We start from the raw sequence: 49,539 nt of genomic DNA, 5'->3' as shown, positions 1-49,539 counted from the left end.
CCCCGCCCGCCACCGCCCGCCGCCCCGCCGTGCTCGCGATTGCTTTGGTTCCGGCGTTGCTGGGGTGAGCCGTGTGCTTGGCGTTCTTTTGCCGTGGGTGTTCTCGCTGAAGATCTTGCAGGGCCCGCCCAAAGGCGGCCGCGCGGGCGGCCTTTTTGGGCTTACGCGACTTGGTGTGTTGGCGGATGACGCTGCGCGCTGGGAGGAAGCGGCTTGGCGGGTCGCCTGCTCTTGGAGTGGGGCGGATGAAAAAAGGCAGGATTGCGCTTGGTGCAATCCTGCCTTTGCTTTTGGCGCGCGCAACGCGCGCTTTGCTTAGACGTTGATGGTCAGGGTGACGTCGATGTTGCCGCGGGTGGCGTTCGAGTAGGGGCAGACGATGTGGGCGGCGGCGACGAGCTTTTCGGCTTCGGCGCGGTCCATGCCGGGCAGCGAGATCTTCAGCTCGGCTTCGATGCCGAAACCGGTGGGGATGGGGCCGATGCCGACCGAGCCGTCGATGGTGGCGTTGGCGGGCATGGCGATCTTGTCGCGGCCGGCGACGAACTTCATGGCGCCCATGAAGCAGGCCGAATAGCCGACGGCGAACAGTTGCTCGGGATTGGTGCCCGCGGCGCCGGCGCCGCCCAGTTCCTTCGGGGTGGTCAGCTTGACGTTCAGGTTGCCGTCGCTGGAGACGCCGGTGCCTTCACGGCCGCCGGTAACGTGGGCGTGGGCGCGGTAGAGGACTTTTTCGATGGACATGGTGCTTTCCTTTTGGATGAAGGTGAGGGACTGCCGGGCTGGCGGGACCGTTCCCGCTTCGACCCTTACTGATTTGATAGCACACTATTACATCGTGCGCTATTTATACCCGGGAATGACAGCGATTGCCATCATCCTCCGCAAAGACTGCGAATCAAAGACTGCTGACCAACTTTTCCCGCAATTCGTGCAACGACTTCATGGTGCCCTGCGCCTCTTCCAGCGAACACTGGGCCGCTGCGGCGATGGCGTGGGGCACGGCTTCAGCCTGGTTGCGCAGGTCGCGGCCCTGCCGGGTCAGGGTGACGATGACCTGGCGTTCGTCATCCTGCGCGCGGGTCCGGGTAACCAGGCCCGCCGCTTCCAGCCGCTTGAGTAGCGGCGTCAGGGTGGCCGAGTCCAGGAACAGGCGTTCGCCGATGTCGGTGACCGTGATTTCGTCGCGTTCCCACAGCACCAGCATGACCAGGTACTGCGGGTACGTCAGATCCAGGCCGCGCAGCAGCTTGCGGTACACCTTGTTCATCGCCAGCGAGGTCGAGTACAGGGCGAAACACAGCTGGCTGTCTAGCAGCAGCGGGTTGAATGCGCTTTTGGGCTGGGATCTGGATTTCATTGCGCAATATTAAATAGCGCGCTATTTATCGTCAAGCACTTTTTCATCCGACTTTTGTAACCGCAGCGAATCACACGACTCAGGCGGCGTGTTGGCCTTCCAGCGCGCCGCGGTCGGAGCCGTACAGCTTCAGGCCATCCAGGTCCAGCACCCGCACGGCGCCATACTCGACGTTCAGCAGCCCGGCCTCTTCCAGCTTGCGCAGCGCCTGGTTGGCGCGCTGGCGCGAGACCCGCGCCAGGTAGCCGACCTCTTCCTGCGTGATGGTCAGGCGCATGCCCATGCCCGGGTACAGCAGCGGATTGAACAGTTCGGCCAGGCAGCGCGCCACCCGGGCGTCCGGATCGAGCAGGCGGTCGTATTCGGCTTTGCCGATGAACTGGGCGACGCGCTCGTTCAGCTGGTGCAGCAGGTAGCGGTTGAAGGGGATGCTTGTGTCCAGCAGCCAGTCGAAGGTGGCGGCCGGCAGGCGGGCGACGACGGAATCGCGCAGCGCCACGATGTCGTACTTGCGGACTTCACGCTTGAGCAGCGAGCCTTCGCCAATCCAGCCGCCGGCGGGCACGCCGGTCAGCGACGCAACCTTGCCTTCGGCATTTCCCACCGACACCTTCACCAGGCCGGCCAGCACACCGATCCAAGCCTGGGCGAGTTCGCCTTTGCGCTCTATGATCGACCCGGCGGCAACCTGCTGCACGGACAGGTCTCGCTCGACGCGCGCTTGCTGCTCGGCGTCGAGTACGCGAAACCAGGCCGCGGCCAGTTGCAGGGAGTCGGATAGCTGCATCGGGAATACCCTAAAAGTTCCTTGAATGTCGCGATGGTGACAGTTGGTAGCAACCCAACCTTATACCTTAACTCCTGCCGTAAATCTAAAACCAACTGGTCAAGCGCAACCTCCCGCGCGCCGCATCTCGCGGCAGCGGGCGCGATGCGCCCAAACCGGAGGAGACAACGTGGCACATTCATCGCCCGCATCCGCACAGATGCCGGCGGCGCTGGACACCTTTCCAGCGCTGCTGTTCGCGCATGCCGACGTACGCGGGTCGCGGCCCGCCATACGTGAGAAAGACCTGGGTATCTGGCAAACCCTTACCTGGTCGCAAGTGGCGGAGCACGTGCGCCAGGTCGCCCACGGACTCGCGTCGCTGGGCATCCAGCCCGGCATGCACGTGGCCGTGATCGGCGAGAACCGCCCGCGCCTGTACATGGCCATGATGGCCGCGCAATCGCTCGGCGCCATCCCCGTGCCGCTCTACCAGGATGCCGTGGCCCAGGAAATGGTCTACGTGCTGCAGGACGCCGAGATCAGCGTCGCGGTGGTCGAGGACCAGGAACAGGTCGACAAGATGCTGGAAGTGCGCGAGCAATGCCCCGCGCTCAAGCATGTGGTCTATGACGATCCGCGCGGCCTGCGCCACTACTCCGATGCGATGCTGCTGTCCTATGACCGGCTCGAGGAGATCGGCCGCGAGTACGCCGCGCAGCATCCCGACTTCTTCGCCCGCGCGGTGGCCGCGGTGCAGCCGCAAGACGCGGCGGCGATGTTCTATACCTCCGGCACCACCGGCAAGCCCAAGGGGGTGGTGCTGACGCACCATGCGCTGATCGACCGCGCCCGCGCCGTGTCCGAGATGGAGAACCTGACCGACCGAGAGGACGTGCTGGCCTACCTGCCGCCGGCCTGGATCGGGCAGAACATGTTCTCGTACACGCAGCTGCTGGTCACGGGCTTCACCGTGAACCATCCGGAGTCGCCCGATACCGTGTCGATCGACATGCGCGACATCGGCCCCACCTACTACTTCGCGCCGCCGCGCGTGCTGGAAGGCCTGCTGACCCATGTGATGATCCGCATGGAGGACGCCGGCTACCTCAAGCGCAAGCTGTTCCATGCCTGCATGAAGCTGGCGCGCCGCGTCGGCACCCGCATCCTGGACGGCGAATCCGTCAACGCCTGGGACCGCCTGCGCTACGCGCTGGGCAATGTGCTGATCTACGGTCCGCTGCGCAATGCGCTGGGCATGAGCCGCGTGCGAGTGGCCTACACCGCCGGCGAGGCGATTGGCCCCGACCTGTTCGTGTTCTACCGCTCCATCGGCATCAACCTCAAGCAGCTGTACGGTTCCACCGAAACCTCGGTGTTCGTCTGCGTGCAGCCGGACGGCCAGGTGCGCGACGACACCGTCGGCCCGCCGGTGGCCGGCGTGGAGATCCGCGTGGCCGACAACGGCGAGATCCTGGTCAAGAGCCCCGGCCTGTTCAAGGAGTACTACCGCAACCCGGACGCCACGCAGGAAGCGCGCAGCGCCGACGGCTGGTTCCACACGGGCGACGCGGGCTACCTGGACACCGACGGCCAGCTCAAGATCATCGACCGCGCCAAGGACGTCGGCAAGCTGGCCGACGGCAGCCTGTTCGCGCCCAAGTACCTGGAGAACAAGCTCAAGTTCTTCCCGCACATCAAGGAGGCGGTGGCGTTCGGCGCCGGCCGCCAGGACGTGTGCGCCTTCATCAACATCGACCTGGAAGCCGTGGGCAACTGGGCCGAGCGCCGCGGCCTGCCCTACGCCGGCTATACCGACCTGGCGGGCAAGGACGAGGTCTACCAGCTCATCGCCGATTGCGTCGAACAGGTCAATGCCGACCTGGCCACCGATCCGAAGCTGTCGGCCTCGCAGATCAGCCGCTTCCTGATCCTGCACAAGGAACTGGATCCGGATGACGACGAACTGACGCGCACCCGCAAAGTGCGGCGCGCCTTCATCGCGCAGAAGTATGGCGTGCTGATCGACGCCCTGTTCGAAGGCAAGCAGTCCCAGTACATCGAAACCGAAGTGAAGTTCGAGGACGGCCGCAGCGGCAAGATCGCCGCCGACCTGAAGATCCGCCCGGTCAAGACGTTCCCCGCCATCACCGCCCGAGCCGCGTAGAGACCATGAGCAACAACGACCGCGACCAGCGCATCGGCGACGTGATGCTGGACATGCAGAACATCTCGCTGTCCTTCGGCGGCGTCAAGGCGCTGACGGACATTTCCTTCAACGTGCGCGAGCACGAGATCCGCGCCATCATCGGCCCCAACGGCGCGGGCAAGAGTTCGATGCTGAACGTCATCAACGGCGTCTACACGCCGCAGCAGGGCGGCATCGAGTTTCGCGGCGAGCGCTTCTCGCGCATGAATCCGCGCCGCGCCGCCGAAATGGGCATCGCCCGCACTTTCCAGAACCTGGCCCTGTTCAAGGGCATGAGCGTGCTGGACAACATCATGACCGGCCGCAACCTGCGCATGAAATGCGGGCTGCTGGCGCAGGCCTTCCGCCTGGGCGCGGCCGAGCGCGAAGAGATCGAGCACCGCCAGTTCGTCGAGAACATCATCGACTTCCTCGAAATCCAGGCCTACCGCAAGACCCCGGTGGGACGCCTGCCCTACGGCCTGCAAAAGCGCGTCGACCTGGGCCGCGCGCTGGCCATGGAGCCGCGCCTGCTGCTGCTGGACGAGCCGATGGCCGGCATGAACATCGAGGAGAAGCAGGACATGAGCCGCTTCATTCTCGATGTGAACGACGAATTCGGCACCACCATCGTGCTGATCGAGCACGACATGGGCGTGGTCATGGACATCTCCGACCGCGTGGTGGTGCTGGACTACGGCAAGAAGATCGGCGACGGCAAGCCCGATGAGGTGCGCGCCAACGAAGACGTCATCCGAGCGTACCTTGGCGTCGGCGGCGAAGCCGCCGTCACCAAGGACGCCGAAGCGCAGGCAACAGCCCCCGCCCCTAACCCTCCCCCCGAGGGGGAGGGAGAAAACTCACTGGCTGCACGGACTTAAGGGGCGAATGATGGGATTTTTTCTGGAAACCTTGTTCGGCGGCCTGATGAGCGGCATGCTGTACGCCCTGATCGGCCTGGGCTTCGTGCTGATCTTCAAGGCGTCGGGCGTGTTCAACTTCGCCCAGGGCGCCATGGTGCTGGTGGCGGCGTTGTCGATGGCGCGCTTCTCGGAGTGGCTACCGCGCTGGTTCGGCTTCGAAAACATGCTCCTGGCCAACGTGCTGGCGTTCATCGTCAGCGCCATCGTGATGTTCCTGCTGGCGGTGGCGATCGAGCGTTTCGTGCTGCGCCACCTGGTCAACCAGGAAGCCACCACGCTGCTCATGGCCACGCTGGGCATCAGTTATTTCCTTGACGGCCTGGGCCAGATCGCGTTCGGCAGCTCGGTCTATTCCATCAATGTCGGCATGCCGAAAGACCCGTTGATGATCCTGGACTCGGTGTTCGAAGGCGGCCTGCTCATCAACCTCGAAGACCTGACCGCCGCCGTCATCGCCGCACTGCTGGTGGCGGCGCTGGCGCTGTTCTTCCAGTTCACCTCCACCGGCCGCGCCCTGCGCGCGGTGGCGGACGACCACCAGGCGGCGCAGTCCATCGGCATTCCGCTGAACCGCATCTGGGTCATCGTCTGGAGCGTCGCCGGCCTGGTGGCGCTGGTGGCCGGCATCATCTGGGGCTCCAAGTTCGGCGTGCAGTTCACGCTCTCGACCGCGGCGCTGCGGGCGCTGCCGGTGGTGATCCTGGGCGGCCTGACCTCGGTGCCGGGCGCCATTCTCGGCGGCCTGATCATCGGCGTGGGCGAAAAGCTGTCCGAGGTCTACCTGGGGTCGCTGGTGGGCGGCGGCATCGAAATCTGGTTCGCCTATGTGCTGGCGCTGGTGTTCCTGCTGTTCCGTCCGCAAGGGCTGTTCGGCGAGAAGATCATCGACCGCGTCTGACCGCAGGCACTCTGGGATAAAAACATGTTCTATCGCGAAAACGGCCAATTCAAGACCAGCTATCGCGCCGACCAGCAGATCTTCCCGATCCGCCAGGACCGCGTCTTCATCTGGCTGCTGCTGGCGGTGGCGTTCATCGCCATCCCGGCGCTGTCCAGCGACTACCTGCTGCGCGCCATCCTGATTCCGTTCCTGATCCTGTCGCTGGCCGCCGTCGGCCTGAACATCCTGGTGGGCTACTGCGGCCAGATCTCGCTGGGCACGGGCGCCTTCATGGCGGTGGGCGCGTATGCCGCCTGGAACTTCGGCGTGCGCTTCCCGGGCATGCCGCTGATCGTCCAGATCCTGCTGGGCGGGTGCTTTGCCACCATCGTCGGCGTCATCTTCGGCATTCCCAGCCTGCGCATCCGCGGCCTGTACCTGGCCGTGGCCACGCTGGCGGCGCAGTTCTTCGTCGACTGGGCGTTCCTGCGCATTCCGTTCTTCACCAACTACTCTTCGTCGGGCAACGTCTCGGTGCCGCCGCTGACCGCCTTCGGGCTGCCGGTGCAGAGCGCACTGGAAAAGTACCTGTTCGTGCTGATCCTGGTGGTGGTCTTCAGCCTGCTGGCCAAGAACCTGGTGCGCGGCGCCATCGGCCGCCAGTGGATGGCGATCCGCGACATGGACGTGGCCGCCTCGGTCATCGGCATCCGCCCGATGTACGCCAAGCTCACCGCGTTCGCGGTCAGCTCGTTCATCGTCGGCGTGGCCGGCGCGCTGTGGGGCTACATCCACCTGGGTTCGTGGGAGCCGCTGGCCTTCGACCTGACGCGATCGTTCCAGCTGCTGTTCATGGTCATCATCGGCGGCCTGGGCTCCATCATCGGCAGCTTCTTCGGCGCGGCCTTCATCGTGCTGGTGCCGGTGGCGCTGACCAACGTGCCGCACATGCTGGGCCTGTCGCTGTCGGTGGACACCGCCGCGCACGTCGAACACATGGTGTTCGGCGCGCTGATCGTGTTCTTCCTGATCGCCGAGCCGCACGGGCTGGCGCGGTTGTGGAGCATCGGCAAGGAGAAACTTCGCATCTGGCCGTTCCCCCACTAATGATGGGCCCACCCCCGAAGCGCCTGCGGCGCTTCCCCCTCAAGGGGGCGCCGCAGGGGACCGGCAAAGCCGGATCCGCCGCGGCCCGGATGGTGCGGCTCCCGTTGTGATCATCGTCGGTAGTAGCGGTATGCGCGCCACGACCGACGTCCTGAATACCCGGCTCCAGACCGGGCCAACCCCGGTGTCCGAGGGTTTATGACCCAAACACCACGCAGGAGGTAAATGGAGATGAAGCGTCTTAACCTGAAGTTGGCGGCAGCCTTGGTGGCCGCAGCCGGCGCCATCGGCGCCGTGGCCACGCCGGCAATGGCGGCGGAAGAGCAGTTCGTTCCGTTGCTGGTGTACCGGACCGGGTCGTTCGCGCCGCTGGGCATTCCCTGGGCCGACGGCAAGCTGGACTACCTGAAGCTGGTCAATGAGCGCGACGGCGGCGTCAACGGCGTCAAGATCACCTACGAGGAATGCGAAACCGCCTACGCCACCGACCGCGGCGTGGAGTGCTACGAGCGCCTGAAGGGCAAGGGCACCGGCGCATCGGGCTTCGACACGCAATCGACCGGCATCACCTTCGCGGTCAGCGACAAGGCCATGGTCGACAAGGTGCCGGTCGAGACGATGGGCTACGGCCTGTCGCAATCGGTCGACGGCAGCGTGTTCGAGTGGAACTTCCCGCTGCTGGGCACCTACTGGACCGCCGCCGACGTGATGATCCAGGACATTGCCAAGAAAGAAGGCGGCATGGATAAGCTCAAGGGCAAGAAGATCGCCCTGGTCTACCACGACTCGCCCTACGGCAAGGAACCGATCCCGCTGCTGCAGAAGCGCGCCGCCAAGGAAGGCTTCGAACTGCTGCTGTATCCGGTGACCGCCCCCGGCGTGGAACAGAAGTCCACCTGGCTGCAGATCCGCCAGGCGCGTCCGGCCTACGTGCTGCTGTGGAGCGCCGGCATCATGACGCCCACCGCCATCCGCGAAGCCCAGGCCAGCGGCTACCCGCGCGACAAGATGTACGCGATCTGGTGGGCCGGCTCCGAAGGCGACGTCAAGGACCTGGGCGATGTCGCCAAGGGCTACAACGCCATCACCATCCACAACAGCGGCGCCGACCACGACAAGGTCTATGACGATCTGAAGAAGTACGTCTACGACAAGGGCCAGGGTTCGGACAAGACGGGCAAGACCACGCTCGGCACCATCGCCCACACCCGCGGCATGATGATCTCGATGCTGCAGGTCGAGGCGATCCGCACCGCGCAGGAGAAGTTCGGCAAGGGCAAGGCGCTCACGCCCGACCAGGTGCGCTGGGGCTTCGAGAACCTGAACCTGACGCAGGAACGCCTGAACCAGCTCGGCTTCGGCCAGATCATGCGTCCGGTCAAGACCTCTTGCAGCAACCACAAGGGTGACGACTGGGCCCGCATCGTGCAGTGGGACGGCGCCAAGTTCAAGGTCGTCTCGGACTGGTACCAGGCCGACAAGGCCCTGCTGGACCCGATGGTGAAGGAAGCCGCGGCGAAGTACGCCAAGGAAAAGAACATCACGCCCCGCACTTGCGAGAACTGATGTGAACCGGCGGCCGGCGCCCCAGGGCGTCGGCCGCCACCAAGCCGCAGGAACCGCCATGACCGCAGCAACCACTACCGCTACTACCGCCGACACCCCCAAGGTGCTGCTCGATGTGAACGGCATCGAGGTGATCTACAACCACGTCATCCTGGTGCTCAAGGGCGTGTCCCTGCAGGTGCCGGAAGGCAAGATCGTGGCCCTGCTGGGCGCCAACGGCGCCGGCAAGACCACCACGTTGCGCGCCATCTCGAACCTGCTCAAGGGCGAGCGCGGCGACGTCACCAAGGGCCACATCCAGTACCGCGACCAGCGCATCGAAAAGCTGTCGCCGGCCGAACTGGTCAAGCGCGGCGTGGTTCAGGTGATGGAGGGCCGCCATTGCTTCGCCCACCTCACCATCGAAGAGAACCTGCTGACGGGCGCCTACACCCGCGACCTCGGCCGCGGCGACACCAGCGCGGCGCTGGACCGCGTCTACCAGTATTTCCCGCGCCTGAAGCAGCGCCGATCCAGCCAGGCCGGCTACACCTCGGGCGGCGAACAACAGATGACCGCCATCGGCCGCGCGTTGATGGCCAACCCCAACATGATCCTGCTGGACGAGCCGTCCATGGGACTGGCGCCGCAGATCGTCGAGGAGATCTTCGAGATCGTGCGCGACCTGAACCAGCGCGAGCGCGTCAGCTTCCTGCTGGCCGAACAGAACACCAACATCGCGCTGCGCTACGCCGACTACGGCTACATCCTGGAGAACGGCCGCGTGATGATGGACGGCGCGGCGCAGGACCTGGCCCAGAACGAGGACGTGAAAGAGTTCTACCTGGGCATTTCCAGCGGCGAGCGCAAGAGTTTCCGCGACAACAAGTTCTACCGCCGCCGCAAACGCTGGCTGGCCTGATCCCTGGAGCGGCGACGCCGGCGCGGTCCGGCTCGCCGCCGGCAACGACACCGCAGTACGGCACACGAGAGGGTGCTATCCCATGTCCGAGTTTTTCGATGTCCTGGAAACCCGAGCGCCCGAGCAACGCGAGCGCGACCTGATGGCGGCCCTGCCCGGCGCCATCGCCCGCGCCATCGCCCGCGCGCCGGCCATTGCCGAGCAGCTGCGCGGCATCGACCCCGCCACGGTCACCTCGCGCGCCGCGCTGGCGCGCCTGCCGGTGCTGCGCAAGCACGAGCTGCTGGAACGCCAGCAGCACTGCCGCGAACAGGCCGCGCAACCGGCCGGACCGCAAAAGGCCTTCGGCGGCTTCTCGGCCATCGGCTGGGGCGAAGCCATGCGCGTGTTCGCCTCGCCCGGCCCGATCTACGAACCCGAAAGCGCCCGCGCCGACTACTGGCGCTTTGCCCGCGCGCTGTACGCCGCGGGCTTTCGCGCCGGCGAGCTGGCCTACAACTGCTTCTCCTACCACTTCACGCCGGCCGGCTCGATGATGGAAACCGCCGCCCATGCCGTCGGCTGCACCGTGTTTCCTGGCGGCACGGGCCAGACCGAACAGCAGGTGCGCGCCATCCAGGACCTGGCGCCCAGCGGCTACACCGGCACCCCCAGCTTCCTGAAGATCATCCTGGAAAAGGCCGACGAGCTCGGCGTGAAACTGGATTCGCTGCGCCGCGCCCTGGTGTCCGGCGAAGCCTTCCCGCCGTCGCTGCGCGACTGGCTGGCCGCGCGCGGCATCGAGGGCTACCAGGCCTACGGCAGCGCCGACCTGGGCATGATCGCTTTCGAGACGCCGGCGCGCCAGGGCCTGGTGCTGGGCGAGGACATCATCGTCGAGATCGTGCGCCCCGGCACCGGCGAACCGGTGCCCGATGGCGAAGTGGGCGAAGTCGTGGTCACCACGCTGAACCCCGACTACCCGCTGGTGCGCTTCGGCACCGGCGACCTGTCGGCGGTGATGCCGGGCATCTCGCCCTGCGGCCGCACCAACACCCGCATCAAGGGCTGGATGGGACGCGCCGACCAGACGACGAAGGTGCGCGGCATGTTCGTGCATCCCTCGCAGGTGGCCGACGTGGTGCGCCGCCATCCGGAAATCCTGCGGGCACGCCTGGTGATCAGCGGCACCACCGGTTCGGACAAGATGGTGCTGCGCGTGGAATCACGCGTGCGCGGCGAAGACCTGGGCGCCCGCATCGCCGAATCGGTGCGCGACGTGACCAAGCTGCGCAGCGACGTCGAATGGGCCGAGGCCGGCTCCCTGCCAAACGACGGCAAGGTCATCGACGACATCCGCACCTACGAATAACAAGGATAAGAAGAAGAAAGGCGCGCGCCCGGGACCGGCAAAGCCCGGGCGCGGCACCGCCTCTTTCGATGCCGCGGCGGATTCAATTGCCCAGCGGGCGGGCCAGCCACTCGCGGCCCTTGAGCATGCCGTTCCAGTAGATCCACGGCAGCATCGTCGCCTTCAGGAACCAGGCGCTCTTGCGCGGCACGGTCGGGTCCAGCGGGAACGTGGGCAGCAGCTTGCCGCCATAGCCGAACTCGGCCAGCACGATGCGGCCGCGCTCGACCGTCAGCGGGCACGAGCCGTAGCCGTCGTACGTGACCGGCAGCGCATGCCCTTCGCGCACCGCCAGCAGGTTCTCGGCCACCGTGACGATCTGCTTGCGCGCCGCCGCCGCGGTCTTGGCGTTGGTGGTGCTGATGCCATCGCCCAGCCCGAAGATATTGTCGTAGCGCACATGGCGCAGCGTGGCCGGGTCGACCTCGCACCAGCCCGCCGCATCCGCCAGCGCGCTGTGGCGCAGAAATTCGTGCGGCACCTGCGGCGGCACCGCGTGCAGCATGTCGAATGACTTCTCGACACGGGTCACCGCCCCCTCGGCGTCCTTGACGTCGAACCAGGCCTTGCGCGCCGGGCCGTCCACCGCCACCAGCGCCGAATTGAACGCCAGCGAAATGCCGTAGCTTTCCACATAGCGCATCAGCGGCGGCACGAAGGTCGGCACGCCGAACAGCACCGCGCCGGCCAGGTCGAATTCGACATCGATGCGATCCAGCACGCCGCTGCGGCGCCAGTGGTCGCACGCCAGGTACATCGCCTTCTGCGGCGCGCCGGCGCACTTGATCGGCATGGCCGGCTGCGTGAACAGCGCCTTGCCGCCTTTCAGGCCGCGCACCAGTTCCCAGGTGTAGGGCGCCAGGTCGAAGCGGTAGTTGGAACTGACGCCATTGCGGCCCAGCGTTTCCGACAGGCCCTCGACCTTGTCCCAGGCCAGGCGCAGGCCCGGACACACGATCAATTGCTGATAGCTGACGGCGCTTCCATCCGCCAGCCGGACCTGATTGGCCTCGGGTTCGAAACCGGCCGCCGCGGCCTGCAGCCAGGTAGCGCGGCCCGGCATCACCGCCCTTGTCGGCCGCACGGTCTTGGCCACATCGAACGCGCCACCGCCGACCAGCGTCCAGGCCGGCTGATAGTAGTGCTTGTCGCTGGGCTCGATGACCGCGATGCGCAGGTCCGGGCGCCGCCGCAGCAGGCTGGCGGTCACGCCGATGCCCGCTGAACCGCCCCCGACCACCACCACATCGAAATCGCGCTGCGCCTGTGCTGCCGTCTGCATGCTTGTCTCCCTGCTATCGACCGGTCCGGGGTGGCCGGTTCGTCATGTATTGAATTGCCGAGTACAGCGCCATGCCGGCCACCATGGCCGCCACGAAGATCAGGGCCTCCGGCACGCCGGCCGCCGCCGCCACCAGCGCCGGGCCGGGGCAGAAACCCGCCAGCCCCCAGCCCGCGCCGAACGCCAGGCTGCCGAACGCCAGCCGCGGATCGATACGCGTGGCCGTGGGCCAATGCAGCGGCTCGCCGGACAGGCTGGCACGACGACGGCGCAACCAGGCAAAGCCCGCTGCCGTCACGGCCAGCGCACCGCCCATCACCAACGCCAGCGAAGGGTCCCAGCTTCCCGCCAGGTCCAGGAAGCCCAACACCTTGGCGGGATTGGCCATGCCGGAAACGAGCAATCCCAGCCCGAACACCAATCCCGAGAGAAACGCGAACAAGGCCACCATGTCAGCCTCCCATCAGGTGCCGCGCGACATACACGGTGGCAAACCCCGCCGCCATGAAGAGCGCCGTCGCCGCCAGGGAACGGCGCGAGCCGCGCGCCAGCCCGCAGACGCCGTGGCCGCTGGTGCACCCCGACGCGTAACGCGTGCCGATGCCGACCAACAGGCCAGCCGCGATCAGCCGCGCATTGCCCGCCTCCACCACGATCGGCGGCAGCGCGCTGCCCAACCGATACAGCCAGGGCGACAGGCACAGGCCCAGCAGGAACGCCAGGCGCCAGCCGGCATTTCGATCAGGCGGCAACAGCCCGCCGAGGATGCCGCTGATGCCTGCGATGCGGCCCGCGCCCAGCATCATGAGAACGGCGGCCACGCCAATGACCACGCCGCCGGCAAGCGCGCTTGCGGGAGTAAAGGCGGACAGGTCGATCATGACGTGAGCGCCGCCATGGTCCGACCGCAATACAGGCTCGACAGCGTCTTCATGACCTGGTTGACCTCGAAGCTGGCCAGTTGGTAATACACGTACTTGCCCTGGCGCCGCGTGCTCACCAGGCCTTCGTCGCGCAGCACGCCCAACTGCTGCGACAGCGTCGGCTGGCGGATGCCGGTCAGGGATTCCAGTTCACCGACGTTGCGCTCGCCCTGCACCAGTTGGCACAGCAGCAGCAGCCGGTCTTCGTTGGCCAGCGCCTTGAGCAGCGCGCAGGCCTGGGAGGCGGATTCGCGCAGCGCGGCGACTTCGCAATCGTTCAGGGCAGTCAGCATTTGATGGGGATCAATCGGCGGGAAAGAGTTTGATCATTATATTGACGGATAAACTATCCAACAATATTATTGAAAAATATATATTGTTCTGCGCCCCTCCTTTGCTCCCGGCCCCCCTCTCATGAACCCGCATATCCAGGCCTTCTTCGACCCGGTCACCGCCACCGTCACCTACGTGGTCCACGAGCCCGTGGCGGGCGGCGCCTGTGCCATCATCGATTCGGTGCTGGACTACGACCCCAAGTCCGGCCGCACCACCACCGCCAGCGCCGACCGCGTCATCGCCTATGTGCGCGAACACGGACTGCGCACCGAATGGCTGCTGGAAACCCACGCCCATGCCGACCACCTGTCGGCCGCCCCCTATCTGCAGCGCGAGCTGGGCGGCGTCATCGCCATCGGCCAGAGCATCCGCACCGTGCAGGGCGTATTCAAGAAGATCTTCAACCTCGAACCCCAATTCCAACTCGACGGTTCGCAATTCGGCCGCCTGTTCGCCGATGGCGAAACCTTCAGGATCGGCGCCCTCACCGCCAGCGCCATGCACGTACCCGGCCACACGCCGGCCGACATGGCCTACCGCATCGGCGACGCCGTCTTCGTCGGCGACACGCTGTTCATGCCGGACGTCGGCACCGCGCGCTGCGACTTCCCCGGCGGCGATGCCCATCAGTTGTACCGTTCCATCCGGCGCCTGCTGGACCTGCCCGGCGACACCCGCCTATACATGTGCCATGACTATCCGCCCGCCGGGCGCGAGGCCGCCTGGCAGACCACGGTGGCCGAGCAGCGCCGCGCCAACATCCACGTGCGCGACGGCATCGGCGAAGACGACTTCGTCGCCATGCGCACCCGGCGCGACGCCACCCTGTCCATGCCGACCCTGATCCTGCCCGCCATCCAGGTCAATATCCGCGCGGGCCATTTCCCGCCGGCCGAGGACAACGGCGTGCGCTACCTCAAGATCCCCGTCGACGCGCTCTAGCCGACGTCCGCGGCGGCACGGCCGGGCGCGCACTTGCGCGCCGCCGGGATATCCCGCAAGATCGGCCGGTCACAAGATTGCCGATCCGACGGAACCTCCCATGTTCGCCGAAGCCGAAGCCGACCCCGTCCTGTCCAAGGAAGCCTTCAAGCCGCTGGAGGCCAAGCTGCGCGTCGCGCTGCTCAATGCGCAGTACCAGCGCCTGCAGAAGGCCGAGAAATCCCTGCTGGTGGTGGTGGCCGGCATCGATGGCGCCGGCAAGGGCGCCACGGTCAACCTGCTCAACGAGTGGATGGACCCGCGCCACATCAGGACGCTGGCCTATGGTCCGCCGGAAGGCGATGAACTGGAACGCCCGCCGATGTGGCGCTACTGGAAAGACCTGCCGCCCAAGGGCAGCACGGGCATCGTCTTCGGTTCCTGGTACACGCCGCTGATCCGCGAAGCCGCGCGCAAGAAACCCAACCAGGACAACATCGAGGCGCAATCTGTCGCCATCCGGCGCTTCGAGGCCATGCTGGCGGCCGAGGGCGTGCAAATACTCAAGCTCTGGTTCCACCTGTCGTCCGACGCCCAGCGGGCGCGCGCCAGGCGCCTGCTGGCCAGTCCCGAAACCTCGTGGCAGGTCAGCCCGGTCGATCTCAAGGTGTACAAGAAGTACGACCGCATCCGCAACAGCGGCCAGGTCGTCATCAACCACACCGACAGCGGCCATGCGCCGTGGGTGGTGATTCCCAGCGCCGACGAGAACATGCGCGCCGCGCGCACCGCCGAGGCGGTCCTGGCCGCCATGCGCCAGCAGACCGTGCCGCGCATTCCGCCAACGTTCGTGGCCCATACCGGCCCGGCCCGCATTCTCGACCGGCTCAGCCAGCTGGACTATGACGCCAAGCTCGACCGTGAAGACTACGAGTCCGAGCTTGGCCTGCTGCAAGGCCGGCTGGCGCGCGCGGCGCGCTCGAAGAAGTTCCAGGAACGCTCGCTGGTATTGGTGTTCGAGGGCCAGGACGCGGCCGGCAAGGGCGGCGCCATCCGCCGCATCACCCATGCGCTGGACGCGCGCCAGTTCGACATCACGCCGGTGGCCGCGCCCAACAGCTACGAGCTGTCGCGCCCCTACCTGTGGCGCTTCTGGCGCCACGTGCCGCGGCGCGGCCGCATCGCCATCTTCGACCGCTCCTGGTATGGCCGGGTGCTGGTCGAACGGGTCGAGAAGATCACCCCGCCGGCGCACTGGCGCCGCGCCTACGCCGAAATCAACGACTTCGAGGCGCAACTGGCGGGCAGCGGCGCGCTGGTGCTGAAGTTCTGGCTGGCGATCACCGCCGACGTGCAGCTCGAACGCTTCAAGGACCGCGAGAAATCGCCGTTCAAGAACTTCAAGATCACCCCCGACGACTGGCGCAACCGCGACAAGTGGAAGGAATACGCGGCAGCCACCAACGAGATGCTGGCCCGCACCGACGTCAAGCATGCCCCGTGGCATCTGGTGTCGGCCAACGACAAGCGCTACGCTCGCCTGCAGGTGCTGCGGCACATCGTCGAAACCCTGGAAAACCAACTCTGACCCCAAGGAGGCCACGCGCCATGAGCTCCGCCGAAATCCGCCCCGTCGTCGCCGCCGATTTTGACGTCTGGCTGCCCCTGTGGAAGGGTTACCAGGACTTCTACCGCGTCGACATCGCCGACGCCGTCACCCGCAACACCTGGGCCCGCTTCCTCGACCCGGCCGAACCGGTGCACGCCGCCCTGGCCTATGACAGCGGCAAGGCCGTCGGCATGGTGCACTGGATTTTCCACCGCTCCACCTGGACCGCGGGCGACTACTGCTATCTGCAGGACCTGTACGTGGAACCGGACACCCGCGGCACCGGCGCCGGTCGCAAGCTCATCGAACACGTCTATGCGCAGGCCACCGCCGCCAACTGCGCCCGCGTGTACTGGCTGACCCACGAGACCAACGCCACCGCCATGCAGCTGTACGACCGCATTGCCGACCGCTCCGGCTTCGTCCAATACCGCAAGGTGCTGCCGTGAGCGCGCGCGATCCGGACTGTCCGCTGTGCCAGACCGATGGCGGCACACTGCTGTGGCGGGGACCGCACCTGCGCCTGATCGAAGTCGATGATCCCGACTACCCAGGCTTCACCCGCGTGGTCTGGAATGCGCACCTGGCGGAAATGACCAGCCTGTCGACCCATGGCCGCGATCTGCTGATGCGCGCCGTGTACGTGGTGGAGGAAACGCAGCAAGCGATCCTGGCGCCCGACAAAATCAACCTGGCATCGCTCGGCAACATGGTGCCGCACCTGCACTGGCACGTCATTCCGCGCTGGCGTGGCGACCGCCACTTTCCGGATCCGATCTGGGCGGCCCCGCGTATCGCGGCCGGCGCCGAGCCGGCCGGATGGGCCGAACGCCAGGCCCGCGTCCAGGCGCTGCTGCCGCGTTACCGCAATCGGCTGGTCGAAGCCATGAACGCGCTGCTGTGGCATTGAGACGGGCGGCCGCGGTGCAGAACGGTCAGGCCGGCGACGATCGAATCCATCCAAATCCTATGTAAATCAAGGCCTTCTCCGTCAGAGAATAAGCACAATTCAGGTAATATTCAACTTTCCCAGCGTTACGCTGCACCGCAGCAATCAAGGAGCGAATATTGACCCTGCAGGCCCCGCCCCCGTCCCGGCCCGTTTCTTTCCTGCAGGCGTTCCTCCGCTCCGAAGCCCTTGGCGGCTATGTCCTGATGCTGGCCGCCGTGGTCGCCCTGGTCATCGCCAATAGTCCGCTCGCCCCTTACTATTTCGAAGCGCTCGGGGCCAAGCTGGGCTTCCAGGCCGGCCCGGTGATACTCAAGGAATCGGTGCTGCACTGGATCAACGACGGCCTGATGGCGGTGTTCTTCCTGCTGGTCGGGCTGGAGATCAAGCGCGAAGTGCTGGACGGCCAGTTGCGCGGGGCGGCCCGCATCGTGCTGCCGGGCATCGCCGCCCTGGGCGGCATGGCGATGCCCGCCCTCATCTACGTCCTGATCAACCTGGGCAGCCCCGACACGCTGCGCGGCTGGGCCATCCCAGCCGCCACCGACATCGCCTTCGCCCTCGGCATCCTGGCCCTGCTCGGCAGCCGCGTGCCGACCTCCCTGAAGGTGTTCCTCACAGCGCTGGCGATCCTGGACGACCTGGGCGCCATCGTCATCATCGCGCTGTTCTACACGTCCGAGCTGAACCTGTTCGCGCTGGCCATGGCCGGCGCGTTGCTGGCCTGCCTGGTCTGCCTGAACCGGGCGGGCGTGCTGCGCCTGGCGCCCTATCTGCTGATCGGCGTGGTGCTCTGGTATTTCGTGCTGAAGTCCGGCGTGCACGCCACGCTGGCCGGCGTCGCGTTGGCCCTGACCATCCCGCTGCGCCCGCAGAACCAGGGCCACGCGGGCGCGCATTCGCCGCTGCACGCGCTGGAACACGCGCTGCACAAGCCCGTGGCCCTGCTGATCGTGCCGCTGTTCGGCTTCGCCAATGCCGGCGTGTCATTCGCGGGCATGGGGCTGTCCAGCCTGGCGCAACCCGTGCCGCTGGGCGTGGCGCTGGGCCTGTTCCTGGGCAAGCAGCTGGGCGTGTTCGGTTTCGCCTGGCTGGCCATCCGGTCCGGCATCGCCAGCCTGCCGCGCCATGCCAGTTTCACGCAGCTGTATGGCGTGGCCCTGCTGTGCGGCATCGGCTTCACGATGAGCCTGTTCATCGGCGCGCTGGCGTTCACCGATCCGGCCGCGGTCGATGCCACCAAGATCGGCGTGCTGACCGGTTCACTGGCCTCGGCGGTGGTGGGCTTCCTGCTGCTGCGCGCCAGCGGCGCCACGGAAAGCGAGGCCAAGGCCACGGCCTGGCTCGGTACGCCGCGGGAGTAGACTGGTGGCATCCCCGACAGGAGCCGCCATGAAGCCGTCCGCCATCTCCGTGCAGCGCGTCTATGAAGGCATCGGTCCCGACGGGCACTACCGGGCCCTGGTGGACCGCATGTGGCCCCGCGGCCTGCGCCGCGCCGACCTGGCGCTGGACGAATGGGCCAAGGACCTCGCTCCCAGCAGCGAACTGCGCAAGTGGTTTTGCCACGTCGACGAACGCTGGGACAACTTCCGCGAGAAGTACCTGGCCGAACTGGCCGAACCCGAGCAGCAGGCCCGCATGGACGCCCTGCTGCAGGCCGCCGGCGAGCGCCCGGTGACCCTGCTGTATGGCGCCCGCGATACCGAGCACAACCAGGCGGTGGTATTGCGCGACGCGCTGCAAGAATACGCCCGGCATCACCGCAAGCGCCTGGCGCGGGCCCCGGGCTAGGCCCATCGACATGCCAATGCTGCCCGCAAGGGGCGCGTCGACCCGCCGACGCGCTTCGCGTGCAGCCTAGCCGCCCGCCTTCGTCGGGTTGGACAACGGGAAGCCGCTGTCGGTCAGGCAGGCCTTGATCCAGGCATGGTCGTCGCTGTCGTCGACCTCGCCATCGAGTTGGGGCAAGGGCTTGGACGAATACGTCGGCGCCTTCACCTTGGGGCCGGTATTCCAGCGCGCGTCGTCGTCAATGCTGCCCGGGCAACTCGCGTCGTTGCCGTTGTACGAGCAGGACGCGATCGGCATTGGCTTGTTGTCGACCACCTTGGCCACATAGCGCTGTACGTACACCGAGCCGGTAGCCCAATACTCTTCCGTGCTGCAGACGCGATCATTGTTCTGGTAATGCCGGGTCGAAAAGCAGGCGTAGTACTTGTAGTCGGGCGGCAAGACATCGCATGACGTCTCATAGCCCGAGTAAGGGCCGCCCGTGAACTGCTTGCGGAACTCGCGCTGGCTCAACGCCACGCGGATCAACCTGGGAAGACTGTCGCCTTTCCCGCGCTCCTTGAACTCGCTGGCGCGGGAGCGGATCAGGTCGGCCGCGACGGCGCCCGGTGTCTTCTCATCGGGCAGCGACCCGGGGTCGGACACCAACCCCTCCAGGCGCATGTTGCGGGCCTCGATCCAGCGGCGCTGGCTGTCCACCAGCATCGCGCGGATCTGCGCATCCGGCGCCTGCTTGAGCAAGGCGGCGTAGGCCCGGTTCAACTCGGCGTCGGCGGCCACCGCGCCGCGGTCCGAGCAGATCAGCTTCTCGGCGGGCGTGCCGGCCTTGTGGCAATCGATCGCCCACGCCGGCGTCGACAGGGCGCCCAGCCCGGCCAGGCACAGCAGCCGCGCCGCGCGATTCGTGAAACCCATGGTGCTTCTCCCTGGCGCCTGGCCGCTGGTTCAGCGGCTGACGACCTCGCTGTCTTCCATGACGATGCGGTAGCGGTTGCGCAGGTCAAGGACGTAAGTGAAATTGGAGGTGCCGGTCGCGGTCTTGCCGCGCTCCGGACTCGACACCTTGAAATCGTAGAGGCCCTTGACCATGCACATCTGGTCCTGGCACTTGGCTTTCAGCGAATTCTGGTCGACCACGAAGCGCCGCACCGGCCAACGGGCGAAGTAGGCCGTCTTGTCCGCCAGGATCTCCGACTTCGGGCGCGACTTCTTGAAGTAGTCGACCGTATCCGCGTAGAACTCGCGCGTGAAATTCATCGCCTCTTCATTGGTCCCGCTGCCCGCCTGGATCATCAGCGTCGCGGCGTTGATCGCGCGCTGCTCGTCCGAGAGCGGCGCCGGCGCGGGAGGATTCTTGGTCATGTACGGATTGGTCACCGGCGGCGGGCCGGATGGCGCCGGCGCGGCATTGGGCGCGGCCGGCTTGCGCGGCGGCAGCCGGGTATCGTCGTCCGGCGCCTGGGCCTGCGGCGCGGTCGCGGTGGCGGGTCCGGCCGTCGGCGCCGTGCGCGGGGCGCCGCCCTGCTGCGGTTCGCTGGAAGCCGTCTTCACATTGCCCGTGCGGTTGATGCCGTACTTGGCGATTTCCTGCGGCGAAAAGAAATACATGTCCTTGGACGGCGTGCTGAACATGATGCCCAGCACGTCCGCCGACACCCCGTACTTGGGCAGGGTGGTGACGATATCCGACACGCCGAACTGGGCCTGCTCGCCCGTCATTTCGGGCGCGGTGATCTGGTGCACGCCAAGACGGCCTTCGGCCAGCCGCTGGCGACCCGCGAAGAACACGAACGCGCATGCCGAGGCACAGTAGCTGTCCTTGGGGATGTAGGTATTGAGCCCGCGCTCGTAGACCTCCTCGGCCACCACCAGCCCGATGTGCACCAGGCCGCCGCCATTGTTCTGCAGGATCAGGGTGGAGATGGTCGGATGCTCGCGCAGCGCCTTCTTCATGTGCAGCAGGTCGTTGGCGCTGACCGCGCCGACGTAGATCAGCAGGTTCGGCTCGCTGGGCAGGTAGAAGAACGGGCCATAGCGCTCGGGCTCTTCCTTTTGCTGCGCGGGCGCCTGGGCCTGGGCGGGCGACATGGAAACACCCATCAGGGTGAGCGCCAGGCTCATGCCCAGCGCCGTCAGTTTTCTTTTCAGCATTCTCAGTCCTTGTCCTCGCAACGCATGCCACGGGCCGGATCGCCTCCGGGGTCGTTTTCGCTTCGCGCCGCCACATCCGCGAGATGGCGCGGCCCCCTCGAAACCGGGATTTTATCCATCTCGTCGGACATCGCCATTTTTCCGGCCCGTTGCCCCGCCCCCGCGCGCCAGGCTAGCGCGCCTGGCAAGCCTGCACGCCATCGGCAATCGCGCGAGCCAGCCGCTGGATGGTCTCGGGCTTGGCCAGCCGGGCTTCCTCATCCGGGTTCACGATCACCCCAGCCTCCACCAGCACCGCCGGCATCGTGGCGGTCTTGAGCACCGCCAGCCCATCGTAGCGATGCACACCCAGGCGCGGGTCCAGCAACGGCCGGTTTTCACCGGCGATGGGTTCGGCGTGATACAGCGACGGCTTCTCGCCCGCCGCCAGCAGCGCTTCGCCGATCGCCTTGGCGCAGCGCAGGCTGTCCTCATAACGGGGATTGAGCCGCGACACGAAAATAGAAAACCCCGCGAATTCGCGCTGGCGGCCGGCGTCGATGTAGTGCTGCTGCATCGAGTCGTGGTGGATCGAGAGGAAGAAATCCGCCCCCGGCGCGATCCGGGTACGGCGACCCAGCGGCACCTCGGCGCCGTCGGCCGACACCCGCGTCACGCGATCACCCGATGCCTGCAGGTCGGCCGCCACCGCGCCGCTCAGGTCCAGGTTGTACAGGTACTCCACCCGCCCGCTGGCGCCTGTCGCGCCCGGCTGCCGGGGCGTATGACCGGTGTCGACCACGACATGGGCGGCCTGCGCCAAGCCCGCCGCCAACCCCAGCACGGACGCCGCGATGCGGCGCGCCCATCTGCCCGCCATTTTCCCGCCCACTCGACCATCCATGACTGCTGGCACGTTTGTCTTCGCCCTGTAAAGAACCCGGGTAGCCACCCCTGTGGCGGCACCGACTGCCGCGGATTCTCGCGCAGCCGGCCGCGGCCGGCAATGGCAGCTTGCAGCGCTGCGGGGCGGATTCGTAACAACCCACGCATTGCCCGTCGCCTGTCGTCCACGATTGCCTCTCACCCGCGAATCGCCGCATGAACATCGGCGCAATGCCCGCGCGGAAGCAAATGACATGGATGGTTACCGGCGCGTGGCGTTCAGGCCGCTCTCATTTTGGCGCGCTACCATCAAAGCCATGCCCCTCGCATCCGCGGGCGCATCCCGGCTCGCGGCATCCTTACCCGGAGGTCCCCAGCATGAGCAATCTGAACGGAAAAGTCGCCGTCGTCACCGGCGCCGCCAGCGGCATCGGCAAGGAAATCGCGCTGACCCTGTCGCGCGCCGGCGCCGCGGTCGCCATTGCCGACTTGAACCAGGCCGGCGCCGACGCCGTCGCCCGCGAAATCGAACAGGCCGGCGGCAAGGCCATGGGCGTTGCCATGGACGTCACCAACGAAGACGCCGTCAACCAGGGCATCGACCGCGTCGCCGCCGCCTATGGCAGCATCGACATCCTGATCTCGAACGCCGGCATCCAGATCGTCAACCCCATCGAGAACTTCGCCTTCGCCGACTGGAAGAAAATGCAGGCCATCCACGTCGACGGCGCCTTCCTCACCACCAAGGCCGCGCTCAAGCACATGTACAAGGACGATCGCGGCGGCGTGGTCATCTACATGGGCTCGGTGCATTCGCACGAAGCCTCGCCGCTCAAGTCCGCCTACGTCGCCGCCAAGCACGCGCTGCTGGGCCTGGCGCGGGTACTGGCCAAGGAAGGCGCCAAGCACAACGTGCGCTCGCACGTCATCTGCCCCGGCTTCGTGCGCACGCCCCTGGTCGAAAAGCAGATTCCCGAGCAAGCCAAGGAACTGGGCATCAGCGAAGAAGACGTGGTCAAGAAGGTGATGCTGGGCGATACCGTCGACGGCGTCTTCACCACCGTCGAAGACGTGGCGCAGACGGCGCTGTTCCTGTCGACCTTCCCCAGCGCGGCGTTCACGGGACAGTCGTTCGTGGTGAGCCATGGGTGGTACATGCAGTAAGTCTTGATATCCTTGGGTCGCGGTCACGGCGCGCTTGCTTCCCGCGCTTGCTTCCTTTACGCGCCGTCCGATTTCGACTCAAGGATTGCCATGTCTTTCAGCACCGACGCCTGGGCGCGCAACGCCGCGCTGTACGAAAAAACGCGCACCATGCCGTTCAACCAGGAACTGGCCAGCGGCCAACTCAGCGAACAGGCGTTCCGCCACTACATGATCCAGGACGCCCACTACCTGCTGGCCTTCGGCCGCGCCCTGGCGGTCGCCGCCGCCAAGGCCGACCATGCCGACGGCGTGGTGCAGTTCGCCGACGCGGCCAAGAACGCCGTGGTGGTCGAACGCAGCCTGCATGAAGGCTTCATGAAGCAGTTCGGCATCGACGCCGAGACCTTCGCCAGCACCCCGCTATCGCCGGCCAGCCATCACTACACCAGCTTCCTCATCGCCACGGCATGGAGCGCCCCGTATCCGGTGGCGCTGGCCGCGTTGCTGCCGTGCTTCTGGATCTATGCCGAGATCGGGCGCGACATTCACTCGCGCGCGACCCGTCCGAATCCGTATGGGGCATGGATCGATACATACGCCGGGGAGGAATTCCACGCGCTGGTGCGTGAAGTGATTGCGTCAGTGGACCAGGCAGCCGAGAAGGCCTCGCCCCAGACGCGGGACGAGATGCACCGGGCGTATACGCATGCGGCGCAGTTGGAGTGGATGTTCTGGGATTCGGCGTATCGGCTGGGAGAATGGGCGGTGTGAGGGACGCGGCGGCGCCTGTCGCGTGACAGGCGCGCCTTCCCTTACAGGTGTCGCTTGAAAGCGATGATGGCCGCGCCAACCGCGCTGGAGGCCTGCGAATAGGGCGTGCCGGTGCCCATCTCCTTCTCCGCCTGCTCGTACTGATTGCTGTTGATCAGACGGGCGATCTTGCCTGCCTCGGCATGAAACGCCTTGTGCTTCTGGACGATCGCGCCAAACTCGGGCTTCGCGCTGTACTTCAGCTTCCCTTCCCCATATAGCCAGACCCCGAGCTGGCAACAATTGTCCTTGCCAATGGTTTCCGCATCCATCTGCTCCTTTCTGCTGATGGCGGAGCGGAACTTCAGTTTCCACTCGGCGTGTTTTTGAATCGATTCATCCAGGTTCATGCTTGGCTCCTTCAACTGAGGCGGCAACGATTGATTTGCCCCACTTGGAAAGAGTAGAGAATCGAGACCGGGCACGACTTGTTTGGCGTCATGGACCTGGGTTGCGGGCAGCCGGAAAGGGGCGGGGCGGGAGAATATCAGACTAAAGGTGGATGCGCGCGATGGAGCGAACCTCCATCACACCCTCGTATAGTTCCAGTACCGACACATCGAAGGTGCCACCGCCCAGATCGAAGACTAGGAATTGGGTCTCGTCTTCACGTTGATGCAGACCATACGCCAGCGCCGCCGCGGTCGGCTCGTGGATGAAACGCTCGACCTTCAGGCCAGCCAATTCGCCTGCATCGCGGCTCGCCTCTATATATGTGTGCTTATCGAGTATCGAGCATAATTTTGGATGCGACTATCGAGATATTTTTGACTCTTTATGGGCACATCACGCTCGAGATATCTTAACAATGCCTTCAATAAACGTCTGCATAGAGCGGAGGGCATCTGACGCCCTTTTCGCAAATGCTGGTTTATGCGAATCTTGACTCCTGATAGCTCAGACTTCGCAGTACGCCATTGCATTAATCGAGGCCACAATCGCCTCATGCAATCTGCAGTTCATTCAACTACAACTCTCGGAAACAACTCCACTGCCGATGGCTGCTATTGTTCCATTTTCTACCAAAGCAAACTAAAAATTGGTCCAATAAAATATACTAACCTATCCATTTAACCTCAAAATCAGCTAGCTGGGTTTGAAGTTCTGCCTCACGCTCGAACCAGCAATCAAACCCCTCAGTATCACTTCTCTTCAAGTAAAGATAATATCCGCCAGTGTCGCCATCACGATCATCAGCAACAAGGATTTTCCAGCCAGAATATTCGCCACTTACAACAACACCCCTTCGAACAATAGACATATTTACACCTCAGTCCTTATAGGGAACATGATTGTTAGAAACATATTTCCCAGTCACAGGGTCTTTAACTCCAAAATCTACGCGCTGCGCGGCACCTGCCTCCAGTTGAATCTGCTTTCCAGCATTAACGAAGGATTTCCAGCTTCCCGTAGGATCAGCAGCGAGATCACCCACGCGAAGACGGCGCGATCGATAAAGAAACGCGCCATGGCGGTTTACATTTTTTCGTTATTTCCCGCGGTCGCTACGGGCGCGCTTGGCGCGGCCCGCTCGACCGGTTCGATTGCCACGTTTAGACAGTTTGCGCAAGCTGCTTTCTCCGTTAGAATACTTACAGTCCCTCTTGCGGAGATATTGCCTCCCAATTAATCAGCAATATTGTCTAGGATTTTGTATTCCGTATCTATTCCCCGATAAACCATATCTCCGGCCTTGTTGGGTACAGATTGAGCCACAAAATTTCCACTTCCAGAGCCAATAAGCCCTTTACCGGCATCAAAGATTTGGCTGTGCGCAGCCATCTGTCTAGGTATTCTGGGAATATCTATTTCTGCGATTACTACATTACCACTGCGCCGTAAATTAGACGGCAATCCAACTCGAACACCCATGACCCGCTGGGCCATCGGAGCGGTATCGATCAGCGTCGCAGTCGCTTTTGCACTGAGTGAGGAAACAGCCCCCCCGGCTTAAGCGCCGAGGGGGGCTGGACGATCTGGGATTTCCAGATAAAACGATTCCGCATGAATTTCCCAAAACATCCATCCAGGCCCAGGAGGAACGTCAAGAACACCTTCCAAGAAATACTCTTTTATGTTCGAAACCGTGGTTTTCGGTAGATCAAAATTCTCTATAAGCTCGCCGCCTCCCGGCTCTTTGCCGCCCTCTATATATTTGCCTATCTTTCTGAGCGAAAAAGAAACACCTTCAAAAACAAACCAACAATTTCCAACGTATTCATATTTTAGGACTTCCGCGCTTATTGTCTTGTCCTCATAACCCACCCATTCTCCGGAGTTTTCCAGGCGCCCAACAAGAAGCCCATCGACTTTTCTGGTCTCACTATATTTATTCCCGTTCCATGGGTCATAGAAATACTTTCGAGGAAATATATCTCTTAAGCCCGAAGACACGCCGAGCCCATCTTTCAAATAAACCTTCAGCACATTTCCCGAAAAAACATGCGCCCCATATACAGACATATATACATCCAGTGAACCAAAGTCAGTATCCAGCCTCATTTGATTCGCTCCAAAATAATCGTCCTCATGCTTGAAACGTCTTTGACCGGCGTCACTCCATCCGATTGCATAAACGTCTGACCAGCAAATCGTGAATCTAAACCCCCATTATTCTGTACAACCCTTAACCCTAGAGAGTCCAGCTCCGCCTGGCTAGGCAATTTCCCGTAAGGATTCGCAGCATTCGCGTTGATATAAATTTTCCCTCCGGGCTCCACTACGCGAGTAGCCTCCGGTAGAAAACTCATCATCTTTCCGCCAGGACCCATATATGGGTTTGTAGCGATTACCTCGCCTAGCGATCCGTCTTTGAAAGGCAATTTCGTCGCATCGGCACGGATGCCCGATTGAATATCGGCGCGGATATCTACGTTTATTGCGCCGGGAGTCTGCGCATTCTTCCCGCCGAACAGCTCAACGGTGGGCTTCCCGCCTGTTGCTTTTGCACCGCCAAGGGCCGACGCCTTGGCCTCCTCAGCTACCGATTGTATTCTCCGGCCCGCGGCCGATCCACCACCTTTCACCCCCGCCGCCAGCGCCGGCGGTACAAACGCCGCCGCGAACGTCTCGCGCCGCATCGCTTGCAGGTCCTGGGCCTCTTGCTGCGTCAGATGGCCGCTTTCATACAGCTCTTGCCCGGACATCGAGGCCAACCAAGAGCCTTTGCCTGCCGCTTCGAGTTCTTGCTGGGCGGCATACGCCCGTCACTCCAGGTTCGAGTAGTACTGTTTGCGTGCCTGCAGTAAGTTATTCGCAGCTGTAGCCGCTTCCGTGCGATCCAGGCTGTTGGCCTGTACTTCCAAGGCCGTGATATCGGCGCGCAATTCTTGCGCCGCCGCCGCGCAGGCACCTGGGTTCTCAAGGCACGCACTGTCCGCTGCATAGTTGCGTTCCGTACTAATAGCCTGCAGCCGGCGCACCTCCTTCTTGGCTTGCGCGCACACATCCCCCGAGCATTCCTTCCATGCTTGAAGGGCCGCGAGGTACGACTTGAGCTCGTCTGGCTTGAGATAGTTGTTTTCGGTCTCGTTGGTAGCCGCGAAAACCGCCTCGGCGCCAGACACGCCTGACGCTTGCGCGATTCCCGCTACCAGCGAGCCGACCAGGTTGCGACGTACCTCCTTCTCTTCCGGGGTCATCTTTGATGCATCACCACTCAGCAACGCATTAATCACAGCCCCGGAACCCGCACCAAGTGCTCCCGCGCTGCAATCGCTGCCCTTGCCGGCGGCCCCCGCACATCCCACAATCGCGTGCATTGCGGCGCGAGCGGCTTCCGCCTGCGGCCCGTCTCCCAGTGCCGAGACAATCTCCTTTACCTGGGACGCCGCCAACCCTTGCAAATAGTTGACCGCGACAGCCTGTATCGCGTCACCGGTGGCGCCGGTCACATTGCCGCTCACCGCCCCCAGGATCGCGGTCAGCCAACGACGGCTCTCGCCACCCGGCCCCCACGTCTTCGCATCCTCAAGGGCTTGCCGCAACTGATCTCGACGCGGTCCTTCAGACTCATTCTTCAGCGCATCTTCCAGCGCTTTGGCTTCCTTGGCCCGATTCGTCAAGAACTGCCCCACCTGTCGGCTAGCTGCCGATGCGATCTCGAACCCCGCTTCGATCTTCTTCTTGTCGAAAATCGGCTTCAGCGTGTTCAACGCATCCGAGGTATCCCGGTCCAACGACGCGATCGTCTCCGCGACAGTCTTGCCAGTCAGTGCCCTCTGCCCTTCCTCATTACGGATGATGATGGTGCGCCGCTGACAGCGCTTCGCGTGGGGGAGCTGCTCTTGCCGCTAGCAGCAACAACTGTCGGGAAGCCTGCGGAAAACCCTCCGCTCGACGCCATCGACGTGCTCGCATCCTTGCTTGCGTCGTCAGCCCCCTGATTACCCTTGGTGATACCCAAACCAGCGGGCTTTCGCCACCCGCCGAAGCACTATCGCCGAACGCGAAATCTCCGCCCACGGCGATTTGAGTGGCGCTATAAGTTATCACCCGATAAGTATCGGTTATCTATCGTCTTTTTCGATATTTGAAAACTGCCTTTAGAATTCTGGCGCGACCGTGGTGCAGTAACCCAAGCGCGTGCGCAACCGCAACTGCCAATGGCCCAACAATGGAATCAATATGCTCAATGTCATATCATCAACGCGCTGGGCAGATCATCGGCGATCAAATATCACTTTTCTCGCCAAAAAAAATATCGCTCGACGTGTTTAGCCAATCCATATAAATCTCTATAAGCAACAGGTCCAAAAGAAGGAAATTTTTTGAGAAATATTCATTTATATTGAACAGATCATCACCGAAAGATTTCTTTTTCAAAAAAACCTAGGCGGGCATTATTGACCAAATAACACCCGACATACCCTCTCGCTTACGAGACTGCAACGTCCACTGCAATTCTCCATCATAACCATGGACTGCTGTTTTTAGATTTTCAACAACATTATTCGATTCATCTTTGAATCTGAATGAAATGCAGGGTGGGTAGCTAGAATGATCGTGAATTTCGGCGTGATCAACGACCCATATTTCTGGAAATCGACGTTGAAATCGCCTCCAAGCCAGGGGCGCCAGCCTTTCAATAAGATTTAATAGCGCCCCCTCTTGCGCCAGTATATTCTGAGCACTCATTGCATTCCCCCCCAGCTTCGTCGATATCGACACTCCGTCCGGATTCATTCCTCGCACATGCATTTCCCAATCACCTTTTGGAACAGGAGAATTTGATAGCCTCGGATCGTGTACACATCTACCGTCTGTATAGAGCAATCAGACTAATCGGGGGGTAGTGCGCGGGCGCAAGGAAATCTGCCCCTGCAAATATCAAACTTAACCTGGAAGTCATGCTTACCCGTGGTCACAGTAGCGTTTATCGCCAGCACACTGCAACACAACCGCGTTTTTTATTGCTAGAAGTCGGGAGGTTATATGGCCGTGGGCTGCATTTTCGACACACATACCCGCTCCAAATCGAAATCACATCGCTGAGTCAGATTCAGCACCTCATTTTATATTTTTCTTAAAATGCATCACCAAACCATCAAGATCTAGATACGCCACCGGCCCGAAGAGCGGATACTCTTTCGCAAAAAACTCATATACCGTAATTGAATTATTTTTCAAAGCTGGTCTCATCGCAATAACATCCCCGGGCGCGATCAACCAATTCGTTCCAGGCAAATTCTCTCTAAAATGCGGTTCCAGCACCCACCGCAACTCTCCTTCATAAGTGGAAATCAAATTTCTCAAGGTCGCTATAACTCCTGCCTGTTCCTTTTGAAACCGAAAGGATATGTACGGAGGGAAGCTGGATCTATCTTCTATCTCAGAATGATCCTTCACCCACACATGAGGATATCTTTGCTGATATTTTCGCCATGCCAAAGGTCCCATTTTTTCTATGAAATTGAGAATAATTCCTTCCCTGGCGGATATTTCATTTGAAATCACTGAAGCCTCTTTAGCTACGTGGTGAAACTACTCTTGCCTAGCGACGACCCGATCAGCAAGCAGCAAGAACGCCCCGCCTTACGAAATGGGGCAGCATTACCCGCTTCCCAGTTCCCGCCACCTCATTACCCTAGGTGGCGCGGCGACCAGGCCCGACGCACCTTCGCTACCCGCAAACGTACTCCCACCGACTCCAGCCCAAACTGCGGACCGGCCTGCTCAGCGTACCACCTGCAGTTTTCAGGGGGCCACTGGCGAAGATGCGGCTCTTGCCGTTGACTATGTCGCCCGACAAGGTGGGCATTACCGCCGACGATGATCGTGCCAGCATCTCTCTGGCGATGCGTGTCTCACGCCTGATCTGACTCACTTAGTAGAAGTGACATCCCAACGTAAATCAGCGAAAGCTGTATCGCACGAATGCAACTCAATCCCGCTCAACGGGAAGATATATATTTAAACCAACAATCACCGTTTAAATTCACAGAAAGAATCTTGCCTGACATGACTTCTCGCCCGTTTAAACAGGAAGGATTATGGGGAAATCATAAAAATCACCACCACTTAGCAAAAGAATCAAATGAACTCTTAATTGCAGAAATATCATCACTATCCAATGATGATTCATATTTCATTTCCGCGACCGCGCCGAAGACACTTTCTTTGCGTCGAAACCATCGAAGAACATATCGACCAGATCCTTGCACAATTTCCAGAGAAAAAAGGCCATCCAAACTGGTCAAATGGCACGAAGTGCGGCCCAGACTGTAGTTGAATATATCGAAATCCTTACATGCGATCCATACCTCCCCGCGATACAGGAAAGACTCGGAAAACGCATTTGATTCGACCTCGAATTTAAACTTCACAGATGGAAGGCGCTCATCGGTTTCGACGACATCAAGCGAAATTCTTATAGGCCGAAAGAACTCAATATCCATTTTTACATCTTTGGAAGAGCATGAATAAGAACTGGATATCCTCCAGCATCCCGTGTCGGAGAGAATTTTAATTCCCAACCACCAATATTTATGACCTTATCGTATGGAACTCCGGATTTCGTCGCGGTATTGACCGCAGCCTGTAGGCTGGCCAATTGCTGTTGGGATGCTAGGCGGACCGCCTCTGGAGTGTAGTTTACGGCCTTCATCTTGGCATACTCAGCAATGTGTTCTGTCGCATTTCCGTGCACCCACACTGTCTGACCATTTGACAAGGACAGTTCAAAAGACTTCGGAATTACTGACCCAGGATAATTCGGCTGGGTAGACTTAATAAAGTCCCAAACGGTACCGGTTTCCCTAACAGGCGGTGCAGGCAGAAATGATCCGGCTGGCTCGTATTTTCCGGTAATCGGATTTTGCCTTGCCAACACAGTCTTACCATCCGATGCCAACACCTCAGCATTCCGTACCGACCACGAAGCACCATCGGCATAGGCCATCTTAGCCGTAGCCATCTCCAACGATCCACCTGCCGCCCGTGTGGCACTGAGCCGAATAGCGTCTAGGACGGGCCCCTTCACCACCCCTACGATCCCGCTCGTCGCAAGATCGAAGACCAACAATGCAGCATCGACCTTGGGAGTCAATTCACTCTGTGTCTTGTACTGAACTAACAAGCTATCGAGTTCTTTGATTGACCTCGTCAGTTGCAACGCGCACGCCGGAACCTGACCGCAAGCAGACCCCGTCCCCAGCATGGACTCCAACTGATCCCGCGTCTCCTTTAACTCCTCCGGCCCGAAGACACTCTTCATCTGATCCAGAGCGGTCTGTGTACCCTTCGCGTGCGCGGCCTTGAGTCGCTGCAGCAATTCGACCTGTTCTTCCGGCTCCAGCTTCTCCATCTGCGCCAAGCGCCCAATAAGAGCTTGATCATGCAGGGGATTGAGGGAATTGTTGTCCAGCTCCGCAATCGCTGCGCTTGTGATGGTCGCGAGGCCCTCGGCACCCGCGACAGCGGCCGCACCCGCAATAAGCGACGCCACAAGATTGCGACGGGCCTCCGCATCCTCGTTGCTTTTGCCCTTCGAGCTGTCCAGCAATGCACTTATTACTACGGCAGCAGCGGCGCCAGCGGCGCCTGCAGCACAACTCTGGCCACTCGCCCCCGCCCCCGCACAACCTACGATCGCTTGCAACGCTGCATGCTCCGCGGAACCGCCGCGAATGATGCCTTCCCCTACCCATTTCCCGATTTGGGCCGCGCCTTGCTGCTGCAGATAGCTAACCACTGCGTTTTGCGCGATAGTGCTAGCCGCACCGGTCACATTGCTTCCCGTCGCAGCCAAGATTGCGTTGGCAACTTGCCGATATGTGCCACCTGGCAGCCATTGCTTGGCATTCTCGTATTGACGCTCGAGCTCCACATACCGAGTCGGGTCGTTCTCGGTACTCATCGCCTTCTTCAGTTCATCAGCCTCCTTCGCCCGATTGGTCAAGTACTGACCCATCTGACGACTGGCCTCCGAAGCGATCGCAAATCCCGCCTCAATCTTCTCCTTATCAAAAATCGGCTTCAGCGCATTCAGCGTGTCTGACGATGTGTCGCGATTCAACGAAGCAATGGTTTCCGCGGCCGTCTTTCCCGTCAGCGCCAACTGACCTGCCTCATCGCGAATCTCAATCTTCCCGCCGCTGATGGCGCTGTTGGTCGTCGAATTGGCTCTACCCGACGCACCCAGCGCGACGGGCACTCCCATGCCAACGCCACCGCTGGTCGTTGGCACCTTCGTCCCTGCTTCGGCTTTCGAGCCTCCGGCCACCTCCCCCTTGGAGGTGGTGCCCATGCCAACGCCGGTCTTCGAATCGCCCCAGCCATAGCCCCCACCCACCGCCACCTGGCTGGCCTTGTAGTCGGCTGTGTTCTTCAGATCCTGGACAACCAGGGTGCCGGTACTGACTCGGTTCAAGCCATCGATGACGGCTTGGTCCCCGCTGGCTATGACTCCGCCAATCAATGTCGTGTTGTTCTTGACGTCGACGATGAAACCGCCATTGCCCGCCTTCAACCCCGCCTGCTCGGTGGCGGACTTGAAGTCGCTGTTCATCTTGCCCTGCGAGACATTGGCGGACACGCTGCTGCTGCAATAGCCATATACGCAGATACTGGCGTTGATGCCCGCGCTTTGCTGCTTGGACTTATAGGTGCTGGTGTCCTGCAGCGTCTCGATGCGCAAGTTGTTGCCCACAGAAGCAATGATCTGGTCGGCCTGCCCCACCGCTCCGATAAGCGATGTGTCTCCACCAGACTGCAACGCCAGCGTATTCCCGGCGGTAACGGTTGTGTAGGTCCAACTGGTGTCCTTGCCATCCGCATAGCCGCGCGCGCCTCCTGCAGCAAGATTGACCACAAGGCCAAAGCCGTTGTTGCCCGCAGTCACCCCCACGCCGATGCTGGAATTCGAACTCTTGTTGGTTGTGTGCTGCTCGAAAGAGTTCTGGGCGGCCTGCAGCAAGATATCGCCATCAGCCTTGAGGACCGCGTTATTCCCGGCGGACAGACGCGAACCCGTCACGGTGATGTCGGAATCCTTGCCACCGCCTTTGGCGACGATGGTCAAGTCCTTGCCTGCCGCAACATTCGAGCCAGATACGGAAGTCGATTCCCGCTTGATGGTCGTTTGGCTCTTACTGCTGCCAAAATCGATACTGGCGTTGAAGCCGCCCGCCTTGTCCTTGGCCCCCATCACGGCATCGTAGGCATTGATGCCTGCCAGCCCGGTAGTCGCCAATGCAAGCCCCTGCATGACCTTGTTATCCGTCTTGCCGGCGGCCTCACCCATTCTTCCGGCAGTCTGCATCGCACTGACGACAGGGGTACTGGCGTTGATGCTGAAGCCAGACTGCTTGACCTCATGCACCTCGCGCTGGCGCATGGTGTCGGCCCCGCCAATGATGTTGACATCGCGCCCAATCATCGTGATGTCGCCACGACGCGCCAGAATGTCGCTGCCCAGTACGTTCAACGACCCCGCCGCGTTGATCAACACGTCGCCTGTGACACTGCCTATCGTGCTACCGGCGGCCAGTCCCCGCTCGGTGTCCGTCCAGTCCGTGGTTTGACGAGATCCATAGCTCAGGCCGCCCATCGCCCCAAAACCCGATTTCTTGACCTTTTCGTACTGGTACTCCTCCGACGTGTTCTGCGCTGCCACGATGTTGACGTTACGGTCAGCCGACATGACAAGGTCGTTCTGGGCTGCCACATTGGAGCCAACGACGTTCAGGTCGCGTCCGGCCATCAGCACTGCACTGTCGCCCGTGAAAGTCGAGGAAGCCGATGTTGTCCAGTCCGACTCGGTCTTGCGGTGTTCGCTCTTGCTCGACAGGAACCCGCGCTTCTTGTAATAGGTCTCGCTGTAGGCGTAATTGCTGTCGGTGCCGGCGACGACATTGATGTCGCGTCCCGCCCCCACGGCCAGCTGCTTGTCCGAGGTGACTTCGGCCGCGCGAGCGTTCACGTCCTGTCCGGCAATCAGCGTGAGATTGCCGCCAGCGACGATGCGCGATCCCACTTCGGTGGCAGACCGCATCTCGGAGCGATTCTTCTTGCCGTAGTCGTATGACTCGGCATACCGCTCCTGCTCGGTGGTCAGGTTGATATCGTTGCCCGCCTGGATACGCGCGTCACCGGTCGCGGCAATACCCGCGGCCTGCGCGTTGACGTCGCGCCCGGCTTGCACATTCAAGTCACCGGCGTCGATACGCGCCACGCCGTCGACCCGCGTGCTGCTGACCCCGCCGCTGGCGTTCGATTGCGTCGAGGCTTTCAGATTGACATCGCGCCCGGCGCTCAACGCGACCTTGTCGCCCTTGAGCAACCCCGCCAGATTCTCGATATCGTTGCGCGCCGCCAGGTTTACCGTCTTGCCCTGCATCGAGCCAACAGTATTGCGTACGTTCTCGGCCTCGACGACCAACGCGTTGCGCGCGCCGATGGTGCCGCTGTTATTGACGTCGCCCGAGGTGTTTATGCGCGTGTCGCGCCCCGCGATCAACGTACCGTCGCCACGCAGGTCGCCCGGCTTGACGGCAAGATATACCTGCGGCGTAAGCACCGTCTGCTGGCTTCCATCAGGCAGCGTGACCGTCTGTTCCACCAGCCACACAATGTCGCTGGTCAGGTGCCGCATCTGCTCTTCGGACAGGGCCGTCCCCACCGTCAGCCCGTATTGAGTGGCGAAGTCCGCACCCGCGGCCAGCAGGGCCTTGTACTGGGATTCATTGTCGGTATAGTCGCCGACGAAGCGTTGCCCGGTGGCCAGCATGATCTGCTCGGCGACCAGCTTCTGCTCATAGAAGCCGTCGCCCAGACGCTTGAGAATGTGGCCGCTGTCCTGGTTGATTTTCTGCAGCAGAAAGTCGCTTGATACGGGTTGGCGCTGGCCCAGGAACCGGCTGTCGGTGGCGATCAGGTACGGCGCTTCCGGCGCCGTCATGACGCGATACAGGGTGTTGGTGGGAACCGTGGGCGGCAGGGTGACGACCCGAATGATCCCCTTGCCTGGCAGGCCGACCTCCAGGACCCGCGCGGGCGCCTGAATGTTGGAGATGGCGCTGGCGCCTGGCGACCGATTGCCGGTCTGGGGCGGCGCGGTATTGCCGTCCGAGCTGGCCACGGCCAGTTCGATGCGCTGGGGCGCCACGACGTCCTTGTAGTCGGAGGTGCTTTCATTGCGATCCTGCCCTTTGCCGACCGTGCGCACTTCGATGCCTGTCCGCTCGATTGAACGGACACCTTCGGCGCCCAGGTTGTTGATCGCGGGACCCGCCACCGACAAGGTGCCACCGGCGACAATGCGGCTCTTGTCATTGGTGACCGTACCGGTGAATGTGGCGGCGCCGCCGACAATGATCTTGGCGGGATCTGTCGACAAGGTACGGCTTTCCATGACGACTTCCTCGACCTTGTAGTAGAAGAAGTTCTTGACCAACCTGCTGTTGAAGTCCGCGTTGAAGGCGTAGATCTTTCCCGCGAGTTCATCGTGGCGGGCCTTGTTCAGGGCCAGCGCCTGCTCGCGTTCCGGCGTCGATACGAGGCAAATCTGATTGCCGTTGCATTTCTGTTCCACCTTGGGAGGAACAGCCACGGGTTCGGCGACATCGAACACGCTCCAGATGCGTTCGCCCGCCTTGTAGCGCGGCCCTCCTGGCTCGGTGGTGCAAGACCCGCCGGCATCGCCGCCGGGTCCGTCGCAGACATATTGGTCGGGCAGCCACGCGGGCGGAATGGGCGCGCTGACGCCGGCCTTGCCCCGCTGTCCCTTGAAATAGTCGAAGGGCGGCCCGTAGCGCGACTCGGGGTATTTCGTGGACGGCAGCAACAGGCGCCGCTCCGAATCATCCTCCAGGAACGTCACGGGATCACGGCCGCACAGTTCCGTCACGGCATCGCAGAGCCACAACTTGGAGCCGTCCAGGAACTCGGTGGAATTCTCCAGGCGGTAATACAGCTTGGGACCGCGGCCGACCTCCACCGTTTCGCTGGCAAAGTGCAGATTGCGGTTCTGGATACTGGCCGCGGCGATGTCTGCGTTGCGCTCGGCTTCGATGGTGGCCGATTCGTTGGCCAGCAGTGTCGCCTGCCCCGCCGCCTTGCCGGCGCCGTCCAGCGCGCCGCCGATCCGCAGGTCGCCTGCCGCATAGATCAGCGCATGCTCGCGGTTGGTCAGCGTGCCCACGCCCAGGTCCATGTCGCCACGAGAGGCGATGACGGCGTTGGGCTCGTTCTGCAGCAACGGCGTCTGGATGCCTATGCGGTCGCCATAAATGCGTCCGGTGTTGACCAGGTTGCCGGCGGTGATGCGGGTGTAGCCGCCGTCGATCAGGCCGGCGTTGGCCAGCAGGCCGCCGATGACCAGTTCGTTGTTGCGCACGGCAATCAATTCACCGCCCGCGCGGTTGGTGAGCGTATCCGCCGTTATCTTCAGGTCCTGGCCCGAGTGGATCTTGCCATCGTTGTCCAGGTTGCCGGTCACGAGTTCCAGCGATGCTCCCGCGGTCAGCGCGCCGCCCGTGTTGGCCAGGCGGGTGAAAGCCAGCGTGGCCTTGGCATCGGACGACACGTTGCCACGCGCGTTCTCGAGCGTGCCGGTGGTCAGCGCCAGGTCCTGTCCCGCGCCGATACGGCCGGCCTGGTTGTCGACCGAACCGGTGTTCAAGGTGACCTGCTTGCCCATCAACCCGAGGGCCCCGGCAGCGGTGCCGCCAGCGCCCGCGATACCGTTGGCGAGCGTGTCGCGGTTGTTCAAGCTGCCCGCGTTCAAGGCCAGGGCATTGTCGGCCTGGATCAGGCCGCCGCTGTTGTCGAGCACTCCCTGTGTCTTGAGCGTCAGGCCGCTCGCGGCGACGATGCCGCGGGTATTGGCCAGGCGCTGCGCATTCAGCGTCGCCTGGCCCTGCGCGGCGATGGTGCCGCCGATATTGTCGACGGCGCCGTCCGCATTCAGATCGAGCGCGCCGCCGGTCGCGATGCGCCCGCCCGCGTTCTCCAGGCTGCCCGTCTTCAAGTCGGCCGAACCGCCATACAGACCGCCGCCCTGGTTGCGCAGCGCGCCGGTGTTGGCGATGGCCAGCTTGCCATCCGCCTGCGCCACGCCAGCGCGGTTGTCCAGGCTGGCCGCCTGGATCTCGGCGCTGCCGCCCAACAGCTTGCCGCCCCGATTGTCCAACGCACCCGCCGTTTCGACACGCAGCGCGCCATTGGCCTGGACCGATCCGCCCTGATTGTCGATGCCGGCGTTGCCGCGCAACGCCACGCTGTCGCCCGAAACCACTCCCCCCGCTGCGTTGACCACGGATTTGCCGCTGATGTCGACGGCGCCCGCGCCTGCCAGCGTGCCGCCGGTGTTGTCGACCATGCCTGCCACGCGGCCCTCGAGCGCGCCGCCGCTGGTGAGTTTGCCCGCGGTGTTGTCGAGGTTGGCGGCGCGCAGCGCCACCGAGCCGCCATAAACGGCGCCGCCGCGATTGCTGATCGCGCCGCTGGCGTCCAGCGTCAGTAGCCCGCCGGCGACGAACTTGCCGCCGGACAGGCCCAGCACGCCGGCGGTTACCGTGGCATCGCCGCCTGCCACGAGCGAGCCGGGGTTGAGCAGCTGGTCGACCCGCACGCTCAACGCGCCCAGCGGACTGATGGTGCCGTCGCTGCGCAGGCCTGCCGTGAATGCGCCCCGGTTCTCCATTTGACGCGCCACGATGCTGGCGCCCGCGCCTGAAGACATGGCGTTGTTGTTGGCGAACTTGCCGGCCGCGTTCAATGCCAGCGCGCCGCCCGCGGCGGCCGTGCCATCGTTGATGATGTCGCGTCCGCTTCGGACCGACAGGTCGGTGGCGGCCTGCAGGCGGCCCGACGGCAGGATCCTGACGTCGCCATTGGCGCTGACGCTAAGGGTGCCGGTCAGGGCCGCCAGGTTGCCGCCCACGTTCACGCCCACGCCGGCCTCGGTGCCGATCAAGCGGATGCTGTTGGCGTACATACCGCCCAGGGCCGCCACATCCAGCGCGACGCCCGTGCCGGCGCCATCGCCGGCCAATGCCGACACATCGATGCCGTCGTAGCCCACGCGCGCGGAGCCCGCCACCACGTTCAGACGATCAGCCCACACCTGCGCGTTCAGCTCCAGTGTTCGAGCCAGCAGGTCGACTTGACTGAGGTTCGCGCCATACAGGCCCGCGCCCTCGATGGCGAGACGACCGCTGGCAATGTCAAAGCCCAGGGTGCCGTCCGGACCGATCATCGGCTTGCCGGTGGTCAGCGTGGCGCGGTTGGCATTCAGGAAGCCGCAGCCGTTGCAAGTAATGCCGGCTGGATTGGCGACGATGACATTGGCGCGGTTGCCCGCGACTTCCAGCATGCCCATCAAGCGCGACGGATTGTTTGCTGTGACCTGGTTCAGGATGGTTGCGGCGCGCTGGTTGCCCAGCATCGGATTGCCCGCCACCTGGCCTGCCAGTTGCGTCTGGCTCGCCGCCCCGCTGTTGTTCAGCACGACGCCCGAGGGACCGACGTTGAACTGGGTGTAGCGGTTGTTCGAGACGCCGCCGGCCGAGGGCGGCGCAATGTTGACCACAGGTACGCCGTTGGCTGTGCCCACCACGGGCCGTTGGCCCGCCACGTTCTTGTCCACGGAGATGGGCAGTGTCTGTGCCAGCACGGGCGTCCAGACCTGCGTATACAGCACCAACCAGACGACTACGGAACGAAGCTTGGACATGGCGAGGCGACTCTCGGTAAACGTGAAGCAACAGATCGAACGGCGGACCGGGCCCAGGGCCCGCCCGGTCTAGAACTCGAACATCAGCGTGGCGGCGAAGACCGTGCTTTGGGTCTTCAGGTTGTCCGGCTTTTTCAGCGGCCAGCCGGCCGACAGGTCGTAGCTGGCGTTGACCGCATTGGCAGCGCCGGGGATGGCGATGCGCCCTCGCAAGCCGGCCACCGCGCCGACCAGCGTGCGGCTGGCCAGGTACTCGGCCGAAGGGCCGCCAACGCGGCCGGCATCCAGGCCCGTGTAAAGTTGCTGGCCCAGGTTGCCCAGGTTCAGCGACAGGTCATTGCGCAGGGTCCAGCCGTCTTCCGCGGCCAGCGTCATCTGGCCATCGAAGCCGCGCACCGCATAGCGGTTGCCGATGGTGAAGTAATCCGCGGGCACGATGGGCGTCTTGGCGTGCTGGATCTGCCAATTGGCCTGGTAGGCCATTTGCTGGCCGGCCACCTTGAAGGGCAGGTAAAGGCCGGCGTTGGCCGTCAGGATGGTGCTGCGGCCGTTCCAGTCGGGATCGCCGTAGACGTAGCCGGGCTGGTCGGAGAACTGCGGCAACGTGCCGCGCACGCCGCCGCCAAGATCCAGCACCATCTGGTCGATGTATTGGCGGTGGCCGTAGCTGAACTCGTAGCCGACCACGTCGCGCCGCTGCACCTCGATGTCGATGTCGTTGAGGGTGCTGTTGGCACGCTTGCGCAGGAACTTCAACATGGCTGTGCCCTTGTAGCTGGCGCCGCGGTACGGCACCACCGACACGCCCGCCTCGATCTGCTTGCTGGTGCCGCCGTAGACGATGGGCTCTTCGAAACCGGCCACCGTCTGGCGATAGCGCGACTTGCTGGCGCCGGCGAACAGGGTCCAGTAGCCGAACGGAATGCTGTAGTTGACCGACGCGGCGCGCGAGCCGGCGTCGTTGTTGCGCAGGTCGGCGTTGCTATTCCAGGACACCGACAACTGGTCGTACAGGAACAGCGGCGAATCGAGCGTGAGTCCGGCGTTCACCTGGTTCTTGCCGGTCGATTCCATGCCGGCGTTGTCGCCACCCACGTAGGCATGCCAGCGCTTGCCGGTGCCGGGCTTGATGATGATGTCGGAATCGCCCAGCTCGGGACCGGGCGCGACGTCGATCGACGCGTCCGCCTGGCCGGCCAGGCGGCGGATATTTTCCAGCGCCTGGTCCAGGTCACGCTGATTGACCTCGCCGCCTGGCCAGGTGGGCAGCGCGGTGCGCCACCAGCCGGGCGCGCCGTCGCTCTTGACGCCGGCAATGCGGCCGGGCACGTAGCGCAGGGTCAGGGTGCCGCTGGCCAGCGATTGCTCCGGCACCAGCACGCGGGCGGTGATCAGGCCGCGGTCGATCAGGCGCGCCATCAGGTGGGCCTGCAGGGCTTGCAGGCCCCGGCCGCCCACGCACCGGCCCAGCGCCGCCTCGCTGTCGCGGCGCAGCGCGGCGGGTGGCGGTGAGCCGTCCCAGACCACCTTGTCCAGCGTGAAGCAGGGAGACTCCACCGGAAACACCAGCGGCCCCTCGCCGGCGCCTGTGGACGGCGCCGACAGCACGTCCGGCCGCTCGGCGGCGCGGGCGCGCTGGGCGTCCAGCTCCTGCTCCTGGCGGCGCTGGATGTCGCTGGCGCGAGTGGCGGCCTCTGCGGGCAACGATTGCGCGGCCAGCCCAGGCGGGATGGTCAGCGAGGCGATGGATGAAACGCACAGCGCCAGGCAGGGAAGCAGCCTCTGCCGGAGGCGGCTTCGCGGTACGATGGTATGCACTTGTTTCTTATTGAAATTGCCGGTTTCTTTCAATAACGGATGGAAATCGCGTTAATTAAGCGCATATTTCAATTTATGCCGGCTTTTTCAAAGGCTTTTTGGCGACAATCGAAAATATGCAGCGTGGAGCACGTGGCCATTCCGTTACGCACTCTTACGTCGCTAAATTAGTCGCTCGGCCCGCCCATGGCGATAGGAACAGTCTGAAACTGCCGGAAAATCATGGCCGCGCCGGTACCTGTGACGCGCCCCGCGCTGTGCCAAAATCGCGCCCATGCCGATCGATAACCGCCTGATTCCCTCCGCCCTCGCCACCCAGACGGCACAATTGCCCGCCGCCTGGCAGGCCGCCCTGCAGGCCCCACGCGTCGCCACGGCGCTACAGGCCGTGACCGCCCATGTGGAAAAGCGCCTTGCCGAAGGCGCGGTGATCTATCCGGCCACGCCCTTTCGCGCCCTGCACGGCCTGGCGCCCTCGGACGTGCGAGTGGTGATCCTGGGCCAGGACCCGTATCACGGCCCTGGACAGGCACAAGGGCTGGCATTCTCGGTGCCGGACGACTGCAAGCGCCCGCCCAGCCTGCGCAACATCTTCAATGAAATCGCGCAGGAATATCCCGGCACGCCGCTGCCGGCCGGCAATGACCTGACGCCGTGGGCCGCTCAAGGCGTGTTGCTGCTAAACACCGCCCTCACGGTGGAGGACGGGCAACCCGCGTCCCACGCCAAGCGGGGTTGGGAAACCGTGACGGACGCGCTCATCGCCCTGGTGGCGCAAGACCCGTCTCCGAAGGTTTTCATGCTGTGGGGCGCCCACGCCCAGGCCAAGCAGGCGTTGCTTCCGCACGACAGTGGCCATCTGGTGCTGATGGCCAATCATCCTTCTCCCCTGTCTGCCCGGCGCCCGCCCGTGCCGTTCCTAGGCTGCGGCCATTTCCTGGCGACCAACCGGTGGTTGAGCGACCAAGGGAAAAACCCTATTGATTGGAAGCTGGACAAAAAAATAATTCCCGCACAAGGCGAATTCGGGTTATGATCGCCGCACTGCACCAAACGAGTTCGGCATTTACCGCCTTGATTTAGCGGAAATTTCAGCAGTCTGCCGGGCAACCAAGCCCAGCCCCATGCCGAACATCATCGATTCCTGACCTCCTTTCCTTTCGCCCTGCGTTCCAAGCAGCATCACGGGAACGCGCCACGCGCACGGTTGATTCGGTCGGCACGATGCTCCATCAACCGTCGCCTGGATCCGGCCGCCTAATCCCCTGGCCCGACCAAGCACTGCGCCGCATTTGATCGCGGCAAGGGAAAGTAATGTCTTTCGAAAACCTGGGCCTGGCGCCCGCCCTGCTGTCGGCCCTGCAAGACGCTGGCTTCACCACCCCCACCACCGTGCAAGCCTCGGCCATTCCGCAGGCGCTGGCCGGCCACGACCTGATGGTGTCGTCGCAGACCGGTAGCGGCAAGACCGCCGCCTTCATGCTGCCGGCGCTGCACCGCATCGCCCAGATGCCCGCCAACAAGGGCGTCGGCGTGCAAGTGCTGGTGCTGGCCCCGACCCGCGAACTGGCCCTGCAGGTCACCGACGCCACCGCCACCTACGGCCGCAAGCTGGCCGACCTGCGCACCGCCACCGTCGTCGGCGGCATGCCCTATGGCGCCCAGCTGAAGGCGCTGTCGCGCCGCGTCGATGTGCTGGTGGCCACGCCCGGCCGCCTGATCGATCACCTGAATTCGGGCCGCGTCAAACTGAACACCGTGCACACCCTGGTGCTGGACGAAGCCGACCGCATGCTGGACATGGGCTTCATCGAGGATATCGAAACCATCATCAGCCGCCTGCCGGTCGAACGCCAGACGCTGCTGTTCTCGGCCACGCTGGACGGCACCGTTGCCAAGCTGGCCGCGCGCATGATGCGCGACCCGCAGCGCATCGAAGTCGCCGGCGCCAAGGAAAAGCACACCAACATCACGCAGAGCCTGCTGTACGCGGACGACGCCAGCCACAAGATGCAGCTGCTGGACCACGTCCTGCGCGACGCTTCGCTGGACCAGGCCATCGTCTTTACGTCGACCAAGCGCGGCGCCGACGATCTGGCCGACCACCTGGCCGACCAGGGCTTTGCCGCCGCCGCCCTGCACGGCGACATGAACCAGCGCCAACGCACCCGCACGCTGTCGCAGCTGCAGCGCGGCCAGCTGCGCATCCTGGTCGCCACCGACGTGGCCGCGCGCGGCATCGACGTGCAAGGCATCAGCCACGCCGTCAACTTCGACCTGCCGATGCAGGCCGAGGACTACGTGCACCGTATCGGCCGTACCGGCCGCGCCGGTCGCAACGGCCTGGCGTTCACGCTGGCCACGCATTCCGAGCGCCACAAGGTGCGCCGTATCGAACACTACATTGGCCAGTCCATCACGCCCGAAGTGATCGCCGGCCTGGAACCCAAGCGCACCCCGCGTCCGTCGACCGGCGGCGCGCCGCGCGGCGGCAAGCCTTTCGGCAAGCGTCCGGGCGGCTTCGGCGGCGGCTACCAGGGCCACCGTGACGGCGGTTCGCGTGAAGGCCGCTCGTTCGGCGGTCCGCGTGGTGAATTCAAGCCGCGCGAAGGCGGCTACCAGGGCGCCCGCGAAGGCGGCGGCTACCAAGGCAACCGCCCGTTCGGCGACCGCCCGGCCCGTTCGTTCGGCGATCGTCCCAGCTTCGGTGATCGTCCCCAGCGCGAAGGCGGCTACCAGGGCAATCGTCCCTTCGGCGACCGCCCCCAGCGTGAAGGCGGTTTCCGTGGCGGCGACCGTGATTCGCGCCCGAGCTTCAGCGACCGTCCCAGCTTCGGCGATCGCCCGCAGCGCGATCCGCGCCCGTTCAACGAGCGCGGCCCGCGTGAAGGCGGCTTCCGTGGCGGCGACCGCGATTCGCGTCCGAGCTTCAGCGATCGCCCCAGCTTTGGCGACCGTCCGCAGCGCGAAGGCGGCTTCCGCGGCGGCGACCGCTCGGAAGGCGGTTTCCGTGACCGTCCCAGCTTCGACAAGCGCCCCGGCGGCCCCGCCAAGCGCTTCAACAAGCCGGCCGGCGCCCGCCGCGGCTAAGCCCTGATCGGCACCCAACAAACCCCGCGCCTGTCGCGGGGTTTGTTTTTTGGGAAAATGCCCTATTCACGACGCCTTTCCTTCCTCCATGCAACGCCCCGCTCCCGCCAACCTGCCCCCGCTGTCTCCCGCCGCCCAGGCCCATAGCGAAGCCGCCGCCGCGCATCTGCGCGCCGCCATCGCCGCCGCTTCGGGCTGGCTGCCGTTCGATCACTGGATGGCCGAGGCGCTGTATGCGCCGGGGCTGGGCTACTACGCGGCCGGCAACGTCAAGCTGGCCGAAGCCGATGCGCGCGCGCCCGCGGGCGATTTCGTCACCGCGCCGCAACTGACGCCGCTGTTCGCCCGCACCCTGGCGCGCCAGGTCGCCCAGGTGCTGCGCCAGACCGATACCCAGACGGTGCTGGAGTTCGGCGCCGGCACCGGCGCGCTGGCCGAAGGCGTGCTGCGCGAGCTGGATGCGCAGGGGCTGCAGGAGACGCAGTACCTGATTCTCGAAATATCGGCCGACCTGCGCGCGCGCCAGGCCGAGCGGCTGGCGCCGTTCGGCGAGCGGGTGCGCTGGCTGGATGCGCTGCCCGAACGTTTCCGCGGTTGCGTGCTGGCCAACGAGGTGCTGGACGCGATGCCAGTGTCGCTATTCCGCTGGAGCGATGACGGCGTGGTGCTGGAACGCGGCGTGACGCTGGACCCGGCCCAGGGTTTCGTCTGGGAAGACCGGCCGGCTCCGCGGCGCCTGGCAGAGGCGGTGGCAGCGCGCATGCCGGCGTTGCCGGGGTATGTGTCCGAGATCAACCTGCAGGCCGAAGCCTGGATCGACGGCATGAGCGGCTGGCTGGAACAGGGCGCGGCGCTGCTGGTCGACTATGGATTTCCGCAGGGTGAGTACTACCACCCGCAACGCGCCGGCGGCACGCTGATGTGCCATCTGCGCCACCACGCGCATGGCGATCCGTTCACCGCGCCGGGGCTGCAGGACATCACGGCGCACGTCGACTTCACCGCCATGGCGGATGCGGCGCAGGCAGCGGGTCTGCAAGTGCTGGGATATACCTCGCAGGCGCGCTTCCTGATGAACGCCGGACTGATGGAGTTGCTCGCGCAACTGGATCCGACCGACGCGCGGACCTACGCGCAGGCGGTGGCGCCGGTGCAGAAGCTGCTGTCGGAAGCCGAGATGGGCGAACTGTTCAAGGTGCTGGCGGTGGGCCGCGGCATCACGCAGCCGCTGATCGGCTTTGCGCGCGGCGACCGCCTCGGCAAGCTGTAGGAAGGGGCGGCGTCAGGCGGCGCGCAGCCGCTGCAAGCGCGCCTCGCGCAGGCTCTGTTTGATGCGCGCCGGATCGCCCGCGCAGGAGCGAGCGATGGCGCCGGCATCCACGCCGCGCACGGCTTCGGCCCGATCGCGCCAGGCATTGCCATCCACCGGGCGCAGCACCGCCGCCGCCGCCAGCAGATCAAGGAAGCGCTCAGGCTTGCGCAACGCATCGACCCGCTCCATCAGCGCAAGCTGCGCATCGGCCGGGTCGGCGCCAGCCGCCTGCGCGGCATCCAGACCCGTCAACATGTCGGGCAGCAGACGCGCGTAGTCGTTGCACTCGGTAGGCACGCGCAAGCGCCGGCCCAGGGCCTCGCGTCCGGGCGACAGCCGGCACAGCAGCGCATAACGGCCCGGCAGCGACAGCTTGCGCGCGGCCGCGCGATCGACGTCGCCACCGGTCTCCTCGGACCCTGTCAATTCGGGCATGACGCGCTCCAGCGCCCCCGACTGCCGCAACACGTCCAGCATGCGCGACGGCGCGGCCGCCATCAAGCCGCGCGACACTTCTTTCCAGACGCGCTCGGGCACCAGGGCGTCGGCCTCGCCGGCCTCGACCATCTGGCGGCACAGGGCCATGGTCTCGGGCGCGACGCTGAAGTCGGCGAAACGCGCGGCGAAGCGGGCCAGGCGCAGGATGCGCACGGGATCTTCCTGGAATGCCTCGCCCACATGGCGGAACACGCGGGCCCGGACGTCGGCGGCGCCGCCGAGCGGATCGACCAGTTCGCCGTCCTGCTTCTGCGCAATGGCGTTGACCGTCAGATCGCGGCGGCGCAGGTCCTCTTCGAGCGTGACGTCGGTGCCCGTGTAGAACGTGAAACCCTTGTAGCCGCGGCCCGACTTGCGTTCGGTGCGCGCCAGCGCGTATTCCTCTTTGGTGACCGGGTGCAGGAACACCGGGAAATCGCCACCCACCGGAATGAAGCCGCGCCGCGCCATGTCCTCGGGCGTGGCGCCGACCACCACCCAGTCGTGATCGCCGGGCGTCAGGCCGAGCAGCGCGTCGCGCACCGCGCCGCCCACGATGTAGGCCTGCAAGCCCTGCGTCGCCACATCCGCCGTCATGGCAGGGTGGTGCTTTCCGCGCCCAGCGGCACGACGTTGCCCAGCCGCTCTTTCAGCGACTGCGGCTGGCCGCTGAACATGGCGGCGTAGTAGACCGAGTTGGACATCACGTTCTTGACGTAGGTGCGCGTCTCGTTGAACGGGATGGTTTCGGCGAAGATCGCGCCTTCGACGGGGTGATTGAAGGTCGAGCGCCAGTTGTGCGGGCGGCGCGGACCGGCGTTGTAGCCGGCGCTGGCCAGCATCTGCGAGCCGTTCAGGTCGCGCAGCACCATGTTCAGATAGTTGGTGCCCAGCTCGGTGTTGGTATCGAAGTCGTTGACGCTGTCGGGCGTGAAGTTGCTCATGCCGATCTTGCCCGCGACCCATTTGGCCGTGGCCGGCATCAGCTGCATCAGGCCGGAGGCGCCGACGTGCGAGCGCGCGTCCATGATGAAGCGCGATTCCTGGCGGATCAGGCCGTAGACCCAGGCGGGGTCGAGCGCGATGGCGTTGGCCTTGGCGGTGACGCGGCCTTCGAACGGCGCGATGAAGCGCTGGCTGAAATCGAATTCCTTCTCGGTGCGGTCGGACGTATTGACCACGCGGTCGTAGATGTTCTCGGCGCGCGCCAGTTCGGCGGCGGCAAGCAGTTGGCGGTCGCTCATGCCGCGCAACGCGAAGTTCCATTCGGGCACGGCTTCCTGGCGCCAGCCCAGGCGGAACAGCTGCACCGCGCGGCGCAGGCCCGGGTTGGCGCGGGCTTCGGCGATCTCGCTGTCGCTGATGGGCGCCGGGCGCGGCGGCACGGTGATGCGCCGGCCCAGTTCCTCGGCGGCCAACTGGCCGTAGAAGTCGAAGCGGTCGGCGATGGAGGCGTAGGCCGCGTTGGCCTGCTCGCGACGGCCGGTGGCGGCCATGCCGCGCGCCTTCCAGTAGATCCAGGATGGATCCTGCTGCTGCGCGGCCGGCATCTGGTCGATGGACTCGATGACCCACTTCCAGTCGATCTTGGGCTGGCGTAGCGCCGCCCGCACCTTCCAGCCGGCGTTGTATTCCGTCATGCGGATATGGCCGGCTTCGTGATACCAGTCGTCGGCGCGGCTGTCCAGGTTGAGCGCGGCCACCAGCGCGTACTGGCCACGGATCCAGGCCAGGTTCGACTTGGCCATGGACTTGGCCCATTCGCGCCGCAGGTAGGAATCGGCCACGTTGATGTCGGAACGGGCCAGGCGCGCCAGCGCGATGGTGACCAGTTCTTTTTCGTTGCGGCCCACCGGCAGGCGGTCCTGCCGCGTCAGCCAGCGCATCGGGTCCTTGATGAGGACGTCGTAGGTCTTCTGGTCGCGCGGCTCGAACATGTACTGAACGAACTTGCGCGCGTCGGTGGTCTTGTTGGCCTCGATGGCGTCACGCAACTGCGGTTCGAGCTGGTCCCAGCCCAGGACGTTGTCGGCCACCAGCTGGTCGTACAGCGTCCAGCAGGCGCTGCCCGGCGCGAACACCGCCATGGCCTGCGCGGCCGTGGCGCGCTGGCCGGTCATGTGCTTGGCATTGAGGATGGCGCATTCGACCTGGGCATTGCTGTTCTTGACCGGCGCCAACTTGCGCACGGTTTCGAAGTCGCCGCTGCGCGCGGCGGCCAGCAGCCAGTCGGCGCGCAGCCGGTCGGCCAGGTAGGCGTCGCCATTGCCGTTGATGAACTTCTGCAACTCGGCGTTGGGGCGCCCGCCCGCGGGCGGGCTCCACAATTGGTAGCGCAACAGCCAGTATTCGGGATACATGCCGAGCGGATCGGACTTGGCCTGGGGCACCAGGGCGCCCAGGATCGACCACTGCTTGCGATTCATGGCTTCGCGCGCGGCCACCACGGCGGCCAGCGCGGGCGTTTCGGCGGTGGGCGGCAAGCCCGCGAGCACGGCCGGCGGCACGGCGATGGCCGGTTGCGGCGCTTGCGCGGCGGGTTGCGGCTGGGTATTGACGGATGCGGTGCGCTGCTGGGCGTCGACGGGCGCGCAGGCCGCCGTGAACAGCGCCAGCAAGGGCAGCCAGCGGCGCAGGCCGGCGCGGGCGTCGGCAGTGCGCGGGGATTTCATGGCGGTTTTCTGATACCGTCCGGATTGCGGGCCGTGGACCGCGGCCATGGCGTTGCGCGCGGGCTTCATGCGCAGGCCTTGAGGGCAGCTTGCGGATCCGCGCAGTGATAGGCGCAGAGGCAGGCGCGGCGATGCGCGTGATCGTTGGCGCGGCCGCCGGCGTGGCGACCGCCTGCGCGATGGCCCGCGCACAGGTTCGCACCGTTAGACGTTTTATCGCTGACCCGCATTGTCGCCTTCATTTTCCACCCCTGTTACAGCTACCGCATGACTACGCAAAATACTCCAGAGGATACCGCAAGCCAGCTACGCACGCGATTGCGGAAACTGCGCGCCGAACTGCCTGAAGACCAACGCAGCCGCGGCGGTCTGCTGATGCGCGCGCGGCTGTTCACCTGGCTCAACGTGGCCCGCGACGAAGCCGTGCGGGCCGGCCGCCGCGCGCCCGCCGTCGTGGCGGCCTTCTGGCCCATGGAAGACGAGCCGGACCTGCGGCCGCTGCTGGAGCAATGGACCGAAAATGGTGTCACGGTGGCGCTGCCGGTGGTGCGCGAACGCAACGCGCCGCTGGCCTTCCTGCCCTGGACGCCCGACGCCGAACTGCGCGCCGGCCCCTATGGCATCCAGGAACCGGCGCGAGGGGCCGAGGTGCTGCCCGACGTGCTGCTGGTGCCCACCCTGGGTTACACCGAATCCGCCGACCGCCTCGGTTACGGCGGCGGCTACTATGACCGCACGCTGGCGGCGCTGCGCGAGCGCGGCCACGCCTTCACCACCATCGGCGTGGCCTGGAGCTGCGGCGAACTGGACCCCGGCTATGAACCCGCCGCCCACGACTTCCGCCTCGACGCCGTCATCACGCCGGACGGCTGGGTGCCGCATGCCCCGCAGGAACAACCCGGCCAGGGCGGCACCACGGTGCAACGCTACACGCTGCGCTGACGCACCAGTTTTGCCCCGGAGCTTGCACCAGAACGGTGCAGGCCCTATGATCTGACCCTGATATCCCCGATTGCCGCTTGCCGCGGCATCCCTCGCGGGCACCACCCCGCTCCGCCTGCGCGCGCCGTCCGCGCCGACGCCATGCCGTCGCGCAGCCCCACATTCGGACCCGTTCCGCCCCGCCCAC

At 64.3% G+C, this 49,539-nt stretch carries 41 protein-coding genes and 1 pseudogene; 19 read left to right on the top strand and 23 right to left on the bottom strand.

What is annotated here, in order from left to right; all coding sequences use genetic code 11:
- Positions 1 to 315: 315 nt before the first annotated feature.
- From DK459_RS02110 to DK459_RS02100, 3 genes are all read right to left on the bottom strand, one after another.
- Positions 316 to 744, bottom strand: coding sequence for an organic hydroperoxide resistance protein (locus tag DK459_RS02110; RefSeq protein ID WP_006389838.1), 429 nt, complete (start codon positions 742 to 744; stop codon positions 316 to 318).
- A 154-nt stretch (positions 745 to 898) separates the two neighbouring features.
- Positions 899 to 1,360, bottom strand: a complete 462-nt coding sequence (locus tag DK459_RS02105; protein ID WP_020925958.1) for a MarR family winged helix-turn-helix transcriptional regulator — start codon at positions 1,358 to 1,360, stop codon at positions 899 to 901.
- A 79-nt stretch (positions 1,361 to 1,439) separates the two neighbouring features.
- Positions 1,440 to 2,147 (bottom strand): Crp/Fnr family transcriptional regulator, encoded by a 708-nt coding sequence (locus DK459_RS02100; protein WP_054499572.1) that lies wholly within the window; start codon positions 2,145 to 2,147, stop codon positions 1,440 to 1,442.
- A 169-nt stretch (positions 2,148 to 2,316) separates the two neighbouring features.
- On the opposite strand from DK459_RS02100, the gene DK459_RS02095 reads away from it, so the two are divergent.
- From DK459_RS02095 to DK459_RS02065, 7 genes are all read left to right on the top strand, one after another.
- A complete protein-coding gene (locus DK459_RS02095; protein ID WP_054440814.1) occupies positions 2,317 to 4,293 on the top strand; it encodes a long-chain fatty acid--CoA ligase in 1,977 nt (658 codons plus the stop codon).
- Between the two features lie 5 nt (positions 4,294 to 4,298).
- Positions 4,299 to 5,195: an ABC transporter ATP-binding protein gene (locus DK459_RS02090; RefSeq protein WP_020925956.1), complete on the top strand. Its 897-nt coding sequence runs from the start codon at positions 4,299 to 4,301 to the stop codon at positions 5,193 to 5,195.
- A gap of 10 nt (positions 5,196 to 5,205) precedes the next feature.
- The gene (locus tag DK459_RS02085) at positions 5,206 to 6,135 is read left to right on the top strand and encodes a branched-chain amino acid ABC transporter permease (RefSeq protein ID WP_054440922.1); all 930 of its coding nucleotides are present in this window, start codon (positions 5,206 to 5,208) and stop codon (positions 6,133 to 6,135) included.
- 24 nt (positions 6,136 to 6,159) lie between these two features.
- A complete protein-coding gene (locus DK459_RS02080; protein ID WP_006389832.1) occupies positions 6,160 to 7,224 on the top strand; it encodes a branched-chain amino acid ABC transporter permease in 1,065 nt (354 codons plus the stop codon).
- A 225-nt stretch (positions 7,225 to 7,449) separates the two neighbouring features.
- Positions 7,450 to 8,790 carry an ABC transporter substrate-binding protein gene (locus DK459_RS02075; protein WP_006389831.1) on the top strand — a complete coding sequence of 447 codons (1,341 nt, stop codon included), beginning with the start codon at positions 7,450 to 7,452 and terminating at the stop codon, positions 8,788 to 8,790.
- Between the two features lie 58 nt (positions 8,791 to 8,848).
- A complete protein-coding gene (locus tag DK459_RS02070; protein WP_024070679.1) occupies positions 8,849 to 9,691 on the top strand; it encodes an ABC transporter ATP-binding protein in 843 nt (280 codons plus the stop codon).
- Positions 9,692 to 9,773: 82 nt separating this feature from the next.
- On the top strand, positions 9,774 to 11,042 hold the full coding sequence (locus DK459_RS02065; protein ID WP_024070680.1) for a phenylacetate--CoA ligase family protein: 1,269 nt from the start codon (positions 9,774 to 9,776) through the stop codon (positions 11,040 to 11,042).
- A gap of 82 nt (positions 11,043 to 11,124) precedes the next feature.
- Here DK459_RS02065 and DK459_RS02060 read toward each other — a convergent pair whose 3' ends face one another.
- The 4 genes from DK459_RS02060 to DK459_RS02045 are packed head-to-tail and all read right to left on the bottom strand — an operon-like array spanning position 11,125 to position 13,579.
- Positions 11,125 to 12,363, bottom strand: coding sequence for an FAD/NAD(P)-binding oxidoreductase (locus tag DK459_RS02060; RefSeq protein ID WP_006389828.1), 1,239 nt, complete (start codon positions 12,361 to 12,363; stop codon positions 11,125 to 11,127).
- A 13-nt stretch (positions 12,364 to 12,376) separates the two neighbouring features.
- Positions 12,377 to 12,814 carry a YeeE/YedE family protein gene (locus DK459_RS02055; protein WP_024070681.1) on the bottom strand — a complete coding sequence of 146 codons (438 nt, stop codon included), beginning with the start codon at positions 12,812 to 12,814 and terminating at the stop codon, positions 12,377 to 12,379.
- 1 nt (position 12,815) lies between these two features.
- Positions 12,816 to 13,244, bottom strand: a complete 429-nt coding sequence (locus tag DK459_RS02050) for a YeeE/YedE family protein (RefSeq protein WP_020925950.1) — start codon at positions 13,242 to 13,244, stop codon at positions 12,816 to 12,818.
- The gene (locus DK459_RS02045) at positions 13,241 to 13,579 is read right to left on the bottom strand and encodes a helix-turn-helix transcriptional regulator (protein ID WP_024070682.1); all 339 of its coding nucleotides are present in this window, start codon (positions 13,577 to 13,579) and stop codon (positions 13,241 to 13,243) included. The genes DK459_RS02050 and DK459_RS02045 overlap by 4 nt, the downstream gene beginning before the upstream one ends.
- Positions 13,580 to 13,700: 121 nt before the next feature.
- On the opposite strand from DK459_RS02045, the gene DK459_RS02040 reads away from it, so the two are divergent.
- The 6 genes from DK459_RS02040 (at position 13,701) to DK459_RS02015 (ending at position 18,895) form a co-directional block, all read left to right on the top strand.
- Positions 13,701 to 14,564 (top strand): MBL fold metallo-hydrolase, encoded by an 864-nt coding sequence (locus DK459_RS02040; RefSeq protein WP_006389824.1) that lies wholly within the window; start codon positions 13,701 to 13,703, stop codon positions 14,562 to 14,564.
- A gap of 100 nt (positions 14,565 to 14,664) precedes the next feature.
- Positions 14,665 to 16,131, top strand: coding sequence for a polyphosphate:AMP phosphotransferase (pap, locus tag DK459_RS02035; protein WP_024070683.1), 1,467 nt, complete (start codon positions 14,665 to 14,667; stop codon positions 16,129 to 16,131).
- 20 nt (positions 16,132 to 16,151) lie between these two features.
- Entirely contained in the window at positions 16,152 to 16,601 is a 450-nt protein-coding gene (locus tag DK459_RS02030; protein ID WP_024070684.1) for a GNAT family N-acetyltransferase, read from the top strand.
- Positions 16,598 to 17,062, top strand: a complete 465-nt coding sequence (locus DK459_RS02025) for an HIT family protein (protein WP_024070685.1) — start codon at positions 16,598 to 16,600, stop codon at positions 17,060 to 17,062. Before DK459_RS02030 ends, DK459_RS02025 begins: the two co-directional genes overlap by 4 nt.
- A gap of 158 nt (positions 17,063 to 17,220) precedes the next feature.
- Entirely contained in the window at positions 17,221 to 18,465 is a 1,245-nt protein-coding gene (nhaA, locus tag DK459_RS02020) for a Na+/H+ antiporter NhaA (protein ID WP_024070686.1), read from the top strand.
- Between the two features lie 28 nt (positions 18,466 to 18,493).
- Entirely contained in the window at positions 18,494 to 18,895 is a 402-nt protein-coding gene (locus tag DK459_RS02015) for a DUF488 domain-containing protein (protein ID WP_024070687.1), read from the top strand.
- Positions 18,896 to 18,961: 66 nt separating this feature from the next.
- On the opposite strand, the gene DK459_RS02010 is transcribed toward DK459_RS02015, so the two are convergent.
- From DK459_RS02010 to DK459_RS02000, 3 genes are all read right to left on the bottom strand, one after another.
- Positions 18,962 to 19,810 carry a lysozyme inhibitor LprI family protein gene (locus DK459_RS02010; RefSeq protein ID WP_110134427.1) on the bottom strand — a complete coding sequence of 283 codons (849 nt, stop codon included), beginning with the start codon at positions 19,808 to 19,810 and terminating at the stop codon, positions 18,962 to 18,964.
- Between the two features lie 30 nt (positions 19,811 to 19,840).
- Positions 19,841 to 21,046: a hypothetical protein gene (locus DK459_RS02005; protein WP_227740131.1), complete on the bottom strand. Its 1,206-nt coding sequence runs from the start codon at positions 21,044 to 21,046 to the stop codon at positions 19,841 to 19,843.
- A 172-nt stretch (positions 21,047 to 21,218) separates the two neighbouring features.
- On the bottom strand, positions 21,219 to 21,905 hold the full coding sequence (locus DK459_RS02000) for an N-acetylmuramoyl-L-alanine amidase (RefSeq protein WP_070541565.1): 687 nt from the start codon (positions 21,903 to 21,905) through the stop codon (positions 21,219 to 21,221).
- A gap of 383 nt (positions 21,906 to 22,288) precedes the next feature.
- On the opposite strand from DK459_RS02000, the gene DK459_RS01995 reads away from it, so the two are divergent.
- Together DK459_RS01995 and tenA are read left to right on the top strand one after the other, a co-directional pair.
- The gene (locus DK459_RS01995) at positions 22,289 to 23,074 is read left to right on the top strand and encodes a 3-hydroxybutyrate dehydrogenase (protein ID WP_020925942.1); all 786 of its coding nucleotides are present in this window, start codon (positions 22,289 to 22,291) and stop codon (positions 23,072 to 23,074) included.
- Positions 23,075 to 23,164: 90 nt separating this feature from the next.
- On the top strand, positions 23,165 to 23,827 hold the full coding sequence (gene tenA, locus DK459_RS01990; RefSeq protein WP_026382094.1) for a thiaminase II: 663 nt from the start codon (positions 23,165 to 23,167) through the stop codon (positions 23,825 to 23,827).
- A gap of 41 nt (positions 23,828 to 23,868) precedes the next feature.
- On the opposite strand, the gene DK459_RS01985 is transcribed toward tenA, so the two are convergent.
- The 11 genes and pseudogenes from DK459_RS01985 to DK459_RS01945 all read right to left on the bottom strand — a co-directional run bounded on the left by DK459_RS01985 (position 23,869) and on the right by DK459_RS01945 (position 40,859).
- Entirely contained in the window at positions 23,869 to 24,216 is a 348-nt protein-coding gene (locus DK459_RS01985; RefSeq protein ID WP_006389811.1) for a CZB domain-containing protein, read from the bottom strand.
- Positions 24,217 to 24,373: 157 nt separating this feature from the next.
- A pseudogene (locus DK459_RS01980) lies at positions 24,374 to 24,574 on the bottom strand (Hsp70 family protein); the annotation flags it as partial.
- 349 nt (positions 24,575 to 24,923) lie between these two features.
- Positions 24,924 to 25,127, bottom strand: coding sequence for a hypothetical protein (locus DK459_RS01975; RefSeq protein WP_080564321.1), 204 nt, complete (start codon positions 25,125 to 25,127; stop codon positions 24,924 to 24,926).
- Between the two features lie 365 nt (positions 25,128 to 25,492).
- Positions 25,493 to 25,753, bottom strand: coding sequence for a deaminase domain-containing protein (locus DK459_RS01970; protein ID WP_108914025.1), 261 nt, complete (start codon positions 25,751 to 25,753; stop codon positions 25,493 to 25,495).
- A 63-nt stretch (positions 25,754 to 25,816) separates the two neighbouring features.
- The gene (locus DK459_RS30325; RefSeq protein ID WP_131727064.1) at positions 25,817 to 26,368 is read right to left on the bottom strand and encodes a hypothetical protein; all 552 of its coding nucleotides are present in this window, start codon (positions 26,366 to 26,368) and stop codon (positions 25,817 to 25,819) included.
- A complete protein-coding gene (locus tag DK459_RS01965) occupies positions 26,365 to 27,021 on the bottom strand; it encodes a hypothetical protein (RefSeq protein ID WP_173010588.1) in 657 nt (218 codons plus the stop codon). Before DK459_RS01965 ends, DK459_RS30325 begins: the two co-directional genes overlap by 4 nt.
- 51 nt (positions 27,022 to 27,072) lie before the next feature.
- Positions 27,073 to 28,044 carry a hypothetical protein gene (locus tag DK459_RS01960; protein WP_054499579.1) on the bottom strand — a complete coding sequence of 324 codons (972 nt, stop codon included), beginning with the start codon at positions 28,042 to 28,044 and terminating at the stop codon, positions 27,073 to 27,075.
- Positions 28,045 to 29,374: 1,330 nt separating this feature from the next.
- The gene (locus tag DK459_RS30320) at positions 29,375 to 29,821 is read right to left on the bottom strand and encodes a hypothetical protein (RefSeq protein WP_131727704.1); all 447 of its coding nucleotides are present in this window, start codon (positions 29,819 to 29,821) and stop codon (positions 29,375 to 29,377) included.
- A 554-nt stretch (positions 29,822 to 30,375) separates the two neighbouring features.
- Entirely contained in the window at positions 30,376 to 30,762 is a 387-nt protein-coding gene (locus tag DK459_RS30315) for a hypothetical protein (protein ID WP_131727705.1), read from the bottom strand.
- A 2-nt stretch (positions 30,763 to 30,764) separates the two neighbouring features.
- Positions 30,765 to 39,041, bottom strand: a complete 8,277-nt coding sequence (locus tag DK459_RS01950; RefSeq protein ID WP_233256744.1) for a hemagglutinin repeat-containing protein — start codon at positions 39,039 to 39,041, stop codon at positions 30,765 to 30,767.
- Between the two features lie 69 nt (positions 39,042 to 39,110).
- Complete coding sequence (locus DK459_RS01945) at positions 39,111 to 40,859, bottom strand: ShlB/FhaC/HecB family hemolysin secretion/activation protein (protein WP_070541580.1); 1,749 nt, start codon at positions 40,857 to 40,859, stop codon at positions 39,111 to 39,113.
- Positions 40,860 to 41,133: 274 nt separating this feature from the next.
- Between DK459_RS01945 and DK459_RS01940 the strand changes: the two genes are divergently transcribed.
- The 3 genes from DK459_RS01940 to DK459_RS01930 all read left to right on the top strand — a co-directional run bounded on the left by DK459_RS01940 (position 41,134) and on the right by DK459_RS01930 (position 45,219).
- The gene (locus DK459_RS01940; RefSeq protein ID WP_006389807.1) at positions 41,134 to 41,895 is read left to right on the top strand and encodes a uracil-DNA glycosylase; all 762 of its coding nucleotides are present in this window, start codon (positions 41,134 to 41,136) and stop codon (positions 41,893 to 41,895) included.
- 278 nt (positions 41,896 to 42,173) lie between these two features.
- A complete protein-coding gene (locus tag DK459_RS01935; RefSeq protein ID WP_006389806.1) occupies positions 42,174 to 43,949 on the top strand; it encodes a DEAD/DEAH box helicase in 1,776 nt (591 codons plus the stop codon).
- Between the two features lie 88 nt (positions 43,950 to 44,037).
- A complete protein-coding gene (locus DK459_RS01930; RefSeq protein WP_006389805.1) occupies positions 44,038 to 45,219 on the top strand; it encodes a class I SAM-dependent methyltransferase in 1,182 nt (393 codons plus the stop codon).
- 12 nt (positions 45,220 to 45,231) lie between these two features.
- Here DK459_RS01930 and DK459_RS01925 read toward each other — a convergent pair whose 3' ends face one another.
- Complete coding sequence (locus DK459_RS01925; RefSeq protein WP_006389803.1) at positions 45,232 to 46,335, bottom strand: tRNA CCA-pyrophosphorylase; 1,104 nt, start codon at positions 46,333 to 46,335, stop codon at positions 45,232 to 45,234.
- On the bottom strand, positions 46,332 to 48,410 hold the full coding sequence (locus DK459_RS01920) for a lytic transglycosylase domain-containing protein (RefSeq protein ID WP_161801354.1): 2,079 nt from the start codon (positions 48,408 to 48,410) through the stop codon (positions 46,332 to 46,334). The genes DK459_RS01925 and DK459_RS01920 overlap by 4 nt, the downstream gene beginning before the upstream one ends.
- A gap of 267 nt (positions 48,411 to 48,677) precedes the next feature.
- Here DK459_RS01920 and DK459_RS01915 point away from each other — a divergent pair, with 267 nt between their 5' ends.
- Positions 48,678 to 49,352: a 5-formyltetrahydrofolate cyclo-ligase gene (locus DK459_RS01915; protein ID WP_035184374.1), complete on the top strand. Its 675-nt coding sequence runs from the start codon at positions 48,678 to 48,680 to the stop codon at positions 49,350 to 49,352.
- The last annotated feature ends 187 nt before the right edge of the window (positions 49,353 to 49,539 follow it).

This window comes from Achromobacter sp. RW408 (assembly GCF_003184165.1).
GTDB lineage: Bacteria > Pseudomonadota > Gammaproteobacteria > Burkholderiales > Burkholderiaceae_B > Achromobacter > Achromobacter xylosoxidans.
Note: the sequence above shows the minus strand (reverse complement) of the source record. Positions and strands in the feature narration are given on the sequence as shown.

Excerpts from the sequence above, each read along its gene's own strand:
- DK459_RS02110 (WP_006389838.1), bottom strand. The coding sequence starts at position 744 with ATGTCCATCGAAAAAGTCCTCTACCGCGCCCACGCCCACGTTACCGGC.
- DK459_RS02105 (WP_020925958.1), bottom strand. The coding sequence starts at position 1,360 with ATGAAATCCAGATCCCAGCCCAAAAGCGCATTCAACCCGCTGCTGCTA.
- DK459_RS02100 (WP_054499572.1), bottom strand. The coding sequence starts at position 2,147 with ATGCAGCTATCCGACTCCCTGCAACTGGCCGCGGCCTGGTTTCGCGTA.
- DK459_RS02090 (WP_020925956.1), top strand. The coding sequence starts at position 4,299 with ATGAGCAACAACGACCGCGACCAGCGCATCGGCGACGTGATGCTGGAC.
- DK459_RS02085 (WP_054440922.1), top strand. The coding sequence starts at position 5,206 with ATGGGATTTTTTCTGGAAACCTTGTTCGGCGGCCTGATGAGCGGCATG.
- DK459_RS02080 (WP_006389832.1), top strand. The coding sequence starts at position 6,160 with ATGTTCTATCGCGAAAACGGCCAATTCAAGACCAGCTATCGCGCCGAC.
- DK459_RS02075 (WP_006389831.1), top strand. The coding sequence starts at position 7,450 with ATGGAGATGAAGCGTCTTAACCTGAAGTTGGCGGCAGCCTTGGTGGCC.
- DK459_RS02070 (WP_024070679.1), top strand. The coding sequence starts at position 8,849 with ATGACCGCAGCAACCACTACCGCTACTACCGCCGACACCCCCAAGGTG.
- DK459_RS02065 (WP_024070680.1), top strand. The coding sequence starts at position 9,774 with ATGTCCGAGTTTTTCGATGTCCTGGAAACCCGAGCGCCCGAGCAACGC.
- DK459_RS02060 (WP_006389828.1), bottom strand. The coding sequence starts at position 12,363 with ATGCAGACGGCAGCACAGGCGCAGCGCGATTTCGATGTGGTGGTGGTC.
- DK459_RS02055 (WP_024070681.1), bottom strand. The coding sequence starts at position 12,814 with ATGGTGGCCTTGTTCGCGTTTCTCTCGGGATTGGTGTTCGGGCTGGGA.
- DK459_RS02050 (WP_020925950.1), bottom strand. The coding sequence starts at position 13,244 with ATGATCGACCTGTCCGCCTTTACTCCCGCAAGCGCGCTTGCCGGCGGC.
- DK459_RS02045 (WP_024070682.1), bottom strand. The coding sequence starts at position 13,579 with ATGCTGACTGCCCTGAACGATTGCGAAGTCGCCGCGCTGCGCGAATCC.
- DK459_RS02040 (WP_006389824.1), top strand. The coding sequence starts at position 13,701 with ATGAACCCGCATATCCAGGCCTTCTTCGACCCGGTCACCGCCACCGTC.
- pap (WP_024070683.1), top strand. The coding sequence starts at position 14,665 with ATGTTCGCCGAAGCCGAAGCCGACCCCGTCCTGTCCAAGGAAGCCTTC.
- DK459_RS02030 (WP_024070684.1), top strand. The coding sequence starts at position 16,152 with ATGAGCTCCGCCGAAATCCGCCCCGTCGTCGCCGCCGATTTTGACGTC.
- DK459_RS02015 (WP_024070687.1), top strand. The coding sequence starts at position 18,494 with ATGAAGCCGTCCGCCATCTCCGTGCAGCGCGTCTATGAAGGCATCGGT.
- DK459_RS02010 (WP_110134427.1), bottom strand. The coding sequence starts at position 19,810 with ATGGGTTTCACGAATCGCGCGGCGCGGCTGCTGTGCCTGGCCGGGCTG.
- DK459_RS02005 (WP_227740131.1), bottom strand. The coding sequence starts at position 21,046 with ATGCTGAAAAGAAAACTGACGGCGCTGGGCATGAGCCTGGCGCTCACC.
- DK459_RS02000 (WP_070541565.1), bottom strand. The coding sequence starts at position 21,905 with ATGGCGGGCAGATGGGCGCGCCGCATCGCGGCGTCCGTGCTGGGGTTG.
- DK459_RS01995 (WP_020925942.1), top strand. The coding sequence starts at position 22,289 with ATGAGCAATCTGAACGGAAAAGTCGCCGTCGTCACCGGCGCCGCCAGC.
- tenA (WP_026382094.1), top strand. The coding sequence starts at position 23,165 with ATGTCTTTCAGCACCGACGCCTGGGCGCGCAACGCCGCGCTGTACGAA.
- DK459_RS01985 (WP_006389811.1), bottom strand. The coding sequence starts at position 24,216 with ATGAACCTGGATGAATCGATTCAAAAACACGCCGAGTGGAAACTGAAG.
- DK459_RS01975 (WP_080564321.1), bottom strand. The coding sequence starts at position 25,127 with ATGTCTATTGTTCGAAGGGGTGTTGTTGTAAGTGGCGAATATTCTGGC.
- DK459_RS01970 (WP_108914025.1), bottom strand. The coding sequence starts at position 25,753 with ATGGCCCAGCGGGTCATGGGTGTTCGAGTTGGATTGCCGTCTAATTTA.
- DK459_RS30325 (WP_131727064.1), bottom strand. The coding sequence starts at position 26,368 with ATGAGGCTGGATACTGACTTTGGTTCACTGGATGTATATATGTCTGTA.
- DK459_RS30315 (WP_131727705.1), bottom strand. The coding sequence starts at position 30,762 with ATGGATATTGAGTTCTTTCGGCCTATAAGAATTTCGCTTGATGTCGTC.
- DK459_RS01950 (WP_233256744.1), bottom strand. The coding sequence starts at position 39,041 with ATGTCCAAGCTTCGTTCCGTAGTCGTCTGGTTGGTGCTGTATACGCAG.
- DK459_RS01940 (WP_006389807.1), top strand. The coding sequence starts at position 41,134 with ATGCCGATCGATAACCGCCTGATTCCCTCCGCCCTCGCCACCCAGACG.
- DK459_RS01935 (WP_006389806.1), top strand. The coding sequence starts at position 42,174 with ATGTCTTTCGAAAACCTGGGCCTGGCGCCCGCCCTGCTGTCGGCCCTG.
- DK459_RS01930 (WP_006389805.1), top strand. The coding sequence starts at position 44,038 with ATGCAACGCCCCGCTCCCGCCAACCTGCCCCCGCTGTCTCCCGCCGCC.
- DK459_RS01925 (WP_006389803.1), bottom strand. The coding sequence starts at position 46,335 with ATGACGGCGGATGTGGCGACGCAGGGCTTGCAGGCCTACATCGTGGGC.
- DK459_RS01920 (WP_161801354.1), bottom strand. The coding sequence starts at position 48,410 with ATGAAATCCCCGCGCACTGCCGACGCCCGCGCCGGCCTGCGCCGCTGG.
- DK459_RS01915 (WP_035184374.1), top strand. The coding sequence starts at position 48,678 with ATGACTACGCAAAATACTCCAGAGGATACCGCAAGCCAGCTACGCACG.